The 48,988-nt window shown below is 61.3% G+C and carries 39 protein-coding genes and 1 pseudogene; 16 read left to right on the top strand and 24 right to left on the bottom strand.

Translation table 11 applies throughout. The features are described from left to right. The 7 genes from AC19YQ_RS22110 to AC19YQ_RS22080 form a co-directional block, all read left to right on the top strand. Positions 1 to 520 (top strand): ABC transporter permease (locus AC19YQ_RS22110; RefSeq protein ID WP_500595957.1); only part of this gene is annotated, 520 nt, incomplete at its 5' end. A gap of 44 nt (positions 521 to 564) precedes the next feature. Beyond that, complete coding sequence (locus AC19YQ_RS22105; protein WP_500595956.1) at positions 565 to 2,175, top strand: ABC transporter substrate-binding protein; 1,611 nt, start codon at positions 565 to 567, stop codon at positions 2,173 to 2,175. Between the two features lie 77 nt (positions 2,176 to 2,252). Next, positions 2,253 to 3,170, top strand: a complete 918-nt coding sequence (locus tag AC19YQ_RS22100) for an ABC transporter permease (RefSeq protein WP_500595955.1) — start codon at positions 2,253 to 2,255, stop codon at positions 3,168 to 3,170. Between the two features lie 26 nt (positions 3,171 to 3,196). Continuing rightward, positions 3,197 to 4,036 carry an ABC transporter ATP-binding protein gene (locus AC19YQ_RS22095; protein WP_046808990.1) on the top strand — a complete coding sequence of 280 codons (840 nt, stop codon included), beginning with the start codon at positions 3,197 to 3,199 and terminating at the stop codon, positions 4,034 to 4,036. Positions 4,037 to 4,047: 11 nt separating this feature from the next. Beyond that, a complete protein-coding gene (locus tag AC19YQ_RS22090; RefSeq protein WP_500595954.1) occupies positions 4,048 to 4,809 on the top strand; it encodes an ABC transporter ATP-binding protein in 762 nt (253 codons plus the stop codon). Positions 4,810 to 4,850: 41 nt separating this feature from the next. Further along, positions 4,851 to 6,671 carry a glycoside hydrolase family 28 protein gene (locus AC19YQ_RS22085; protein WP_500595953.1) on the top strand — a complete coding sequence of 607 codons (1,821 nt, stop codon included), beginning with the start codon at positions 4,851 to 4,853 and terminating at the stop codon, positions 6,669 to 6,671. An 85-nt stretch (positions 6,672 to 6,756) separates the two neighbouring features. Continuing rightward, a complete protein-coding gene (locus AC19YQ_RS22080) occupies positions 6,757 to 7,140 on the top strand; it encodes a RidA family protein (RefSeq protein ID WP_048351613.1) in 384 nt (127 codons plus the stop codon). A gap of 562 nt (positions 7,141 to 7,702) precedes the next feature. Here AC19YQ_RS22080 and AC19YQ_RS22075 read toward each other — a convergent pair. From AC19YQ_RS22075 to AC19YQ_RS22035, 9 genes are all read right to left on the bottom strand, one after another. Further along, on the bottom strand, positions 7,703 to 9,412 hold the full coding sequence (locus AC19YQ_RS22075) for an amidase (protein ID WP_339475367.1): 1,710 nt from the start codon (positions 9,410 to 9,412) through the stop codon (positions 7,703 to 7,705). A gap of 93 nt (positions 9,413 to 9,505) precedes the next feature. Then, the gene (locus AC19YQ_RS22070) at positions 9,506 to 10,777 is read right to left on the bottom strand and encodes an OprD family porin (RefSeq protein ID WP_500595952.1); all 1,272 of its coding nucleotides are present in this window, start codon (positions 10,775 to 10,777) and stop codon (positions 9,506 to 9,508) included. Positions 10,778 to 10,839: 62 nt separating this feature from the next. Next, complete coding sequence (gene mhpT / locus AC19YQ_RS22065) at positions 10,840 to 12,033, bottom strand: 3-(3-hydroxy-phenyl)propionate transporter MhpT (protein ID WP_500595951.1); 1,194 nt, start codon at positions 12,031 to 12,033, stop codon at positions 10,840 to 10,842. Between the two features lie 158 nt (positions 12,034 to 12,191). Then, positions 12,192 to 13,202, bottom strand: coding sequence for a 4-hydroxy-2-oxovalerate aldolase (gene dmpG / locus AC19YQ_RS22060; RefSeq protein WP_046808984.1), 1,011 nt, complete (start codon positions 13,200 to 13,202; stop codon positions 12,192 to 12,194). Positions 13,203 to 13,212: 10 nt separating this feature from the next. Then, complete coding sequence (locus AC19YQ_RS22055; RefSeq protein ID WP_048360932.1) at positions 13,213 to 14,151, bottom strand: acetaldehyde dehydrogenase (acetylating); 939 nt, start codon at positions 14,149 to 14,151, stop codon at positions 13,213 to 13,215. Positions 14,152 to 14,183: 32 nt separating this feature from the next. Further along, complete coding sequence (gene mhpD, locus AC19YQ_RS22050) at positions 14,184 to 14,990, bottom strand: 2-keto-4-pentenoate hydratase (protein WP_500595958.1); 807 nt, start codon at positions 14,988 to 14,990, stop codon at positions 14,184 to 14,186. A 14-nt stretch (positions 14,991 to 15,004) separates the two neighbouring features. Beyond that, complete coding sequence (locus AC19YQ_RS22045; protein WP_500595950.1) at positions 15,005 to 15,874, bottom strand: alpha/beta fold hydrolase; 870 nt, start codon at positions 15,872 to 15,874, stop codon at positions 15,005 to 15,007. A gap of 17 nt (positions 15,875 to 15,891) precedes the next feature. Beyond that, positions 15,892 to 16,845, bottom strand: a complete 954-nt coding sequence (gene mhpB / locus AC19YQ_RS22040) for a 3-carboxyethylcatechol 2,3-dioxygenase (protein ID WP_500595949.1) — start codon at positions 16,843 to 16,845, stop codon at positions 15,892 to 15,894. 1 nt (position 16,846) lies between these two features. Then, complete coding sequence (locus tag AC19YQ_RS22035; RefSeq protein WP_339475381.1) at positions 16,847 to 18,505, bottom strand: bifunctional 3-(3-hydroxy-phenyl)propionate/3-hydroxycinnamic acid hydroxylase; 1,659 nt, start codon at positions 18,503 to 18,505, stop codon at positions 16,847 to 16,849. A 140-nt stretch (positions 18,506 to 18,645) separates the two neighbouring features. On the opposite strand from AC19YQ_RS22035, the gene AC19YQ_RS22030 reads away from it, so the two are divergent. Continuing rightward, complete coding sequence (locus AC19YQ_RS22030) at positions 18,646 to 19,434, top strand: DNA-binding transcriptional regulator (RefSeq protein ID WP_500595948.1); 789 nt, start codon at positions 18,646 to 18,648, stop codon at positions 19,432 to 19,434. Between the two features lie 1,079 nt (positions 19,435 to 20,513). Here the strand turns inward: AC19YQ_RS22030 and AC19YQ_RS22025 are convergent. Further along, positions 20,514 to 20,783 (bottom strand): hypothetical protein, encoded by a 270-nt coding sequence (locus tag AC19YQ_RS22025; protein ID WP_048351816.1) that lies wholly within the window; start codon positions 20,781 to 20,783, stop codon positions 20,514 to 20,516. Positions 20,784 to 21,302: 519 nt separating this feature from the next. Then, the gene (locus tag AC19YQ_RS22020; protein ID WP_133077580.1) at positions 21,303 to 22,172 is read right to left on the bottom strand and encodes a LysR substrate-binding domain-containing protein; all 870 of its coding nucleotides are present in this window, start codon (positions 22,170 to 22,172) and stop codon (positions 21,303 to 21,305) included. Between the two features lie 154 nt (positions 22,173 to 22,326). On the opposite strand from AC19YQ_RS22020, the gene AC19YQ_RS22015 reads away from it, so the two are divergent. The 7 genes from AC19YQ_RS22015 to AC19YQ_RS21985 all read left to right on the top strand — a co-directional run bounded on the left by AC19YQ_RS22015 (position 22,327) and on the right by AC19YQ_RS21985 (position 28,253). After that, positions 22,327 to 23,364, top strand: coding sequence for an amino acid ABC transporter substrate-binding protein (locus AC19YQ_RS22015; RefSeq protein ID WP_133077581.1), 1,038 nt, complete (start codon positions 22,327 to 22,329; stop codon positions 23,362 to 23,364). 13 nt (positions 23,365 to 23,377) lie between these two features. Then, complete coding sequence (locus tag AC19YQ_RS22010) at positions 23,378 to 24,532, top strand: amino acid ABC transporter permease (protein ID WP_326397736.1); 1,155 nt, start codon at positions 23,378 to 23,380, stop codon at positions 24,530 to 24,532. 2 nt (positions 24,533 to 24,534) lie between these two features. Beyond that, positions 24,535 to 25,632, top strand: coding sequence for an amino acid ABC transporter permease (locus AC19YQ_RS22005; protein WP_133077583.1), 1,098 nt, complete (start codon positions 24,535 to 24,537; stop codon positions 25,630 to 25,632). Beyond that, positions 25,629 to 26,405, top strand: coding sequence for an amino acid ABC transporter ATP-binding protein (locus tag AC19YQ_RS22000; RefSeq protein WP_133077584.1), 777 nt, complete (start codon positions 25,629 to 25,631; stop codon positions 26,403 to 26,405). The genes AC19YQ_RS22005 and AC19YQ_RS22000 overlap by 4 nt, the downstream gene beginning before the upstream one ends. Then, on the top strand, positions 26,402 to 27,361 hold the full coding sequence (locus tag AC19YQ_RS21995) for an isoaspartyl peptidase/L-asparaginase (RefSeq protein ID WP_133077585.1): 960 nt from the start codon (positions 26,402 to 26,404) through the stop codon (positions 27,359 to 27,361). The genes AC19YQ_RS22000 and AC19YQ_RS21995 overlap by 4 nt, the downstream gene beginning before the upstream one ends. A gap of 65 nt (positions 27,362 to 27,426) precedes the next feature. Beyond that, positions 27,427 to 27,732, top strand: a complete 306-nt coding sequence (locus AC19YQ_RS21990; RefSeq protein WP_048351632.1) for an NIPSNAP family protein — start codon at positions 27,427 to 27,429, stop codon at positions 27,730 to 27,732. 110 nt (positions 27,733 to 27,842) lie between these two features. Further along, positions 27,843 to 28,253: an SRPBCC family protein gene (locus tag AC19YQ_RS21985; protein WP_500595947.1), complete on the top strand. Its 411-nt coding sequence runs from the start codon at positions 27,843 to 27,845 to the stop codon at positions 28,251 to 28,253. A 334-nt stretch (positions 28,254 to 28,587) separates the two neighbouring features. On the opposite strand, the gene AC19YQ_RS21980 is transcribed toward AC19YQ_RS21985, so the two are convergent. From AC19YQ_RS21980 to AC19YQ_RS21970, 3 genes are read right to left on the bottom strand one after another with little or no spacing between them, the layout of a single operon-like run. Next, a complete protein-coding gene (locus AC19YQ_RS21980; RefSeq protein ID WP_500595946.1) occupies positions 28,588 to 30,171 on the bottom strand; it encodes an aldehyde dehydrogenase (NADP(+)) in 1,584 nt (527 codons plus the stop codon). A gap of 42 nt (positions 30,172 to 30,213) precedes the next feature. Continuing rightward, positions 30,214 to 31,563, bottom strand: a complete 1,350-nt coding sequence (gudD, locus tag AC19YQ_RS21975; protein WP_500595945.1) for a glucarate dehydratase — start codon at positions 31,561 to 31,563, stop codon at positions 30,214 to 30,216. A gap of 13 nt (positions 31,564 to 31,576) precedes the next feature. Continuing rightward, positions 31,577 to 32,917, bottom strand: coding sequence for an MFS transporter (locus AC19YQ_RS21970; RefSeq protein ID WP_133077589.1), 1,341 nt, complete (start codon positions 32,915 to 32,917; stop codon positions 31,577 to 31,579). A gap of 329 nt (positions 32,918 to 33,246) precedes the next feature. Here AC19YQ_RS21970 and AC19YQ_RS21965 point away from each other — a divergent pair, with 329 nt between their 5' ends. Further along, the gene (locus AC19YQ_RS21965) at positions 33,247 to 33,957 is read left to right on the top strand and encodes an FCD domain-containing protein (RefSeq protein WP_133077590.1); all 711 of its coding nucleotides are present in this window, start codon (positions 33,247 to 33,249) and stop codon (positions 33,955 to 33,957) included. A 1,180-nt stretch (positions 33,958 to 35,137) separates the two neighbouring features. Here the strand turns inward: AC19YQ_RS21965 and AC19YQ_RS21960 are convergent. The 10 genes and pseudogenes from AC19YQ_RS21960 to AC19YQ_RS21915 form a co-directional block, all read right to left on the bottom strand. Then, positions 35,138 to 37,483, bottom strand: a complete 2,346-nt coding sequence (locus AC19YQ_RS21960; RefSeq protein WP_500595944.1) for a tetratricopeptide repeat protein — start codon at positions 37,481 to 37,483, stop codon at positions 35,138 to 35,140. A gap of 24 nt (positions 37,484 to 37,507) precedes the next feature. After that, complete coding sequence (locus AC19YQ_RS21955; protein WP_500595943.1) at positions 37,508 to 39,988, bottom strand: fused MFS/spermidine synthase; 2,481 nt, start codon at positions 39,986 to 39,988, stop codon at positions 37,508 to 37,510. 86 nt (positions 39,989 to 40,074) lie between these two features. Next, positions 40,075 to 41,661, bottom strand: coding sequence for an arylsulfatase (locus tag AC19YQ_RS21950; protein ID WP_500595942.1), 1,587 nt, complete (start codon positions 41,659 to 41,661; stop codon positions 40,075 to 40,077). 51 nt (positions 41,662 to 41,712) lie between these two features. Then, positions 41,713 to 42,738: an HAD family hydrolase gene (locus AC19YQ_RS21945; protein ID WP_500595941.1), complete on the bottom strand. Its 1,026-nt coding sequence runs from the start codon at positions 42,736 to 42,738 to the stop codon at positions 41,713 to 41,715. Next, entirely contained in the window at positions 42,735 to 43,787 is a 1,053-nt protein-coding gene (locus AC19YQ_RS21940; RefSeq protein WP_500595940.1) for a hypothetical protein, read from the bottom strand. The genes AC19YQ_RS21945 and AC19YQ_RS21940 overlap by 4 nt, the downstream gene beginning before the upstream one ends. Next, a complete protein-coding gene (locus tag AC19YQ_RS21935; RefSeq protein WP_500595939.1) occupies positions 43,784 to 45,361 on the bottom strand; it encodes a VWA domain-containing protein in 1,578 nt (525 codons plus the stop codon). Before AC19YQ_RS21935 ends, AC19YQ_RS21940 begins: the two co-directional genes overlap by 4 nt. Position 45,362: 1 nt before the next feature. After that, entirely contained in the window at positions 45,363 to 46,355 is a 993-nt protein-coding gene (locus tag AC19YQ_RS21930; protein ID WP_500595938.1) for a vWA domain-containing protein, read from the bottom strand. Further along, positions 46,342 to 46,837, bottom strand: a pseudogene (locus AC19YQ_RS21925) (DUF4381 domain-containing protein). The gene AC19YQ_RS21930 and the pseudogene AC19YQ_RS21925 overlap by 14 nt, the downstream one beginning before the upstream one ends. Further along, positions 46,834 to 47,784 (bottom strand): DUF58 domain-containing protein, encoded by a 951-nt coding sequence (locus AC19YQ_RS21920; RefSeq protein WP_500595937.1) that lies wholly within the window; start codon positions 47,782 to 47,784, stop codon positions 46,834 to 46,836. Before AC19YQ_RS21920 ends, AC19YQ_RS21925 begins: the two are co-directional and overlap by 4 nt. 11 nt (positions 47,785 to 47,795) lie before the next feature. Continuing rightward, the gene (locus AC19YQ_RS21915) at positions 47,796 to 48,776 is read right to left on the bottom strand and encodes an AAA family ATPase (RefSeq protein WP_500595936.1); all 981 of its coding nucleotides are present in this window, start codon (positions 48,774 to 48,776) and stop codon (positions 47,796 to 47,798) included. Between the last annotated feature and the right edge of the window lie 212 nt (positions 48,777 to 48,988).

Raw genomic sequence — 48,988 nt, 5'->3', positions numbered from 1 at the left:
GGGTGGGGCAGGGCGCATCGACCTGGCCTACGACGGCATGGTGCCTGAAGTGACCGGGCTGTTGCTGATCGACACCAGCCTGGCCCGGGACTGGGATGCGTTTGCCAGCGCCATGCGCCACATCCTGTTGCCTGCACTGATTCTGGGCCTCAACTCGGTGGCCTACATCAGCCGCATGACGCGCAGCTTCATGCTCGAACAGCTCTCCCAGGAATACATCATTACGGCGCGGGTCAAGGGTCTGTCCCGGCGCCAGGTGGTCTGGGGGCATGCCTTTCGCAACATCCTGGTGCAACTGCTGACGGTCGTGGCCCTGGCTTACGGCTCGCTGCTTGAAGGCGCGGTATTGATCGAGATGGTGTTTGCCTGGCCCGGTTTCGGCCAGTACCTGACCAGCAGCCTGATGCTCGGCGACATGAATGCCGTGATGGGATGTGTACTGGTGATCGGCTTGATCTTCGTCGCGCTCAACCTGATCAGTGATGCCTTGTACAAGGTGTTTGATCCGCGCACCCGCTAATCCGACGTCAGCCCCTTAATAACTATAAGAAGAAGGAATTTTGAATGAAGACTGCATTTTCGACAGTGCATATGAGTCTGCTGGCGGCTGTTTTGGCGTTGGGCGCGACGGGCGCGGTCAATGCCAAGACCCCGGCCGACCAGCTGATTGTGGGCATGAGCATGGTCAATCTGTTCTCCATCGATCCGGCCAATGCGCCCGGTCTTGACGCCTCGGGCGTCAATGCCAACCTCTACGACACCCTGATCAAGCGTGACCAGGGCAACCCCGAGCGTCACGTGCCGCAACTGGCCGAGCGCTGGGAGGTCAGTGAAGATGGCAAGCAGGTGACCTTTCATTTGCGTCAGGACGTGAAGTTCCACTCCGGCAATCCCCTGACCGCCGAAGACGTGGCCTGGTCGCTGTACCGGGTGATGAAACTCAACTTTGGCCTGGCCACGACCTGGAAGGCTTACGGCTACAACGTCGACAACATCCAGTCGCTGATCCGTGCCACGGATGCCCACACCCTGGTCATTGATCTGCCGCAGGTCATGGACCCGCAACTGCTGGTGGACTCCCTGGCGATCTCGCCCAGTGCCGTGGTGGTGGACCGCGTGACTGCCCTGGCCCATGAAAAGAACGGTGATCTGGGCGCAGGCTGGCTGGTGACCAACGAAGCGGGCAGCGGGCCTTTCGTGCTGACCAAGTGGAGCGCCAATGACTCCCTGTTGTTGACCCGTTTCGATGGCTACTGGGGTGGCGCGGCCAAGCTCAAGCGTGTGGTGGTGCGGCACATGACCGAGTCCCAGTCCTTGCGCCTGATGCTTGAGCGTGGGGATCTGGACCTGGCCTACGGCATGGCGGCGCCGGACATTCGCGCCATCGACGGTTCACCGAAGCTTCAGGTGCAATCGTTACCCCGGGGCACCATGTACTACGTGGCCATGAGCATGAAGCAGCCCGAGTTTGCCAAACCCAAGGTCCGCGAAGCGGTGCGCAACCTCATCGACTACAAGGGCCTGGATGAGCAGGTGATGCCTTACTACGGCAAGCTCAACCAGCAACCGATGCAACTGAGCCTGGAAGCACGCTTGCCGGATCCGGGGTATCACATGGACGTGGCGGCGGCGAAAAAACTGCTGGCCGAAGCCGGGTATCCCCAGGGGTTTACTACCACTATCCGCACCTTGTCCGAGCCACCCTTTATTGACATCGCTGCGCGCCTGCAATCAACCCTGGCCGAAGGCGGGATCAAGGCCAGCATCGTCACCGGCACGGGCAACCAGGTGTATGGCGCGATGCGTGCGCGCAACTTCGACATCATCGTCGCCCGTGGCGCCGAGCGTTACCCGCATCCGTACTTCAGCTTGCGCACCTTCGTCTACAACCCCGACAACAGCGATGACGCAGGCTTGCCGAATTTCCAGGGCTGGCGTGCTTCGTTTTTCAGCCCGCAGATCAATAACCTGATCGACAAGGCCGGGGTAGAGCGTGACGCCAGCCAGCGGGTGAGCCTGTACCACCAGGCGCAGAACCTCTACGACCAGGAAGTGGGCCCGATCATGATGATTTCGCAAATGACCGACACCGTCGTGAGCGCATCCGATATCAAGGGGTTTACGGGTGATGACGCCGAGGCCACCCGTTATCTGGGGGTCTACAAGGAACGCTGAGTGTTCACCCGCGAAGTGCTGCCGGACACGCCTGCGGGCGTATCCGGTGAACCTGATTTCAATCCGAGAACATGCCGATGATTCCCACCATGTCTTCTACCGATTCCAGCCTCAAACAGCCGTTGCACCGTGCTCCGGCCTCCAGCTTCGATGCCCTGTGCAAGAACGGTCTGCGGGTGCTGCGCCATCTGCTGCGCAACCCCATGACACTGGCCGGGCTGCTGGTCGCACTCTTGCTGATTGTGGTGGCGACGTTCGCACCCTGGATTGCCACCCATGACCCCGTCGCGCAGAACCTGGCCGACGCCCTGCAGCCGCCGGGTGCCGCCCACTGGTTCGGTACCGATGAATACGGCCGCGATGTGTTCAGCCGGCTGGTCTACGGCTCGCGCATCACCCTGTACATCATCACCCTGGTGACGGTGATCGTCGGGCCCATCGGGCTGTTTATCGGCACCGTCTCCGGTTATTTCGGCGGCATCGTCGACACAGTGTTCATGCGCCTGACCGATATATTCATCTCCTTTCCAAGCCTGGTACTGGCACTGGCCTTTATCGCGGCACTGGGCCCTGGCCTGGAGCACGCGGTGGTCGCTATTGCACTGACGTCCTGGCCGCCTATCGCACGGCTGGCGCGGGCTGAAACCCTGTCCTTGCGCAAGGCCGACTTTGTGGTCGCCGTCGAGCTGCAAGGCGCTTCGCCTGCGCGGATCATCCTGCGTCACATCGTGCCGATGTGCCTGTCGTCGGTGATCATCCGCCTGACCATGAACATGGCCGGGATCATTCTCACGGCCGCCGCCCTGGGCTTCCTTGGGCTTGGGGCCCAGGCGCCGTCGCCGGAGTGGGGCGCGATGATCTCCACGGGTCGGCGCTACATGCTCGAGTGCTGGTGGCTGGTCGCTGTTCCAGGGGCCGCGATCATGCTGGTCAGCCTGGCATTCAACCTGTTGGGCGATGGCCTGCGGGACATTCTCGATCCGCGTAGCGAGTAACTGGAGGCCCTATGTCTGCGAATACCGTGTCCACCCATAAACTGGTCGTCGAAGGGCTCAATGTGCGCTTCGTCAACGGCCAGAAAGAAACCCATGCCGTGCGCGATGTGTCCTTCACCCTGGGTCGGGAAAAGCTGGCCATTGTCGGCGAGTCCGGTTCGGGCAAGTCGACGGTCGGGCGCAGCCTGCTCAAGTTGCACCCGAGCAGCACCCGGATCACCGCCAACACCCTGCAATTTTGCGAAGTCGACCTGCTCAGTGCCAGTGAAAAGGCTATGCAGAAGATTCGCGGGCAGCGCATTTCCATGGTCATGCAAGACCCCAAGTACTCGTTGAACCCGGTGGTCAAAGTCGGCGACCAGATCGCCGAAGCCTACCTGGCCCATCACAAGGCCAGCCGCAGCGAGGCCCGGGAACGGGTCATGGAAATGCTCGAAAAAGTGCATATCCGCGATCCCAAAAGGGTCTACGGCCTGTACCCCCACGAAGTGTCCGGGGGCATGGGGCAACGCATCATGATCGCGATGATGGTCATCACGCGACCGGAAGTGATCATCGCCGACGAGCCGACTTCTGCCCTTGATGTTTCCGTTCGCCAGCAGGTACTCAGCGTGCTCGAGGAGTTGGTCGAGGAGCAGGAGATGGGGCTGATCTTTGTCAGCCACGACCTGAATCTGGTGCGCAACTACTGCGACCGTGTGCTGGTGATGTATGCCGGGCGGGTGGTGGAGTCTCTTGCTGCCTGCGACCTGCAAAATGCCCAGCACCCCTATACCCGTGGCCTGCTGGCTGCGCTGCCCAGCATGGATAATCGCCGTGTGCGCCTGCCGGTGCTGCAGCGTGACCCGCTTTGGCTGACCCACTGAGGAAACCCGTCATGTCCATGATTCAAGCCCGTTCGCTGAACCTGAGCTTTGGTGCAGGCGCGGCTCATAACCACGTGTTGCAGGATGTCAATCTGAGTGTCGCCGATGGCGAATCCTTTGGTCTGGTGGGGGAGTCCGGCTCGGGCAAGACCACGGTCCTGCGCTGCCTGGCCGGCCAGTACCGGCACTGGAGTGGCGAGCTGAGCATTGCTGGCGTGCCGTTGCAGCACAAACTGTCCAAGGAGCATTTTCGCAAGGTGCAGATGGTCTTCCAGGACCCCTACGGCTCCCTGCATCCGCGCCACACCATCGACACCGCCCTGCGCGAGCCGCTGATCATTCACGGGGTAGGGGACAAGGATGACCGGATCAATGAAATCCTGCTCAAGGTCGGTCTGAATGACAGTTTCCGTTATCGCTATCCCCATCAACTGTCCGGTGGTCAGCGTCAGCGGGTGGCCATTGCCCGGGCCCTGATTCTGGAACCACGGGTGCTGCTGCTGGATGAGCCGACCTCGGCCCTGGATGTTTCGGTGCAAGCCGAAATCCTCAACCTGCTCACGGACCTGCGTGAGCGGGAAAAACTCACGTACTTGATGGTGACCCACGACCTGGGGGTGGTGACGCACCTGTGTGATCGGGTGGCCGTGATGCAGCAGGGCAAGATCGTTGAACTGCTGGACAGCAAGGCCCTGAGTCAGGACTCGGCGGTCCACGCCTATACCCAAATGCTGGTGCAGGCCAGTCGCGATTTCAGTCAGGCATCGGTTTAAACGGCTCTGGCGTGACGATTCACAACAATAAGGAAGACAACATGTTGGATCAAAACACGACGACTGCTCTACCCAGGCGGGTGCTGACCCGGTCGGCGGTGGCCACCCTGGCGCTGGGGTTCAGCCTGCCGCTGTGGGCCGCATTGCAGGCGCCAGTGAAGGTGCAAGTGCCGACCCTGGCCTTTGATGATCAGGAGATCATTCTGGTCTGGGAAAAACCGGCAGACCATGCTGCGGTCAAGGATTACCGGGTTTACGCCAACGGCGTGCTGCTGGGCAGCAGCAACGCCAACAACGACCGGGTATCGCCCGCCAAGCCTTACATCAACCGCTTCTACGAGCAGGACAAGGCCAACTTTCACCACCGCATCGGCATTCACAGCTACACCGCACAGGGCCTCAAGCCGGACACCCCGTACCGTTTTACCGTGCGTTCGGTAGGGGCTGATGGCCAGGAATCGGTCGACAGCCCGGCCGTGGAGCAACGCACCACCCCTGTGCCTGCGGTCTTTGACGTCAAGCAGTACGGCGCCAGGGGTGACGGCAGCAGCCTCGATACGCAGGCCATCCAGAGCGCCATCGACGCCTGTACCGTCGGCTGCAAAGTGCTGCTGCCCAAGGGCATCTACAAAAGCGGGGCGCTTTACCTCAAGAGCAACATGACCCTGCAAATGGCTGAAGGTGCCACGTTGCTGGGCTCTGAGCGGGCCGAAGACTATCCGCTGGCGGGTTATATCCAGTATCCGTATTCCACCACTGTGCGGCCGGCGTCCTTGATCAACGCGTTGCCCAGAGATCCGAAGCAGCACCAGCGCTTCGAAAATATTCGCATCGTCGGCCCGGGCACCATCGACGGCAATGGCTGGAAGCGCCAGGCCGATGTGCTGGACGAGACGGGTCAGGCGCTGCCGTTCTACCTGCCCAGCGATAACACCCGCTACATGCTGGACGGCGTTTTGGCCAAGGCCCAGGTGGAGCAAGCCGTTGCTCGCGGCATGAACGTCAAGGATGCGTATGGGCAGATGCGTTCCTCATTGATCACTTTGCGTGACGTGAAGAATGTGTTTTATGGCGGCTTCACCGTGCTCAATCCGGCCTACCACGGGATCATGAACCTGGAGACCGAAAACGTGGTGCTGGCCAACACCACGCACAAGACCTACGACGCCAACAATGGTGATGGCATCGAGTTTGCGAACAGCAAGGGCGCCATGGTGTTCAACAACTTTTTCGACACCGGTGATGACTGCGTCAACTTCGCCGCGGGCACCGGGGCCGATGCGGTGCATCAGAAGCCCCAGGAAGATGCCTGGATCTTCAACAACTTCTTCCGCAAGGGCCACGGCATGGTCGTTGCGGGCAGCCATACCGGCGCCTGGATTCAAAACATCCTTGCAGAAGACAACGTCTCGGACGGCACCGATGCGGGGCTGCGCATGAAGAGCACCAACTTCATGGATGGCGGTGCGCGCAACGTCACCTTCCGCGATTCTGCGATTCGCAACACCGTCAAGCAGGCGTTTATTTTCACCCTCGACTACAACGACCCGAACGCCAAGCTCGACTACCGGCGCTCGACGGTGCCGGGGCAGTTCCGGGATATTCGCGTCACCGACGTGAGTGTCGAGAACGCCCGGGGAGCGGCTATCGAGGTCAAGGGCGACAGTAAAAACAACGCTTACCACCAAGGGTTGGTCTTCGAGCGAGTGCGTTTCAGCGGCCCGGCCAAAGCGCGGATTGACGGCTTGAAAGACTCGCAGTTTGCAGAGGTGGTGTTTACCGATACGGGCGGGACCAATCCCTGGCAAGTGAGCGACAGCCAGGGGTTGAGCTTCAAGGGTGTGGAGCCCGGGCCGTTGTAGCGTCGGGGGAGTGTGATCCTGGCAAGGGTTGTCGGCGGTGCTGGCACACGCGACAATCCTTGTTTGACTCAAACAAGAGACTCCCATGAGTAATCACGACCTGACGTTTGTTCCCGATCCTGATGCTGACTCCATCTCATCGGATGTTGCCGGTTTCGGCGGCATCCTGATGTCCACCCAGATCCCGACCCGTGCTGACGGCAGCCTTGAGCTGGGCGGGATTGTCGAGCAGAGCGAATGCACCCTGCAGGCGCTCAAGGTAGCGCTGGAGAAGGCGGGCAGTTCGATGGACCGGGTGTTGCACCTGACTATCTACCTGACCGACATGGCTGATCGTGCGGCGTTTAACGAAGTGTACAAACGGTTTTTTGCCAAGCCGTGGCCGGTGCGTGCGGCGGTGGGAGTGGCCTCGTTGGCGGTTGAAGGCATGCGGGTAGAAGTGACGGCGATGGCTGCGAAGCAGTCGTAAGGTCAGCGTTCACGGTTAATCAGGCTTACCGCGTTTACCGGTTTTGCGACCGCTTCGCGCTCGATCGCAGCCTCGTACTACTCGTCAGCGACTACATGGGTAGGTGGCGAACTGTAGTCGCTGACGAGCCGTGCGAGGCTGCGATCGGCTGCGAAGCAGTCGTAAGGTCAGCTTCCACGGTTGATCAGGCATACCGCGTGTACCGGTTTTGCGACCGCTTCGCGATCGATCGCAGCCTCGTTCTACTCGTCAGCGACTACAAGGGGTAGGTGGCGAACTGTAGTCGCTGACGAGCCGTGCGAGGCTGCGATCGGCTGCGAAGCAGTCGTAAGGTCAGCTTCCACGGTTAATTAGGCAGATCGCGTGTACCGGTTTTGCGACCGCTTCGCGATCGAACGTAGCCTCGTTCTACTCGTCAACTGCTACGCGCGGTACACCCGTGATGGGTGACGAATCCGTAGCAGCTGACGAGCCATGCGAGGCTGCGTCCGGCTGCGAAGCAGTCGTAAGATCAGCTTCCACGGTTAATTCCGGGTTTACAACCGCTGACGAGATCCTCCTGTTAACGACCCGACAACGGCGGTGTACGCGGCGGGATCACTCGCTTGGAGCCCGTTGCCTCAAACGCCGATGCAAAACGCAGTAACGCCGAATCGTCATACGCACGGCCCGCAAAGGTCAGCCCCACCGGCATGCCGATATCCGCCATCACGCCCATTGGCACCGTAACCGTAGGCACGCCCAAATGCCGAATCGCCAGGTTGCCGTTGGCCACCCACACGCCATTGCTCCAGGCGATGTCCGCCGAGGCCGGATTGACATCCGCATCCGCCGGACCCACGTCGGCCACAGTCGGGAACAGCACGGCATCGAGCCCCAACCGGTCCATCCAGTCTTCCAGGTCGATTCGACGCGTCTGCTCAAGACCGCGCAGGCCGTCCGGAACGGTGCTGATCTGGTCCCACGGGGTAATCCCGCGCTCGGCCATGCGCACGTATTCGTCCATGCCCGCCGCCAGTTCGTCTTCGCGGTTGGGCAGGGTGCCCGGGTCGTGAGGGAAAATCTGCGGGCCATCGACATCGGCCAGCCGGTTCAGTTTTGGATCGCCGTTGGCCCGCAGGAAGTCGTCAAACGCCCAGGCCGACAACTCCCATAACTCATCATGCAAAAACGCTTTGGACACCAGCCCGCGGGTAAACACCGTCGGGGCACCTGGGCGGTCGCCTTCGCAGTTGGATACCAGCGGGAAGTCGACTTCGATCACTTCCCCGCCCTGGGCTTCGATGGCCTTGCGCGCGGCTTGCCACAGGTCAATGACCGAGGCGCGGGTGATGATGCGCTGCCCCGTAGGGCCGCCGATACCCGGTGACTCGCTGGTGCCGGCCTCAGGGTCGGCATTGATGTACATGCGCGGCACACCAAAGCGTTTGCCCGCCAGTGCGGCGCCATTGGCATTGAGCTCGGCATAAGAAGCCGGACGCACCGAAGCGACACTCGGGATGGGCACCCAGGGTTGCAGGCGCCACAAATCGCCGCGGGTGTCCGGGTCTTCAGCCACCACCACATCGAGCACTTCCAGAAGATCACCCATGGTTCGGGCAAACGGCACCACCACGTCCATGGTCGGAGTCAGTGGCCAGTTGCCGCGCACCGAGATCACACCCCGTGACGGGGTGTAGGCACACAAACCATTGTTGGAAGCCGGGCCGCGTCCGCTCGACCAGGTTTCTTCCGCCAGGCCGAATGCCGAGAAGCTGGCCGCCGTGGCAGTGCCTGCGCCGTTGGACGAGCCGGAAGCGAAGGGGGCCGTGAGGTAGTCAGCGTTGTACGGGCTTTCGGCACGGCCATAAACACCGCGCTGCATCCCGCCGTTGGCCATGGGTGGCATGTTGGTCTTGCCCAGGCAGATGGCACCGGCGGCGCGCAGGCGTTCAATGGTGAACGCATCGCGGTACGCCACCAGGTCCTTGAAGGCCGGGCTGCCCGACGCCGCCGTCAGGCCCTTGACCAGGTAACTGTCCTTGGCGGTGTAGGGGATGCCATCCAGCGGGCCAAGGGTCTGGCCTTTGGCCCGGCGGGCGTCGGATGCTTGGGCCTCGGTCAGCACCTGCGGGTTGCGCACCACCACCGCATTGAGCGCGGTGGGAGTGTTCGGGGTGTCGTAGGCGTCGATCCGTGCGAGATAGGCCTGCACCAGCTCGACCGCCGTGGTTTGGCCGGATTCGAGCGCGGCGCGCAGTTGGGCTATGGAAACCTCGGTGACTTCAATCATGCGCTTACCGCTGGTTGCTGATGGGGGGTGGCAGAGCTTATCTAAAGTCCTGCCTGCTCAGCCAGCCCATGTCGCAATTGTTGTCGTAAATCGTCACCACAGCTTCCAGGTGTAATCGATATTGACCCGCAATTCGTTGTCATCCCGGTGGCTGGCCTGTGCCGTGAAATCATTGCGGTACCAGGCGTTGCGCAACCGCAGGGAGAGGTCCTTGAGCGGTCCGCTCTGCAGCACGTAAGAGACCTCGATATCCTTTTCACTCTCGCTCAGGTTCGAACCGCCAAACCGGGCCAGCTCGATATTGTCGCCACTCACGTAGCGCAGCATGCCGTTGAGGCCCGGCGCGCCCACCCCGGCAAAGTTGTAGTCATAGCGCACCTGCCAGCTGCGTTCCTTGGGGTTGAGGAACTCCGAACTCAGGGTGCCTTCGGTGATCACCAGCGGTTCGGTGCCAAACAGATACGGCATGCCGGTCTTGCCGGTCAGTTGCATGTAACCGGCGCCAAATTTATGGGCGCCCAGGCTGTAGGTCAGCATCAGTGCCGCATTGCGGTTGTCCACCGTCCCGGCTTTGGCTGCGCCGTCTTCGCCAGTGATAAACAAACGAAAATCACTTTTCAGGCTGCCGGGGCCCATCGGGCGATTGTCGACAAAGCCGTAAAAATCCTTGCGGTACAGCTGCGCCAGTTCAGCGTGGTAGTACTTGAGGGTCAGGTGCGGGGACCAGGCGTAGTCACCGCCGATAAACATGAAGCGGTTCGACTCGGCAGCACCATTGAAGCGGCCGTTGGGGGAGCCGACCGACATTTTCTGGTAGTCGGTTGAGTCGCGCAGGTTGATGCGGTCCAGCCAGCCGACGTGCAGCGTCAGTTGATCAATTTCCTGGGACTTCAGATACGCGCCGCGAAACGTTTGCGGCAACAGGCGGGTAGGGCTGGCGAATGCGATCGGCAAAAAGGTGCTGATGGTGCCCAGTTGCAGCTCGCTTTTCGAGAAGCGGGCCTTGGCTGTCAGCCCCAGCTCCGAGTACTCATCGGCAGGTTCGCGGGTGGTGGCGTTGTAGGGCAGCAGGCCTGTGCCGGTGCGTGCGCGTGAGGAGTCCAGGCGCACACCGAGCAAGCCCTGGGCGTCCAGGCCAAACCCGACCGGCCCTTCGGTGTAGCCCGAGCGCAGGTTGAGGATAAACCCCTGTGCCCATTCCCGGGCAGCCGCCTGGGGCGTTGCATTGACGTAGTTGCGATCGAAGTAATAGTTGCGCATCACCAGGTCCGCGTGGCTGTCATCGACAAAGCCGCTGGCCAACGCAGGTCCCATGGATAAAACGCAGGTGCAGGCGCTGAGCGCCCGAAGAACAGTCTTGAGCATGGCAGGTTCACTTTTATTGTTATGGGGGGTGGAGCACTGCGCGCCTTTCGGCACGCAGGTTGTCAGTCGGGTGCTGCTGTGTTGCGCCGCACCGACAGGTAAAACATGGCCACGGCCGCAATCACGATGCCTGGCGCCGATGCCAGCATCACCCCGGCGGTGCCGGTGCCCAGCGCGAGCATCTTGCCGGCCACCAAGGGGCCGCTCATGGCTCCGAGGCGACCGATGGCCACCGCGCTGCCTACGCCGGTGGCGCGTATCGAGGGGCGATAGAAATGCGGTGCCAGGGCGTAGAGCACGCATTGGCCTCCAGTGGCAAAAAAACCGGCAATAAAGCCCGCCGCCAGCATGGCCGGCAGATGGCTCGCCAACCCAAGGGCGGTCAGTGACACCAGGATGCCCACATAGATCAGTGCCGACAGGGCCCAGGCGGGCAGGCGGTCCATGACCCAGCCCAGAAACAGGGTGCCGACCGCTGCGCCAATTTGCAGGGCAAGCATCACCCAGCTGGCCTGGCGCCCGGTGAAACCTTGGCCGATCACCAGGCTGGGCAGCCAGTTGATCAGGATGTAGACCACCATCAGGGTAAAGAAATAGCTGATCCAGATCAGCGCAGTCGGCAGTGCCGCGCCCTCGCGAAACAAACCCTGAACCACACCGATGGGCGCCTCGCCCTGAACGTTGCGAAACTGCTGTGATTCGGGAAGGTAGAGCCCCAGCAGCGGCACGATCAACAGCGGCACCACGCCACCGACGTAGAACACCACTTGCCATCCACCGGCCAGGTCGGCGATGCCGATCAGGGCGGCCAGCGCGGCGCCCAACGGCACGCCGCAATACATCAGGCTTACCGCCGTACCGCGCAAGCGCGGACCAGCCACTTCGCTGGTGAGGGCGATCAGGTTGGGCAGGGCGGCACCAAGGCCAACGCCGGTGAGGCAGCGTGCGACCAGCAGGCTGTTAAAGTCCCAGGCCAGTGCGGTGGCAAGGGAGAACACCCCGAACAGCCCCACCGAGGCCATCAGCACGCGTTTGCGGCCAATGCGGTCAGCCAGCCATCCACCCGCGAACGCACCGGGCAACAGGCCGAAAATGCCGGCGCTGAACACCCAGCTCATGTGTAATTTATCCAGTTCGAACGCGGCAGCCATGCCTTGAGCAGCGATCCCTGCGGCCTGTAGATCGAGGCCTTCCATGAGGGCAACGAGAAAACACAGGCCGATGGTGCGGGCCATTTGCAGATTGAGTGAAGTCATGGGCTGTACCCGTTTTATTGTTGTTATGGATGAAGCAGCGTTAACCCCTGTTTCTGTGGGAGCGGGCTTGCTCGCGATCGGATCAATGCGGTTCGTCAGGTAAACCGCGTTGCCTGCATCGCGAGCAAGCCCGCCCCCACAAGGGGGTAAAGAAGGCCTTAGCGTTTGAGCAGGTCCAGCGCCACGTCGACGATCATGTCTTCCTGACCGCCCACCATCCGCCGCTTGCCCAGTTCGACCAGGATGTCCAGGGTCTTGAGGCCGTACTTGGCCGCAGCGATTTCGGCGTGGCGCAAGAAGCTCGAATACACCCCGGCATAACCCAGCGCCAAGGTCTCGCGGTCAACCCGCACCGGGCGATCCTGCAACGGTCGGACGATGTCGTCCGCGGCATCCATCAGCGTGTAAAGGTCGGTGCCGTGGTTCCAGCCCAGGCGCTCGGCGGCGGCGATAAACACTTCCAGCGGGGCATTGCCGGCCCCGGCCCCCATGCCCGCGAGGCTGGCATCGATCCGGTCGCAGCCTTCTTCCACCGCCGTAATCGAGTTGGCCACGCCCAGCGACAGGTTGTGGTGGGCATGCATGCCGGTTTCGGTTTCAGGCTTGAGCACGGCCTTGAACGCGCGGAAGCGATCGCGAATGTCCTGCATGTTCATCGCGCCGCCCGAGTCGGCCATGTACACGCACGTCGCGCCGTAGCTCTCCATCAGTTTGGCCTGGGCCGCCAGCTGCTCGGCCGGGATCATGTGGCTCATCATCAGGAAGCCCACGGTGTCCATGCCCAGTTCACGGGCGTATTCGATGTGCTGCTTCGATACGTCGGCTTCGGTGCAATGGGTGGCAATGCGCACCACCCGGGCCCCGGCGTTGTACGCGGCCTTGAGGTCGTGAACCGTGCCGATGCCGGGCAACAGCAGGGTGGTGATTTTTGCGTGGCTGATCACGTCCGCCGCCGCTTCGATCCATTCCAGATCGGTATGGGAGGCAAAACCGTAGTTGAAACTAGAACCTTGCAGACCGTCGCCGTGGGCCACTTCGATGGCGTCGACGCGGGCCTTGTCCAGGGCGCGGGCGATGTCTTGCACGTTCTGCAACGAGTACTGGTGGCGTACCGCGTGGCTGCCGTCGCGCAGGGTGACGTCGCTGATGTAGATCTTTTTACCGTTCATGGTTTTCCCCTCAGGCGTTGAGCATCGACAGCGCCATGCGCTCGGCGGTGGCCAAGGCTGCGGAGGTCATGATGTCGAGATTTCCGGCGTAGGCCGGCAGGTAGTGGGCGGCGCCTTCGACTTCAAGAAACACCGACGTCTTGAGGCCGGAAAACCTGCCCAGTCCGGGAATGTTGAGCGGTGCGTCTTCAGGGATCACATCGAATTGCACGCTCTGCTTGAGGCGATAGCCCGGCACATAGGCGTTTACAGCGGCGGCCATCTCGACGATGGAGGCTTCGACCAGCGCCTGGTCAGCCGCTTCGCTGAGCACAAATACGGTGTCGCGCATCATCAGCGGCGGCTCGGCCGGGTTCATCACGATGATCGCCTTGCCCTTGGTTGCACCGCCAATCACTTCGATGGCCTTGGAGGTGGTTTCGGTGAACTCGTCAATATTGGCGCGGGTGCCCGGCCCGGCAGATTTGCTGGCAATCGACGCGACGATTTCGGCGTAATGCACCTTGGCCACACGGGACACGGCGGCGACCATCGGAATGGTCGCCTGCCCGCCGCAGGTCACCATGTTGACGTTGAGCTGGTCGAGGTTCTGTTCCAGGTTGACCACCGGTACGCAGTACGGACCGATGGCGGCCGGGGTGAGGTCAATCAGGCGGATGCCGGGTTTGATGGCCCGCAGAAAGGCGTCGTTCTTGACATGGGCACCGGCGGAGGTGGCATCGAACACGAAGTCGATGTCCTTGAACACGTCCATGCGCGTCAGGCCTTCTACCCCTTCGTGGGTGATTGCAACACCCATGCGGGCAGCACGGGCCAGACCGTCGGAGGCCGGGTCGATGCCGACCATTGCGCCCATTTCCAGGTGCCGGGCATTGCGCAGGATTTTGATCATCAGGTCGGTGCCGATATTGCCGGAGCCGATGATGGCGACCTTGAGTTTCTTGTTCATTATTGTTGCCTCAGTTGCACGCAAGTCGCCGATTACTCGGCGCTGCTGTGTTGCGAGAAGTCCACACCGACACTGCCGATGCCTTCGATATGGGCGTCGAAACGATCACCGGCGGCCACGGCCACCATCGGCCCCAGTGCCCCGGTCAGGATGATGTCGCCCGCTTGCAGCGGATTGCCCAGGCGCGCCATGGTGCAAGCCAGCCACACGGCCGCATTGAGCGGGTGGCCCAGGCATTGCGCGCCGCTGCCACTGGAAACTTCTTCACCATTGCGGGTCATGCGCATGCCCGCATTGCGCAAGTCCAGCCCCTCGAGGCTGCGGGCCGGGCCGCCGAGCACGTAGCAGCCGCTGGAGGCGTTATCGGCCACCGTGTCGACAAAGCGGATGTTCCACTGCTGCACGCGGCTGCCGACGATTTCCAGGGCCGGGACCACCCAGCCGGTGGCGGCCATGACTTCGTCGAAGGTGGTGTCGGAGTGGGGCAGGTCATGTTTGAGGATCAAGGCGATTTCCGCCTCGATCTTGGGTTGCAACACGCGATCGATGGGTACGGTCTGGTTGTCGCCGTAGCACATGTCGGCGAACAGGGTGCCGAAGTCCGGTTGGTCCACGCCCAGCTGCGCCTGCACCTTGGGGTTGGTCAGGCCGATTTTTCGGCCCACCACCCGGCGGCCGTTGGCGACGCCGTGGGCGACATTGAGCTGCTGGATGGTATAGGCGGCTGTCGCGTTGTCTTCACCGATCAGCTCGCGCAGGGGGGCGATGGCACTGCCGTGGGTTTCGGCGTGGCGCAGGTCAGCGGCCAGTTGGGTCAGTGTTTCGGGAGTCGGGTTCATGGCGGTCTCGGTCATCAGTGGGTCAGGAAGTCCAGCACCATGCGGTTGAAGGTGTCGGCGTGTTCCCATTGCGCCCAGTGGCCGCAGCGGTTGAACACGTGCAACTGCGCCTTGGGCAGCCCTGCCAGCAGGCGCAAGCCGGTGTCCATCGGCACAAAGCGGTCTTCGCGCCCCCAGACCAGCAGGGTTTCGGCGCTGATTTCGTGCAGGCGATGGCTGAAGTCGGGGAACTGCTTGGGATTGAGGGTGCTGCTTTTGACGAAGTTTTCCAGGTGGTCGCGGCGCGCCAGGAGGTTATCCAGACGGGTCTGGAACAGTTCTTCGGTCAGGCTGCTGGTGTCGAAAACGAAGACGCTCATCATCTTCTTCAGGTTCTCGATGGTCGGCTCGCGGTACAGCGCACCGATCAGCTTGATGCCTTCGGTGGGCTGGGGCACAAACGCGCTCGGGCCGCCTGTGCCGCCGCCCATGAGGATCAGTTTGCCGATGCGCTCGGGGTTTTCCAGAGCGAAGGCCACAGTGCTGTGGGCACCCATCGAGTTGCCGATGATGTGCACCCGGTCAAGGTCCAGCACATCGAGCAGGCCCTTGAGCGCCGACGCATTGAGGTTGGAGCGTGAGCCTTCGCTCACCACCGGGTCGCTTTTGCTCCAGCCCGGGCAATCGAGCAGGATCACCCGGTAACCGGCAGTCACCAGCGGTTCGATGTTGCGGTTGAAGTTGGCCCAGCCGCTGGCGCCGGGCCCGGAGCCGTGGAGCATGACCACGGTCTCGGCACCCTGGCCGACGTCGTTGTAGTGCAATTGCAGGGCCAGGTCGCCTTCCTTGATGCGGGCAAAGCGGCTGGTCGAGGCTTCAGTGAATACGCTGGCAGTGGCAGTCATGGCAGAGTTCCTTGAATTCAAAGGGGGTGGGTCAGCGGCTGCGCGCCAAGGGCGCCGAAGCCTGCAATCCATTCGGGAATCGGGCGGTAGTAGCGGCCTTCGGTTTGGTAGGGGCCAAAGGCGGACAATGCGGCGAATGCAGCGACCCAGGTTTTCACCTCGTGGGTCGATTTACCGGCGAGCGCCGACAGCGCGTCATTGCCCAGTGCATCGAGGTCGCTCAAGCGGCCCTGCTCCAGCGTGTCGAGAAACTGTTGGTCCCAGACCGGATTGAGGGGATGCAGGGTGTTCTGGTCTTCGACGAAGTGCCGGGCGGCCTGGATGACCCGTTGCTGGCGTGCGGCGCGTTCATCGGCGGGCAAGTGGCGGCCGCTGCCCATCAAGCGGTCGGCCATGCGGGCATCGACCTTGGCCAGCTCTGGCACCGGGGGCTGATGGGACAGGCCTCCGGAGGCCAGGAACAGCACGCGCAGGTCCAGTGATCTGGCCCACTGGCCGATGGCCTCGCCCAGCAGTCGTGCCCGCTTGAAACCGGGCAGGGGCACGGCCACCGAATTGATGAAGACCGGAATCACCGGGCAGGTGCGCAACCCGCCCAGCAACAGTTCCAGCGGTTGGGCAAAGGCATGATCGACTTGCATTCGGTAGGACACGGCGGTGTCGATACCCGCCTCCATGACGGCTTGGGCGCAGGCTTCGGCCAGGGCTTTGGGTACGTCGAGAGGGCCGGCGGCGGTGTCGAAATCACCAATGGCATCGGCGGCCATGCCAATGCAAAAAGGCGGCATGACGTCGTAGAAAAAGCCGTTGTAGTGATCGGGCCCCAGGAGCACGATCAGCTGCGGGTCGAAGCGGGCGATGCGCTCGCGGGCATCGCGGATCATGCTGTCCACTTCGGCCAGCACTTCGGGGGCCGGGTCGACGTAGCCCACCAGCGGCGTGTGTGACAAACAGTGCAAATAGGCGCTCATCTCAAGCCACCTTGCTGACGGCTGGCGTCACCTGGATGTGTGGTTGCGCGTTGAGCGCCAGGGCCAGTTCATTGCAGGCCTTGCCGAGGGTTTGCGGTGTGGCCAGCCCGGCGAGGAAGCGATCAGGGCGCAGCAGGGCAATGGACGATGAGCCGCGGGCGAACCACTCGCGCAGGCGGCCAGTGCTGTCGCCGACCCGAATCACGTCGTTGCCGGCGTCGCTCGGGGCCCTGAGCTGGACATCCGGCAGCACTTGAATAAACCGCGTGCCCAGGGTTTTCCATTGCGCAATCTGCGCCGCCGTCAGGCCCCAGGTCGGGTCGCAGCCCCAGGCGATAATGGCGAAATTCTCGCCGATCACTTCATCGAGGAGCACGGTCGCACCGGCGTCGGTCAGTACCTTGGGCTGAATGAACATCTTGCCCACCGGCGAGCCTTTTTCGCTCGGCACGATCAGGGCGCCACGGGTGTATTGCGGCATGGGCTTGAAGCGCATCTCGACGAAGTAGCGCTTGACCGGCGGCACATAGTTGAGCAGCCACGACACGCCATCGCGCAGGGTGCCTTGCCAGCGCTTGGGGGGCGCCAGTACGTGGCCGGCCAGTACCGAGAGATCGATCATGGCCTTGGCGTGATCCCGGCGCTCCAGCTCATAGCTGTCGAGCAGGCGGTCACTGGCCAGGCCCTTGATCACCAATGACAGTTTCCAGGCCAGGTTGGAGGCATCGCGCATGCCGCTGTTGTAACCCTGGCCTTGCCAGACCGGCATGATATGCGCGGCATCCCCGGCCAGCAGTACCCGGCCCTGGCGGAAGCGGCCTGCGAGGCGGGCGTTGTGGGTATAGACGCGGCTGCGAATCAGCTCGATGCGGTCCGGGTCCGGCAGGACCTTGGCCAGCAGCTTGCGCATGTTTTCGGGCTTGCTCAGCTCGGCTTCGGTCTCGCCGGGCATCACCATAAACTCAAAGCGGCGCACGCCGTGGGGCAGGGCGGCGGACACGTACGGGCGCACCGGGTCGCAGCACAGGTACACATGGGGCGTGCTCAGGGGGTCGTTGGCGATATCCACCACGATCCACTGATTGGGCGCGGTCTTGCCCTCAAAACTGATGTCCAGGCTGCGGCGCACCAGGCTGTTGCCGCCATCGCAGCCAATCAGGTACTTGGCCTGCAGGCGTTCGCTGCGACCCTCGGCGTTTTTCAGTGTGAGTTGCACACCGCTGTCGCTTTGTTCGAAGCCTTCGAGTTCGCGGCCGAACAGCACCTTGACGTTGTCAAAGCGTTGCAGGCCTTCGAACAGCACGCGGTCAGCCAGCGGCTGAATAAAGGCGTTACGGCGGGACCAGCCAAATTCATCGGTCTTGGGCTGGATGTCTGCAAAGCAGCGACCTTTGGGCGTCATGAAGCGCATCGCATGCCAGGGCGTGGTGTGCGGCAGCACGTTATCGGCAAGGCCGACGGCCTGGAATGTGCGCAGGCTTTCGTCGTCCAGGCCAATGGCGCGCGGGTAGTCGATCAGGCTGTCGAGCTTTTCCACCAAGGTGACGTTTACACCACATTGGCCCAGGTAATTGGCGATCATCAGCCCGACAGGACCCGCCCCGACAATGGCGATATCGGTGTTCAGGTCCAAGGGGGAAGCAGTGGGTGCAGAACTCATGGGTATCTCCGTACAGCGCTTTTTTTGGATTTCTTGTTGGGCGCAGTATGGAAATCGCGAAGCTGGTGAACAACGACAACCCTTGCTAGGGTGCACTCAGTGCACATCGTTGATTTACCGATAAAAATAATGGAAAACACATGAGCGAAACCGAATACAAGGCCGTGCGGGGCCTGATGCGCGGGCTATTACTGATCAACGGTCTCAACCGTTTCGACGGGGGCGCCAGTACCGCTCAGTTGGCCGAACAGAGCGGTTTGCACCGCACGACCGTGCGTCGTTTGCTGGAGACGTTGCAGGCTGAAGGCTACGTGCGCCGCAGTGAATCGGATGACAGCTACCGGTTGACTCTGAAGGTGCGTGAGCTGAGCGAAGGCTTTCGCGATGAGCAGTGGATTTCTTCAATTGCGGCGCCCTTGCTTGGCCAGTTGCTCCAGCAAGTGGCCTGGCCCACCGACCTGTGCACCCTGGATGGCGATGCGATGGTGATTCGCGAAACCACTCACCGTTTCAGTCGCCTGTCGTTTCACCGTTCGATGGTGGGGCGCCGCTTGCCCTTGCTGATGACCGCGACCGGGCGGGCGTATTTTGCGTTTTGCCCGCCGGCCGAGCGGGAAGAATTGATCGAGTTGATGATCAGTCGGGACGACTCGCAGTCGGTGCTGGCGGCGGATCGCCGATTCGTCGAGCGACTGGTGGAGCACACGCGCAGCAAGGGTTATGGCGAAAACAACGCGCACTGGGGAGAAGAGCGCAAGATCGCGGCGATTGCGATCCCGGTGATGCACGAGGAGCGGGTGATGGGTTGCCTTAACCTGGTGTATATCGCCAAGGCCATGCCGGTCGAGGAAGCTGCACGGCGCTTTTTACCGGCGATGCAGGAGGTGGTGGGAAAGATTCAGGCGGGGCTGGTCGCAGACAAACTGTAGCCGCTGAGGAGCGCAGCGAGGCTGCGATGGGCAGCCCTCGTATTCTCAGGCAGACCGGGTGTGCAGGGTTTGCGAGCGCTGCGCGCCCGGACGCAGCCTCGCACTACTCGTCAGCGGCTTGTATGTTGGCGCTTAAACGTTTTGCGCAAGGTTCTGTGGCGTCTGCGAAGCATTTTTGCTTTTGCTTTTGCTTTTGCTGGAGCCACACGTATGTCCAGACGACGCGAATGCCCATCACAGAAGGCCGAACGCAGGTGCTGTTATGGGGGTGGCGCGGCAGGACGCCGCGCCAGCCGCGATGGACCATGGATGGCCCGTCGCGGCGTGCCCCCATGACAGTGCCGGAGTGAGGGAACCACCGAGCCTGGGCGAGGCGGCCGTATGGTAGGGCAAGCCTTTTTGGTTACTTTTTCGGCGTCTGGAAAAAGTGACCCGCCGTAAGGGCGGAACCCGTAGAAAGTCGTGACACATCGAATGGATATGTACTCGGCATCGCTGCGGGCGCATCGCAAAACAACTGGCACACTGGGTACATATCCGGCATCCGCAGTTAACTGAAATGATGGTTTCGCTCTTACAGCGAGTCACTTTGCAAAAGCGGCAAAGTAACCAAAGCGCTTTCGCCCCTGCGTACGGCCTTCGCTGCGCTCAGGTGTCCCTCGCTCCGGTCCCGCTCCGTGGGCCCGCCGTGACGGGCCATCCCTGGCCCAACACGGCTCTCCCGGCATCCATGCCGGTCGACCCACTACGCAGAACCTCCTCTCGGCCTCCCGAAGGGGCGGGCAGATCAAAAGCACTGCCCGCCGAGGCGGCCGACCGGCCGGCCTGGTTGGTGGGGTGCATTCACGATCCGTAGCAGCTGACGAGCCGTGCGAGGCTGCGTTCGGCTTGGTGCGCCACTGCGACGTAGCAGTCGTAAAGTCAGCTTCCTCGGTTAATCAGGCATACCGCGTGTACCTGTTTTGCGACCGCTGCGCGATCGAACGCAGCCTCGTTCTACTCGTCAACTGCTACGTAGAGGGATAGACGACGAATCCTGTAGACGCAGCCATCGTAAAACCCTGCACTGGGGTGTTTTTCTATGCAGGCTGCAATCGCCAACCCAACACATTCAACACGTCACAACCATCTCGCAGTAGCAGCGCAGCAGCCGTGGCCAGATGTTTGAGATCAACCGAATCTGCCTGCTGCAATTCGCGGCTGGAGAGTGTTTCCATAAGTTGGGTTGCCGCCAGCATGCGGGCCACGGCGTTGGCGTGAAGCACATCGAGGGGCGTATTGCGGTCGATAAATAAGGCGGGGATGGTGCAGTCGATGGCGGTTAACGGAATAAATGGATGTTGAGTCATAAGTGATGCTCCTGGAAGGGTATTTGAGCCAGCTTATTTCGTCGCCAAACGAAAACAGGTGGCCGCTGTACGCGGGTTGGCGAACCGGTGATCCAGGAAACCCGGCAGACCCGAAGATCTCCCACGTACAGCTGCCATAAAGCAGTGCGAGCAAAATACACGCTTAGCCATATTTAACAACCACACGTTAACTGGATACTGCCAGGTCGCCAAACCCGGTCGCCTTATCGGCGAGGGCTGACTATAGGCGTCGTGCCGATACCTCAGCAATTGGCAAGCCTGTGCGAAAAATCCTGAAAGTTCGTAGTGGGGCTGGTGTTGTGCGGGGCCGCGATTGGGGGGCTTTGGTGATAACTGGCAGGCCGGGTACATATCCGGCATGCATGTCTAACTGGAATATGGGTTTCGCTCTTACAGCGAGTCACTTTGCAAAAACGGCAAAGTAACCAAAGCGCTTTCGCCCCTGCGTGCGCCTGTCGCCGGTGCGCAGCGGTCCCGGGATCTTTACACGTTCTTTGTCTACAACCGCTGCCAGAGCGCATCGGCCTGGGGGTTACGGTTGTCCCGCCAGCGCACCAGAATCACTTCCAGATGGTCAGACTCCATATCCGGATACAAACGCACCAGTTCCCCACGCTCAATCAGCGGCGCAACCATGCTGTGGGGCATGCAGGCCACGCCCTGGCCACTGGCAACCATCGGTTTGAGGGCTTCGGACACGGTGGCCTCAAACACTTGCAGCAGGCGATGGGGCTGGGGATGGCGGTTGATCTGGATACGGGACAATTCATGCAGTTGGGCACTGCGCGAGTAACTGAGCAGCGGGATCGGCTCATCGGTCTGTGCGCAATGCGCCGCCAGTGCCGGGGTGGCCACCCAGTACAGCTCGTCATGGCCCAGGGACTTGACCTCGAATTCGCTCTGGCGCGAGTAGGGCGCCGTCTTGGTATCACGGTAGAACAGGATGAAATCGCAACGCCCGGACATCAGCGCCATGTAGTAATCGTCGGTGCTTCGATAGCCAGTGTCGATCCGGGTGAACAGCGGCGATTGCGCGCTGTTCAACTGGCTGATCCAGTCCGGGAAGAAGTTGCACGCCAGGGTGTGCAACGAGGCAAAGGTCAGCGGCCGATTAAGCACTTTTACGCTCTGTTCACAGTCGCGGGCCATGCGCACCAATTCCACGGCATTGGGCAGCAAGGCTTCACCGGCGGCCGTCAGGCGCACCGGGTTGCGTTCGCGGTCGATCAGGGTGGCTCCCAGGTGCGCTTCCAGCAATTGAATTCGCCGGCTCAGCGCCGATTGCGAAGAGCCGCGCATGCTGGCCGCCGCCGTGAACTTGCCGGTATCGGCCAGGGCGAGAAAGTCTTCATACCAGTCGATGTTCATAGTGTTATTCCAATATTCGATAGCGCGTCCAGATTAGTGGATCAATAGTCGCTATCCGGCCCATGCCTCTGTCTTTATTGTGCGTCTCAACCGCCACCTGCCGTTGGATTGTGGTTGTCAGGCATAACAAGAAGAATTTTGAAGGGGCAATGATATGCACAAATTGAATAGGGTGAAGCTTTTACTTGGGGCACCACTGCTGGCGCTGCTGGTGACCGGTGCTCAAGTTGCCCAGGCAGGTGTGCTGGACAAGGTCAAGGCCCATGGCAGCGTGCGCTGCGGTGTGGCAGGCGACAAACCGGGGTTTTCCCTGATCGACGACAAAGGTCGCTGGACCGGCATGGACGTTGATCTGTGCCGTGCCGTTGCCGCCGCCGTGCTGGGCGATGCGGACAAGGTTGAATACCTGACCACCACCGCAAAAAACCGTTTTACCGCCCTGGCTTCCGGGGAAATCGACATTCTGTCCCGGGCCGCATCCTGGACCGCCGAGCGGGTGGCCAACCTGGGGGTGGACTTCACCACGGTCTGGTTTTACGACGGCCAGGGTTTCATGACCCACGCCGCGGATGGCATCAAAAAGCTGACGGATCTGGACGGTGCAACTTTCTGCCTGTCGCCGGGCACCACGTCTGAGCAGAACCTCGAAGACTATTTCGGTCGGCGCGGCCTGACGTACAAGACGGTCGTCATCGAGAAAAGCCCCGAGCTGTACGCCGCGTTTCAGCGCGGGCGCTGCAACGCCATCTCCAATGACTCCTCCGGCCTGGCTGCCCGATTGGCGCTGATGAACAACCCCCAGGACTACGTGCTGTTGCCGGAAGTGATTTCCAAGGAGCCCCTGGGCGCCTTCGTCGCCCAAGGTGACACCACCTGGCGCAATATCGTGACCTGGACCGCCTATGCCCTGATGACAGGCGAAGAGTTGGGAGTGACGTCTGAAAACGTCGACCAATTGCACAGTGACAAAACGGCGTCGACCGATATCGCCCGTTTGCTGGGCACTGAAGGCACGATCGGCAAGTCCTTTGGTCTGGACAGTGACTGGGCGTACCGCGCCCTCAAGCAAGTCGGCAACTACGCGCAGATCTATGACCGCAACCTCGGCCAGCAGACGGCACTGAACATCCCGCGCGGGCTGAACCGCAGCTGGAAAGACAATGGCTTGATGTACGCGCCGCCGATTCGTTAAGGGAATTACTGTCATGTCGACTTTTCGTTCGCACAACCTGCGCCTGTCGAGTGTGTTGCAGCAAGGGCTGGTCCTGGCTCTGGTTGCGGCGGTCTTTTATCTGCTTTCCAGCAACGCTGCGCTGAACCTGAAAAATCTGAATATTGCCTCGGGCTTCGGGTTTTTATCCCAGCGCGCTGGCTACGACATCAGTTTTTCGCTGATCGATTACACCCCGGACGCGAGCTATGCCCGGGCCTATCTGGTGGGGTTGCTCAACACCTTGCTGGTGTCGGTATTGAGCATTGTGCTGGCAACCCTGCTGGGGGGCGCACTGGGCATGGCCCGCGTGTCGGACAACTGGCTGATCAAGCGCCTGAGCGGGACGTGCATCGAGTTCCTGCGCAACGTGCCGCTGGTGGTGCATCTGGTCTGGTGGTACGGCCTGGTACTGGCGTTGCCAGGGGTCAAGCATTCGGCTTCGCTGTTTGGCGTGGTGTTTTTGAACAACAACGGCCTGAACCTGCCGTGGCTTGCCCAAGGCAGTCAGGTCGGTTGGGGCCTGGCCCTGATGCTGCTGGGCACGCTGCTGGCCTATGTGTTTTGTCGCGTCAGGGAAGCCCGAACGCCGTGGCGCGGTTTTGCCTCCAGGCGCTGGCCTCTGCTGTTGGCCGGTGCGGTGTTGCTGCCGTTGCTGGTGTACGTTCTGAGCGATGCCCATTTGCAATGGGAAGTGCCCGTGCAGCGCGGTTTCGGGTTCAAGGGCGGGATTACCCTGGTTCCGGAGATGCTTGCCCTGTGCCTGGCCTTGTCGTTCTACAGCGCAAGCTACATTGCAGAAATCGTCAGGGGCGCCATCGAGTCGGTGCATCGCGGCCAGTACGAAGCGGCCAAAGCGCTCGGCTTCAAATCCGGGTCAACCCTGCGCCAACTGATCGTGCCGCAAGCGATCTACCCGATGATCCCGCAGATCACCAACACGTACCTGAACATCGTCAAGAACTCCTCGCTGGGTGTGGTCATCGGCTTCATGGAGCTGGTGTCGTCTACCGGCGGCACCACCCTGAACCAGACGGGCCAGGCCATTGAGTGCATCGCGCTGGTCATGGGGACTTACTGTGCGATCAGTCTGGTGATCTCCCTGGGAATGAACATCTACAACCACCGCATTGGCCAGAGGGGGCACTGAACATGACCGCCATGAATCAATCACTGTCTATCCCACTGGCACCTCCAAGATTGCCCTGGGCACAGCGGGCGCTGGCCTGGAGCCGTAGTCAGCTGTTCCCCAGTGTGGGCCACAGCCTGCTGACGCTCAGCGTGATTGCACTGTTGTGCTGGTGCATTCCTGCGGCACTCAACTGGCTGGTGTTCGACGCCACGTTCGTGGGCGACAGCGCCAAGGACTGCAACCCCGGCGGGGCGTGCTGGCTGCCGATCACCCAGCGCTGGAACCTGTTTGTGTATGGCTTCTACCCGCAAGCCGAGCAGTGGCGGGTGACCCTGTCGCTGATACTGGCGGGCGCTGCGTTTGTCCTGCTGTTTTTCAAGCGTCTGGACCGGCGCCTGCTGCTGGCGTACCTGGCCTTGCTGCCGATCGTGATGTGGTGGCTGCTCAAGGGCGGGGCCGGTTTGCCCGAGGTGTCTTCGACCAAGTTTGCCGGGATGCTGGTGACGGTCTTTCTGGGCACGGCAGGGATGATTTTCGCCTTGCCTCTGGGGATCCTGCTGGCCTTGGGCCGACGTTCAAAGCTGCCGGTTGTCCGCATGCTGTGCGTGCTCTACATCGAGCTGGTGCGCTCGGTGCCGGTGATCTCGCTGCTGTTTATGGCGTCGCTGATGATCCAGCTGTTTCTGCCGCCGGACTCGGCATTCGACATCCTGTTGCGGGTGCAACTGGTGCTGATCCTGTTTACCGCCGCCTATATGGCCGAGACCCTGCGCGGCGGTCTGCAGAACCTGCCCAAGGGGCAGTACGAAGCGGCAATGGCCCTGGGTTTTGGCTACTGGAAAACCATGGGCCAGATCATCCTGCCGCAAGTGCTCAAGCAGTCCATTGCGCCGTTGCTCACGCAATTTATCGGCCTGTTCAAGGAAACCACGCTGGTGATGATCGTCGGCGTGCTGGACATCGTCGGCATCGCCATGAGCACCGCCGTCGCACCTGAATGGGTTGAGTACGGCCATGAAATTTACGTCTTCCTGGCGATCTATTTCTTTGTCATCTGTTTTGCACTGTCGCGCTATGCCCGACATCTTGAACTTCGTATGGAGCAAAGCCGCTCATGATCATGAAACCCAAGGCAGATGCCGCCGCGATGGTGCGTATCGAACAATTGAACAAGTGGTTCGGCAATGCCCACGTGCTGAAAAACATCTCGCTGAATGTGCACGCCGGAGAAAAGGTGGTGATCTGCGGGCCGTCGGGCTCCGGCAAATCGACCCTGATCCGCTGCATCAATCAACTTGAGCAACACCAGCAGGGCCTGGTCGAAGTGCTGGGCGAGGAACTCAATGGCAGCGTCAAGGGCCTGGAGCGTATTCGCCGGCAGGTGGGCATGTGTTTCCAGCACTTCAACCTGTTCCCGCACCTCACGGTACTGAAAAACTGCACCTTGCCCCAGACGTCTAATCTGGGTGTACCCGAGGCTGAAGCCATCGAGCGTGCGCTGGGCTTGCTGGACAAGGTCAAGATGCGCGACCACGCCAACAAGTTTCCTTCGCAGTTGTCCGGTGGCCAGCAACAACGTATCGCCATTGCCCGGGCATTGTGCATGCAACCCAAGGTTATGCTGTTCGATGAACCGACTTCGGCCCTGGACCCGGAAATGATCGCCGAAGTACTGGACGTGATGACCAGCCTCGCCCAGGAAGGCATGACCATGATTTGCGTGACCCATGAAATGGGGTTTGCCCGTAAGGTCGCAGACCGGATCGTATTCATGGACCAGGGCGAAATCGTCGAAGAAGCACCCCCCGAGCGGTTTTTCTCGGCCCCGGAATCACCGCGTACCCAACGCTTTTTGAGCCAGATAATTAATCACGGAGTGCATGCGCAATGACTCAATCCATAGCGATGGCCCTGCATGGCGGCGCCGGTGTCCTGATGCCCGGTGTATTGACCCAGGATGACGAACAGGCGATCCACGCCGCGCTGCTGCAGGCCCTCAGGGCTGGCGTTGATGTGCTGGAGCAGGGCGGCAGCAGCCTGGACGCGGTGCAGGCAAGCGTGGTCGAACTGGAAGAGTGTCCGTGGTTCAACGCGGGTAAAGGTGCGGTATTTACCCATGCCGGAGACCACGAACTGGACGCAGCGATCATGAACGGCGCTAACCTCGAAGCCGGGGCGGTGGCTGGGGTACATCACGTGCGCAACCCCATTTGCGGCGCCCGGGCAGTCCTGGAACACAGCGAACATGTGCTGCTGGCAGGCGCGGGGGCGGATCTGTTCCTGTCCGAGCAACCTGACCTGGAGCACGTCAGCAACGACTGGTACGACACCCCCTTGCGTCGTCGCCAGTGGGCTGCCCAGCAGCAACAACCGGAGACGGTGCTGCTGGAACCGGGAGGCGTGGAGAAAAAGTTTGGCACCGTGGGCGCTGTCGCCCTGGATAGCCACGGCCATGTCGCTGCGGCCACCTCCACGGGCGGCATTACCAACAAACGCTACGGACGCGTGGGTGACTCGCCGCTGATCGGCTCCGGCACCTGGGCGGATGACCGCAGTGCCGCGATCTCGGCGACCGGCCACGGCGAATTCTTCATGCGTACCGTCGTGGCACACAATATTGCGTCGCGTATCCGGCTGGTGGGCTCAACCCTTGCGGATGCCTGTGAGCAGGTTGTGCAGGGCGAACTCAAGACCTTGGGAGGCAACGGCGGCGTGGTGGCAGTGTCACCGTCCGGCGAGACCGTGTTGAGCTTCAATACGCCCGGCATGTACCGCGCCTGGCGCGATGCCGAAGGTGGTTTGCACACGGCGATCTATGCCGAGGATGATCGTCTGCATCCTCTTTGAGTCTGTTGACCCGTGGGGCGGCTGGAGACTAGTCTCGATCTCCTTTCGCCTCATGGAGTGAACACATGATCACGTGCTACCTGCGTTATGTCATTGACCCTTACAAGCTGGCCGAATTTGAAGCGTACGGGCGAATCTGGATTCCCCTGGTCGAGAAATTCGGCGGTCAGCACCACGGCTACTTCCTGCCCTCGGAAGGCGCCAACAACATTGCCCTGGCCATGTTTACCTTCCCCAGCCTTGCGGCCTATGAAGACTACCGCGAGCGCTCAAAAACCGATGCCGAATGCATTGCCGCCTTCAAGCTGGCTGAAGACAATCGCTGCATCCTGAGTTACGAGCGAAGCTTCTTTAAACCGGTTTTTGAGTGACCCGAGCGGGTCTCACAGGGGCTGTTGCTGTTGGCACACGTCGTTTCGGTTTGGTTCAACCCGCAAACCAAGTGCCGACGACAAATCACTGATTGATGGAGAATCCCCACATGGCAACCGCATCCGCAACTATCGATATTCCCGTTCCAGCCGATCAGGTTTGGCAATTGATCGGCGGCTTTGGCTCGCTGCCGGACTGGTTGTCGTTTGTTGTAAAAAGCGAACTGAGTGAAGGCGGGCGCTTGCGCACTCTGCGTACCGAGGACGGCACGGTGATTGTCGAACGGCTTGAAAGCTTCGACAACGGGAGCAAGACCTACAGCTACTCCATTACTCAGGCGCCGTTCCCGGTGACGGATTACCTGGCCACTCTGCGTGTGGAAGCCCACGGCGCAGGTGCCCGGGTGACCTGGTCGGGGCGGTTTACCCCGAACGGGGTAAGCGATGACGAGGCCCAAGAGCTGTTTTCAGGCATCTATCAGGGCGGGCTGACGGCGCTGCGAAGCAATTTTCCAGGTTGAGCACAGGGTTGCGAGATATGGGTAAAAAATACCCATAAATAGCGCGGTGATAGCAATTTGGAATAAGACTGGATCCAAAAAACAAATAAAAAATGTGGCTATTTAATGACTTAGGTCAGTATTGGTTTGAAATAAATTGTGCAGAATCACTTGTTACTGATTGTTACGATAGGGTAAGATCGCCCTGCGTTCACCTACCACGGTTTATGCATTTTTAAGCCCCAAGTTTCCATCAGCTACTTGGGCTTTTTTTTGCCTGAAATTTGATATTGGATCCAATTTGCAGGCATAAAAAAGGCGCCATATGCTGGCGCCTCCAGGCCCATACCGAGCCTTATTTGATCGCCTGGGAACTCCACTCGCCGTTCACCAGACGCTTCAAACCTAACGGGTTGCTGTTTTGCAACGCTTCGGGCAGTTGGGCGTCGGGATAGTTCTGGTAGCAGACCGGACGCAGGAAGCGGTCAATCGCCAATGAGCCAACCGACGTACCGCGTGAGTCGGAAGTCGCCGGGTATGGGCCGCCGTGAACCATCGCGTCGCACACTTCGACGCCGGTAGGGTAGCCATTGACCAGAATCCGCCCGACCTTTTGCTCAAGGATCGGCACCAGCCACTGATACTGCGCAAGGTCATCCAGTTCGCCGATCAGGGTGGCGGTCAATTGGCCGCGCAAGGCCAGCAGGGCCGCTTTTAACTGTGCATCGCTGTCGACTTCGATAAGGATGGTCGTGGGACCAAACACCTCCTCCTGCAACAACGGATCCTTGTCCAGCAGCAGGCTGACATCGGCCTTGAACAATTGTGGTTGCGCTTGCGATCCCGACTGGGTGTGGCCGGCCAGGTGGGTGATGCCCGGATGGCTGAGCAGATGTTCCACGCCCTTGGCGTAGTTGCGCAGCCCGCCTGCGTTGAGCAGGGTGTGCGGCGTCTGTTCGGCCATGTGCCGGGTCAGTTGCTCGACAAAGGCAGAGAACTGGGCGCTACGCAGGCCGATCACCAGGCCGGGATTGGTGCAGAACTGTCCGCCGCCCTGAGTGACCGATGCCGACAGGTCTTTTGCGACAGCCTCGCTGCGTGAGGCCAGGGCCTGAGGCAGCAGGATCACCGGGTTGATGCTCGACATCTCGGCGAATACCGGGATGGGTTGCTCGCGTTCGGCGGCCATTTTGCTCAGTGCGTTGCCGCCGTGCAGCGACCCGGTAAAGCCCACGGCCTGGATGGCGGGGTGCTTGACCAACTGTTCGCCGACCCCGGCGCCGAAGATCATGTTGAACACACCCTTGGGCATGCCGGTCTTTTCAGCCGCACGAATAATTGCGCAGCCCACCTGGTCGGCGGTTGCCATGTGCCCGCTGTGTGCCTTGAAAACCACCGGGCAGCCCGCTGCAAAGGCGGCCGCGGTGTCGCCACCGGCAGTGGAAAAGGCCAGTGGAAAGTTGCTGGCACCGAAGACGGCCACAGGCCCGACGCCGATCCGGTACTGACGCAGATCCACCCGTGGCAGCGGTTTGCGATCCGGCAGGGCCAGATCGATCCGCGCGCCTAAAAAGTCGCCACGGCGCAGCACGGTTGCGAACAGGCGCATTTGCCCGCTGGTACGGCCGCGCTCACCTTGAATGCGTCCTGCGGGCAGGGCGGTTTCCCTGCACACCAGGGCGACAAAGTCGTCGCCCAGCTGGTCTATTTCGTCAGCAATGGCGTCCAGGAATTCGGCGCGGCGTTCAGGAGACAGTTGGCGAAACGGTACAAAGGCCTCGGCGGCTGCGTTGGCGGCACGGTCCACTTCTTCTGGCGTGGCCTGATAAAAGAGCACAGGCAGTGCCTCTCCGGTGCTGGCATCCAGGCTTTGTACCGTGACGGTTCCGGCAGCGCTGCGGCTGCCGCCGATAAAGTTGTGGCCAGTTACGGTCGACATCGTTTCGATCCTCGCTAGAGTGCTAAGTGCGCTGTGGGGTGCTCAGCGCACAAGACAGGGTTTTTTGTTGTCGTATTTCCAGCCCGGAACAATGTACTGCATGGCGACGCTATCGTCCCGTGCGCCAAGGCCCATGCCTTTGTACAGTTCGTGGGCCTTGGCCACGGCGTCCATGTCGATGTCCACGCCCAGGCCGGGTCTGGCCGGAACCTTGATGTGACCGTCGACAATTTTCAGCGGCTCGCGGGTCAGGCGCTGGCCATCCTGCCAGATCCAGTGAGTATCAATGGCGGTGATTTCTCCCGGTGCGGCGGCCGCGACCTGGGTGAACATGGCCAGGGAAATATCAAAGTGGTTGTTGGAGTGCGAGCCCCAGGTCAGGCCCCACTCGTGGCACATTTGCGCGACGCGTACCGAACCCTGCATGGTCCAGAAGTGCGGGTCGGCCAGGGGAATATCCACGGCCTGGGATTGAATGGCGTGACCCATCTCGCGCCAGTCCGTGGCAATCATGTTGGTGGCGGTGGGCAACCCGGTAGCGCGACGGAACTCGGCCATCACCTCGCGTCCCGAGTAACCGTTTTCGGCACCGCAGGGGTCTTCGGCATAGGCCAGTACGCGGTGTTGATCGCGGCACAGGGCCACGGCCTCCTTGAGTGACCAGGCGCCATTGGGGTCCAGGGTGATGCGGGCGGTGGGGAAGCGTTCGGCCAGTGCGGTGACCGCTTCGATCTCTTCGGCACCGCGCAGTACGCCGCCTTTAAGCTTGAAGTCGTTAAAGCCATATTTGGCCTGAGCCGCTTCTGCCAGGCGGACGATGGCTTGCGGGGTCAGGGCTTTTTCATGGCGCAGACGGAACCAGTCATCGGCCTCGGCTTCATTGCGGTAGGCCAGATCGGTCTGTTGGCGATCGCCAATGTAAAACAGGTAGCCGAGCATCTTGACCGCATCCCGTTGCTGGCCTTCGCCGAGCAGGGCTGCCACTGGCACTTCCAGGAACTGACCGAGCAAGTCGAGCAGGGCTGCCTCCATTGCTGTGACGGCGTGGATGGTGATGCGCAGGTCAAAAGTCTGCAGGCCACGACCTGCCGAGTCACGGGCGGCGAAGGTGGTGCGCATGGCGTTGAGAATGCTCTTGTAGTTGCCGATGGGCTGGCCCACGACCAGGTTGCGTGCGTCTTCCAGGGTCTCGCGGATGCGTTCACCGCCAGGCACTTCGCCAACGCCGACATTGCCGCTGCTGTCCTTGAGGATAACGATATTGCGGGTAAAGAAAGGGCCGTGCGCGCCGCTGAGGTTGAGCAACATGCTGTCATGACCGGCCACCGGGATAACCTGCAGGCTGGTGACGATCGGGGCTTTTGTGGCGTGGTGTTGATGTTCGGTGTTCATTGTCTGTTCCTTGTCAGGCAGGTTGCAGGGCGGCGGGGGTCGCAGCAGCGGGGGTGGGTTTGGTCTTGGCAAAGAACACGATGATTGCCGCAATGATCGATGTACCGGCCAGGCCATAGAGCCCGCCCTGGATCGAACCGGTGGTTTGCTCCAGGAAACCGAAAGTGGTGGGCGCAACGAATCCGCCGAGGTTGCCGATGGAGTTGATCAGTGCGATCACGGCTGCCGCGATGCGTGCATCCAGATAACCCTGGGGGATGGGCCAGAACAGCGCCGATGCCGATTTGAAACCGATGGCGGCGAAGCAGATGGCAATAAACGCAAAGATCGGGCCGCCGGTGGTCGACAGGAACATGCCCAGGGCGGCAATCAGCAGGGCCGTCGCAATCCAGGCCTGCTGGTATTTGAAGCGGCTGGCCAGTGACGCAAACGCATACATGGCAATAATGGAAATCAGCCACGGGATCGAGTTGAAAAAGCCCACCTGCATGTCGCTCAGGTCACCCATTTTCTTGATGATGCTGGGCAGCCAGAAGGTCGCGGCGTAAATGGTCAGCTGGATGCAGAAATAGATCGCGCAGAACAGCATGATCTGGCGGTCCTTGAGCAGCTTGAGCATGCTCGGTTTGACGATGTTGACGGCATCCCGCTCGCGCTGCTCGCGGTCAATCTCGTTCACCAGGGCGTCTTGTTCCTCACGGCTGAGCCATTTGGCGTCATGGGGCTTTGAGTCCAGCCAGTACCAGACAAAGCCGCACAAAAACACCGAGGCCATGCCTTCGATGATGTACATCCACTGCCAGCCATGCAGGCCCATGCCGGTGATTTGCAATAGCAGGCCGGACAACGGGCCCGAGATCAGGGACGCCAGTGCCGAACCGCTTAGGAAGATGGCAATCGCCTTGCCACGCTCGGCGCCAGGCAGCCAGCGGGTGAAGTAGTAGATCACTCCTGGAAAGAACCCCGCTTCGGCCACGCCGAGCAGAAAGCGCAGGATATAAAAGTGGGTTTCGTTCTGGATAAAGGCCATCAGGGTTGCGGTGATGCCCCAGGTGAACATGATCCGGGTCAGCCAGATACGGGCGCCGACTTTTTGCAGCAGCATGTTGGATGGCACTTCAAACAGCGCGTAGCCGATGAAGAACAGACCGGCACCGAAGCCATAGGCGGCTGCGCCAATACCCAGGTCGTGCTCCATGTGGGTGCGCACAAAGCCGATGTTTACGCGGTCAATGTAGTTGACGATAAACATGATGACGAAGAGCGGCAGCACATGCCTCTTCACCTTTTGGATCGCGCGCGCCAGTACGGGGTCGTTGGCGTGCGCAGCAGACGGATTGCTGGAAGTGTTCACAAGTCGAAGCCCCACTGATTATTGTTATGCGGGTGATATGTGCCGGAGGATGCGCCTTCGGTTGACGGACATCATATGAGTTGACTTTTGTCATCGCAATGCCTCGTAACAAACCGATAAGTTATAAAAAACGGGTTTTAAATGCATTTAACAGGTTTTTTCCCTGTTTATAGCGCTTTGAGAGCTGTTTGCTGGAGGATTTTTGAGGCTGACCGAAGCAAACGCTAGGTTTTGTGGGGCGGTATTTACCGATCAAAAGATAGGTTGTCATACATGTTGGGGTGTGAGAGATGCTAATATCAGGCTGCCATCTCTGAAGGGGGTTTCCCATGCAAGACCCGCAAGGCGCATCGACCCGCAAGCGTTCCCCGGGCCTGGCTCACGACATCGTGGCCGAGCTCACTCAGCGAATCCTGCTGGGCCAACTGGCTCCCGGAGAGAAGCTGCCTTCCGAATCCACCATCGTGCGTGAGCATGGTGTCAGCCGCACCGTCGTGCGCGAGGCGATCTCGAAATTGCAGGCTTCGGGACTGGTTGAAACCCGGCACGGGATCGGCACCTTCGTGCTGGAGCGCGATCAGCGCCAGGGCATTCACCTCAAGCGCGATACTGCGCACAGCGTGCGCGGCATCATCGAGTTGCGCATGGGGCTGGAGACACAAGCCGCAGCGTTGGCGGCCAGGCGCCGAACAGAGGGCCAGCTGCTGCAAATGCGTCAGGCGCTGGACGACTACCAGAGTTCACTGGCCAATAACGACAGCAGCGTCGAACCCGATCAGCGATTTCACAACCTGATCGCCCAGGCCACGGGCAATACCTATTTCACCGACATCATTTCCCAGCTCGGGCGTTCCGTGATCCCCCGCACACGGATTGACGCCGAGGAGCGTGGCGACACCGATTTGATGAAACTGGGTCAAATGGCGGTGCTGGAGCATGAGGCGATCTTGCGTGCCATTCGCCGACAGGACCCCGACGCCGCCCGCGCCGCCATGCTGCTGCACTTGAGCAACAGCCTGGAGAGGATGGCGGGGAGGTGAATTATGCATACATGCTGTAGCCGTCCAGAGCCGCGATGGCCCATCGCGGCGTGGCCCCATGACAGTGCCGGAGTGAGGGCGGGACCCGTAGAAAGTCGTGACGTATTGAATGGATATGTACTCGGCATAGGTGCGGGCGCATCGCAAAACAACTGGCACACGGGGTACATATCCGGCATCCGCAGTTAACTGAAATGATGGTTTCGCTCTTACAGCGAGTCACTTTGCAAAAGCGGCAAAGTAACCAAAGCGCTTTCGCCCCTGCGTACGGCCTTCGCTGCGCTCAGGTGTCCCTCACTCCGGTCCCGCTCCGTGGGCCCGCCGTGACGGGCCATCCATGGCCCAACACGGCTCTCCCGGCATCCATGCCGGTCGACCCACTACGCAGAACCTCCTCTCGGCCTCCCGAAGGGGCGGGCAGATCAAAAGCACTGCCCGCCGAGGCGGCCGACCGGCCGACCGGCCGGCCGGCCTGGTTGGTGGGTTGCATTCACGATCTGTAGCAGCTGACGAGCTGTGCGAGGCTGCGATCGGCTTGGTGCGCCACTGGGACGTAGCAGTCGTGAAATCGGCTTGCACGGTTAATCAGGCACTGCGCGTGTATCGGTTTTGCGACCGCTGCGCGCTCGATCGTAGCCTCGTTCTACTCGTCAACGGCTACAACACGGAGTTGTTGGCGAGTCCTGTAGTCGCTGACGAGCCGTGCGAGGCTGCGTTCGGCTTGGTGCGCCACTGCGACGTAGCACTCGTGGAATCGGCTTGCACGGTTAATCAGGCACTACGCGTGTACCGGTTTTGCGACCGCTGCGCGATCGAACGTAGCCTCGTTCTACTCGTCAACTGCTACGTAGAGGGATAGACGACGAATCCTGTAGACGCAGCCGTCGTAAAACCCTGCACTGGGGTGTTTTTCTATGCAGGCTGCAATCGCCAACCCAACACATTCAACATGTCACAACCATCTTGTCTGTTGGCGCTAAAACTGGACCCGTCTCCAGCGGACGCCAAGAAGGATAGGCAGGTCAAAAAGCCAGTGCAAAAACAAGCTTAACTTCAGGCCGACCTCTTTAGCGAAGCACATTTCTCTGAACAGGTCGGCTGGCAACAGAGTATCTACAGGATGGGCGCACTGTAGCCGCTGAGGAGCATAGCCAGGTTTAACGCCTGAGTTTACGACGACTCATTTCAACGCCACGTCCTCAGGGTTGATCTTTTTCCATGCCTGCAGCACCGCCTGTGCCTTGGGCTCCTGGCCGCTGTCGAGGTAAAACTGGATCAACGCCAGCCGCGCATCGCGAAATGCCGGTTGGCGTTTGAGCAGTTCTTCCATGTGCTCACACGCCGGCCCGACCTGACCGTTCTGGTGCAACGCCACTGCCAGCACATAACGGTATTGGGCGTTGTCAGGTTCCAGTGTCACGGCCTGCTGTAAGGCTGACATGGCTTGCTTGGGCTGGCCCGCCCGAATCAACGCCAGCCCCTCGCTGTGTTGCAGCAGTGCTGTTTGCGGGTGCGCCTTGATTGTGTCGCTGAGCAAGGCCATCGCCTCGGCACTGCGGCCACTGGCTTCCAGCCACTGGGCCAGCGTGACCACCGCAGGGAAGAAGTCCGGGTCACGCAGCAGGGCGGCGCGCAGTTTGGGTTCAACCTCGGCATTGCGACCACTGGCCTGATACAGCATGGCCAGGTTGAGGTTGGACTCGGCCCGTTCGGCCAGGCTCAATTGCACCGTTTCGTATTCAGCAATGGCGCTGTCCCAGGCCCCTTGATATGCCCCCAAGCCGTTACGCGCCGCCCCTTGCACGTTACGGGCGGCGATGATGCGCACCGCCCGCACGCTGTCACTCAATAGCGGGCCGAGCAAGGTGACGCGTTCGGTTGCAGGCAAAAAGGCGCTGACCGCCCGCACTGCACTTTCACGCACTTGAGGAGCCGGGTTGTTCAAGTCCCTGGTGGCCAGTTTCAAGGCGGACTCACTGGGGTAGTTCGCCAGTTCTGCCAACAGGGTTGCCCGTTGAATGGCCGGCAGGTTGCCGCGCCGCAATTGCTCGTACAACGCTTGTGCCGCACCGGGTTTGCCGCCGCGAATCAATCCTAAACTTTCGTCGTAACGGGCGGCCTGTGGCCCTTCATGGGCTGTCCAGAGCTTGAATTGTTCAGTCACCGTGTCTTGCGCTTTGCCTTGATGGCAGGTCAGGCAGGCGTCCGGGGTGCCGAGGGTTTTGGCCCGTACCGGGTTGGGGATGCTGAAGCTGTGGTCATGCCTGAAATCGTTGCCCATGTAGAGCTTGCCGGGCATATGGCAATCCACGCACTGCGAGCCCGGTTGGCCTTCGGTATGGCGATGGTGTTCGGTCGAGTCGTAGCGCTTGGCTTGCAGCCCCTTGTCGTCAATCCCGGCAACCGCCGCCTTGCCTGCGCTGTTGTGACATTGCAGGCACACGCCATTGCCCGGCGCTTTCAATTGAGTGCTGTGAGGGTTGTGGCAATTGCTGCAACGCACACCCTTGTCGAACATTTTGCTTTGCGCGAAGGAGCCGTGTTCAAACACTTCATCCTTGATCTTGCCGTCCAGTGCATACAGTTCGCGGTTCAACACGCTGGGCAGATAGTCGTCCATCAGGCGTTTGCCCACGGTAAAACCATCTCCCAGCGGGGCACGTCGGGCGTGGCAGCGGGCGCAGGTTTCGATCTCGCTGGTGGCGTCCTTGTTTTTGAGGTCGACGTCAAACCCGCTGTGGGGCAGTCCGGTGTTGTCAGTCACTGCCAGCAGGTGATTGGAGGCCGGGCCGTGGCAGGCCTGGCAACCGACGCCGAGGCTGTTCCACTGGCTGTTGAAGCGGTTGGTCGCGGCGTCAAAATTGCGTTTGTAGCCGGTGGTGTGGCACTCCACGCACATAAAGTTGGCGTTCTGGCTGGGCTTGCTCCAGTGCAATGGATTCTTGAAGTCCACCCCCTGGCCCGGATAAAGGTGAAACCAGCGGTTTTTCTCGGTATCCCAGGCCACGCCCAGGGCTTGCAACCTGCCGTCGCCGACTTCGATCAGATATTGCTGCAACGGCGCAATGCCGAAGGTGTAGGCGACCTTGAAGTCGCCAGACTTGCCTTCAGGTCCCGGCGTATTGACCCAGAACTCATCGCCCTTGCGAAAGAACCGGGTGTTTTCGCCTTCGCCCTTGAACGTGGCATTGTTGAAATCGGCCAGCACGGTCTGCGGGTCGGCCTCCTGCATGACCAACTGGTGATGGGAACCTTGCCAGTCCTTGGCCTGGGCGCTGTGGCAGCCCTGGCACTGTTGTTCGTCGACCATCTGCGCAGGGGGCATGTGCCTGACTACGGGGGCCGTGGCCACCGCCTTGGGCTCAAGCACCGGCGTCACGACCGGGGCCGGGCGGTTGAGATAAAACCACAGCCCGCCCAGCACCAACAGCAACAGGACCGCGCTGACGGGTAACAGGTAACCGCTCATCAAGGTAGGGCGCGAATCAGGTTGGTTTGCAGCTTTTATAGTTTTAGTTTTGGGCATTGCGACTTCCGTATCCAAATGGCTTTAGCGTTCACCGACAAACCAGCGGTAATAGGGGTTGGCGCCATCACCGCGCATCACTTCGCGGATGTCCCTGGCCCATGCCTCGCGGTCGCCATCGTAGGCATGCAGGCTTGAGCGGTAAAACTGCATCAGACGTTGCTGATGGTCGTTCATGCGCGCAACAAACCCGGGCTCGGCGTTGAGCAAAAGTGCGGGGCGGCGCAGATCGAGCAACGCCGGGAGTACCCGGCTGATTTCCTTGGAGCGTACCCAGGGAGCGTACTCGATGCGTGGTTGATCGTCCGTGACGGCAGGCGCATCTGCAGCAAAACGTTCCAGCCCCTGACGATCTGTCACCCAGGTCGCCAGCAGGGCCGCCGCCGAAGCGACGCCCACATCCTGCAGGGCACTGCGCACCCCTAGCTGCTCGAAGCGGGCGTTGATGCGTGCGGCGTCCAGTTCAATCGGCTGCAGGGAGCCGACCAGCAGCATTTCGTGAAACTCGCTGCTCCAGAGCGTCGCGTACGGGAACACGTCAAGAAAACTGCGCACCAGCGAGCGCGAGTCCTCTATGTTCTGGGTCGGCAGCGGCAGCCATTGCGCGACAATCCCTTGAGGTTCCAGGCGTTGCGCTGCCAGTTGATAGAAGTCCCGGGAATACAGGTTGACCACCCCCGCAGCTGACGGTGGTGGCGGCTCCAGGGTGATCAGGTCGTAACGCTGGTTGCTGCGCAGGAGTTCCTGGCGCCCGTCGCGCAAACGCACCTGCAGGCCGGGGCTGGCAGCAGCACCGAAGTTGCCCTTGAACAACGTAGAGGCGTTGACCACCGAAGGCAGCAACTCGGCCACCACCCGGTGTTCCAGTGCCGGATAACTCAACAGGGCACCGGCGGTAATCCCTGTGCCGAAACCGATCACCAGCGCCGAGCGTGGCTCGCCGTTGTGGATCAGTAATGGCAGCAGGGCCTGGATGCGCATGTAGCGCAGGGACGGCATGGCATCGCCGGTGTTGGATACGCCCTGGATATACAGGCGGTGGAAGAGGCGCTCGCCTTTACCTTGAGTCACCACGGCGACGGTGCCGCCACGGCCTTCTTCATAAAACGCCAGTTCGCCGTTGCGTGCCCCCGGCAGCAGATCGGCGATGCGGTCGACCGGGGTCAGCCAGGCCACCAGCAGCGCTGCAATGCTTAGCGCAATGACCCCTTGGCGATGACCTTTTTTGACCCCGTGACCCTGGCGTACCGCGATAAACCCAACCGCTGCAGCGATGAGTGCCAGCAGGCCCAGCGTGCGCACCAGCCCCAGCAAAGGGATCAGCACAAAGCCGCAGAGTGCAACGCCGACAATCCCGCCCAGGGTATTGAAGGCGACGACCGCGCCGACATCTCGCCCGACCCGGTCCGGGCCCACACACAGGCGTAACGCCACCGGGAAGGCTGCGCCCAATAGCACTGTGGGGACAAACACGATGCTCAGCGCCGCCACCGCAAAACGGGCGCTCATGCCCACCAGCGCAGTGAAGCCCAACTCCAGCACCAGGGTTTCGACCCGGGTTTGCAGCAGGATCAGCCAGCGCCCGAGCAGGGCGACTTCCAGCAGGGCAACCAGCCCGGCCCCGGCGATCAGCAAGGCAAAAATGCCCCAGGGATCGCGCAGGCGATCGACCCGGCGCGCCATCAGGCAGCTGCCGACAAACAAGCCGGTCAGATAGGTCGCCAGCACCACGGCAAAGGCGTAGGTGCGAGTACTCATGAATTGCACGATCGATTGCGACCAGACCACTTCGTAGCCCAGCGCCACACCGCCTGCAATCGCGTACAGCACCATCGCCAACCGGGCCGGTGACGGTTGCGTCGACGGGGTGGTGGCAAGGGGAGCCGGATAACGACGCTGTACGATCAATGCGCCAATGGCGGCTATCACGTTCAGCAAGGCAGCGGCACAGGCACTGCCCCGCACGCCCAGGGTGGCAATCAGCACAAAGGCGGTAAGCAGCGTGCCGACAATTGCCCCGGCGGTATTGGCGGCGTACAGGCGGCCACCGGCCTGGCCCAGTTGCCGGGGCTCAGCCGCCAGTGCGCGGACCAGTACCGGCAGGGTGCCGCCCATCAGCAATGCAGGCAGGCCTACCAGCAACAGGGGCAGCAGCCAGGCCAGCAGGCCGACCTTTTGCTCAAGCCAGGCGAAGGGGGCTGCTGCAAGGCTTAGCCCCAGTGTGGTTGCAATCCCCAGTAGCGCCACGCCCACCTCAAGCCCTGCATAGAGCAGCAGAGGTTTGGCCAGCCGGTCGGCAAAGCGCCCGAACAGCAGCCCACCCAGGGCCAGGCCTGCGAAAAAGGCACTGATGCCGGTGGTGATCGCGTACACCTCGACACCGATCACCAGGGACAGTTGCTTGATCCACAGCACCTGGTAAATCAGGGCTGCAGTTCCAGAGATAAAGAGCAGCAAGGCAGGCATTAACGGCGTCGTGCGGCGGGTCTGGGAGGGTGACGGCATTGCGCGGGGGCCTTGTGCGGAAGTAGTTCGGGGATGAGTCGTGATCCCGTGTGGGAGCGGGCAAGCCCGCTCCCACAGAGGCAGGTTTACTGTGCTGGCTGATGTTTCATTTTTTCCGCAATCTTGGCGTCTACCGCTGCGCGTACCTGATCGATACTGAAGCTGGGCGGCTTCTGGCTAGGCGGGTAATCGACGAAGGTTTCGAGGAAGTTGGCAGCCTTCATGATTGCCAGTTCGTTCAAGTAGACGTTTTTGGTGCTCCAGTCGTAATACTGATCGGAGACCACGTCAGCCCGTTCGAACGGGTCCATGCGCAGGTTGAAGATTTTCGGCACCCGCAGGCACACGAAAGGCTCGCTCCAGACCTTGAAGCCGCCCGGTTCGCGCTGTTCGCAGAACACCACTTTCCAGTTGTCGAAACGCATCGAGACCAGCATGCCGTCATCGTTGAAGTAGTAGAACTCGTTGCGATTGCCCTTGGGTTGCTGGCCGGTCAGGTACGGCAGCTGGTTGAAACCGTCCAGGTGCACCTTGAAGTCGGTGCCGCCTGCCACCGGGGCCCAGCCCTTGAGCAACTTGTCTTTGACATCGGCATCGCCCGCCACTGCCAGCAGGGTCGGGAACCAGTCCAGTCCCGAGAACATTTCGTTACTCACTTCACCGGCCTTGATCTTGCCCGGCCAGCGCACGATCGCAGGGACGCGGAATGCACCTTCCCAGTTGGAGTTCTTCTCGTTACGGAACGGCGTGGTAGCCGCGTCCGGCCAGGAGAACTGGTTTGGCCCGTTGTCGGTGGTGTAGACCACGATGGTGGTGTCGGTGAGTTTGAGATCGTCGAGGGTTTTCAGCAGTTTGCCGACGTCGCCGTCATGCTCAAGCATGCCATCGGCGTACTCGTTGCCGGGCATACCACTCTGGCCCTTCATCGAGTCGCGCACGTGGGTAAACAAGTGCATGCGCGTGGTGTTCATCCACACAAAAAAAGGCTTGTCGGCCTTGGCCTGCTTTTCGATGAACGCTTGCGCCGCCGCGGTGGTTTCGTCGTCGATGGTTTCCATGCGCTTGGCGGTCAGGGCGCCGGTGTCTTCAATCTTGCCGTCGGCGAAACTGTGGATCACACCACGGGGCGAGGTGGCCTTGACGAAGGCAGGATCATCTTTGGGCCAGTATGGGCGCTCGGGTTCTTCCTCGGCATTGAGGTGGTACAGGTTGCCGAAAAACTCGTCAAAACCATGATTGGTCGGCAAGTATTCGTCGCGGTCGCCCAAGTGGTTTTTACCGAACTGTGCAGTGGCGTAGCCCTGGGACTTGAGTGCTTGGGCGATGGTGATATCGCGTTTTTGCAGGCCCACCGGCGCCCCCGGTATGCCGACCTTGGACAGGCCGGTTCGCAACGGAGTCTGGCCGGTGATAAATGATGATCGTCCGGCGGTGCAGCTGTTCTCCGCGTAATAGTCGGTGAACATCATGCCTTCTTTGGCAATCCGGTCGATGTTGGGGGTCTTGTAGCCGACCACACCCATGGAATAGGCACTGATATTGGACTGGCCAATGTCATCGCCAAAAATCACCAGAATGTTGGGCTTCTCAGCGCCAACAGCGGTGGCAGACAGCGCCATCACTGAAGCCGCTACCAAGGCTAGCGGAGGTAACCACTTGGCTATTCGAGTCATGCAACTTGCTCCTTGTTGACTGGGTTAGTGCACTGCAGACGGCTGTTTTTCTTATGGCTGTTGCTCGTTCGCGCCGGACTCGAATGGATAGATGTGCCGCCATTGCGACGCCATATCGACGATAGTCCAGTTCTGCTGTTTTGCCTGATCGAGCGCCTTGTCCAGGCGGCCGATTTTTGAGTCCCTGTCATAAGCCCATTCGCGCTTGGCGTCGGTGTGGTGCACCAGGCCCATAAAGCGCGGGCCCGTGCCTGCAGCGGTCCACTGGAGCATTTGCAGGTCGCCGTCGGAGTTGCCGAACGCCAGGATCGGCCGACGGCCAATCACGCTGTCGATGCTGACCGGCTTGCCGGGGCCGTCATCGTTGTGGGCGATTTTGGCGGTGCGCAAAATGGACGGTTTGCCGTCCTTGACCTGGTACTGCGTGACGAATGAGGAGCCGATCACCTGCTCAGGCGGGATGCCGTATACCTCTTCGGCGAACACCCGCATAAAACCGGTATCACCGCCGGACACGATGTAGGGTTTGAAGCCCTGGCTGCGCAGGTAAGCAAGTACTTCCAGCATCGGCTGGTAGACCATCTCGGTGTAGGGCTTGCCGCTGGTGGGGTGGCGGGCCGTGCTCAGCCAGCGCTGGACGTTGTCGCGAAACTCATCGGTGGTGAGCCCGGCGTGGGTGGCCATGAAAATTTCCACCAGGCCCTCCATGCCTGCTTCGGCCAAGGCCTTGTGGTCGTTTTCGATGACTGCCTTGAACGGTTGCCGGTCTTTCCACTCCGGGTGCTGGTCGGCCATGCGCCTGATTTCGTCGAAAGCGTACAGCGCTTCAAAATAGCCCGGCTGCTCGCTCCACAAGGTGCCATCGTTGTCGAATACGGCGATGCGCGCTTCGGGTGCTACAAACCCTTTGCTGTCGGGTGTGGTGACCGTCTGCACGAATTCCAGGATGCCTGTTTTGGTGGGGCCTTCGTTCCAGGACGGCAATGGATCGGCGGCCAGGGCGAACAGGGGCAGGGCAAACAACAGCGCCGCTACCGTCCGTGTAGCCACTGAGGAGGCAGGTGTGGATGTGTTCATTTCGGGAAGTCCTTTTCATGAACGGGGTTAAGGGGCCGCAAGCCCCAGGTTTTGCGCGGGGGGCGGGAGCGTAGCCAGTGTCGTGCCGTGGTGATGCCCTGTTGCATCCGGCGCCGGTTCAGATAGGCGAGGGCCGCCAGCAGCAGGACCGAACCCGCAGCCAGCACGGATCCGGGCAGGTACAGCCGGGTTGGTTGCCCTAGTTGCCTGAGGTCTTCAACGACGGAAAACACCGGGGTGTAGCTGCTGTTGGCGGTGGCCTTGAAGGTGATTGCCGGGACCTGGCTGGTGTGCACCGTGCGTTTGACGCTGTCCCACCATTTGACGCTGATAGCCGGCAGGCTGAAGTCGCCCTCGCGCTCAATCCGATAACTCACGGCATCGATGCGTTGTCCGCCGATGAAGCCGCCACGACCGTCATCCCGATTGCTCACCTGCGGGGTTTGCGGGTAGGCACTGAGCCCTGACACGCGGGTCAGGTTGGGGGCGGGCAGCGACAGGCCCTGGGTGTCGTCAGCCTGCAGCGTCAGGGTGCGGGTGAGGCTGTCACCCACCTTGAACGGACCGCTGTGGGCAGTGAAGGCCTGACTCAAGCGCAGGGCGCTGGCCACCAGTATCGGTTCGCCGGGGCTGAAGCCCGCGGGCAGGTTGGCGCGAAAAGTCAGTGCCGGGGTTTGCCCCGACAGCTCATGGCTGGCCTGGGCGGGAGTGGCGCGGACGGTCAGCGGCGCAACAGTGAAGTCCTGGGCCAGCGTCGGGGTGATCCGGTAGGTGTAGCGCAGGCCGCTGAACGGCTGCCCTTGAACGGTTTGCGAGAGGTGTTCGGCTTCGCCATCGGGCTGTGTGATATCGGCGCCGGGAAGGCTCAATTGCGCCAGCGTTGCACCGCCGGTGAACCAGGTGTTGGTCAGGACATCGACCTGTAACTGCAACGTTTCGCCGACCATGACGGTATCGCCCGGCACCAGGCGGGTTTGCACCAGCAGTTGAGGCTCATCGGCCAGCACCAGGCCGGTAAACAGCATGATCGTCAACGCATAGCGCTTCATGGCGCCACCTTCTGGTCTTGCAGGCTGAATTTTTGGCGCAAGAAATTGGCCGGGGAAGTGGTCAGGTTTTCCAGCCATTGCTCATCGCTGGCCGCCTGTCGGGTCTGCAGCGGCTTGCTCTGACCCTTGCCCGGTTGCTTGTCGAATTTGATGGCGTCGGCTTTGACCTCGGGGGTGTTCTGTTCGGCACTGTCAGTGTCTTTTTGCAGTGCAATTGCCAGGGCCAGGTTGGCGCTGGCTTCGGGGAACTGTGGTTGCAGGATTAACGCCTGGCGGTAGGCAGCAATTGCCTGATCGAACTTGAAGCGACGCACGTAAATATTGCCCAGATAGAAGTACGCCTGGGGGGTGTTCAGCTGCGCGAAGCTGGCCAGTGCCAGATCGAAGTCGGCAGCGTTATAGGCGGCGATGCCTTTCCAGTAGGGGTCGACGAAGAGGTCGGCGGCCGCCGGATAGTGCTGATGTTCAAAGGCCCAGCGTCCTTGCTGGTCTCGGGTGAAGAACGCATCGGTCAAGGCATTGGCTTGCGCCGGTGCCGGCTGCAGGGCCATGCCCACGCCGACCACCAGCACGGCGTTCCAGTTCAGGCTCCAGCCGCGACGCACGGAAAAAAACGCGATCAACAGCAGTGGCCCGCAGAGCCAGTAGCCCGCGTCTTTCCACTGCAGTTCGCGCTGCTCATCGCTGGCGGCCTGAAAGTGCTGACGGGCGTGGCCTTCGATCCAGTCCAGGTCATCATCGTTGAGGGTCAGGCTGCCCAGTGGTGCGTCGGTCGCTGCGGCCAATTGCTTGAGGGCGGCACCGTCGAAAGAGCCCAGTTGCGGGCGGCCATTGCTGTCCGTGCGCGGCTGGCCGTTGCCATCGCGGATTATTCCGCCATGGGTGCTGCCTGCCGCCAGTACCAGCACTTGCAAGGCGCTGCCCTGCAGCAGGGGTTTGAGGCTGTCCAGCTGTGCCGTGTCGGCACCGTCGGTGATCAACAACAGGGTGCCGGGGGCGTTTTCAGCCTGCAGCAGACGCCTGGCCTGTTCGATCACGGCTGCCACGTTCTTGCCGGGCCGTGCGATCAGGTCCGTGCCCAGGGCCTGGATAAAGCTGTCGAGCAGTTGCGGATCGTCGGTGGCGGGCAATACCAGATGGGCGCTGCCCGCATAGGCAATCAGGGCCGTGCGGGCACCGCTGCGTCGGGCGATCAGGTCATGGAGTTTGTGTTTGGCCGCTTGCAGCCGGGTGGGCTGCACATCGCTGGCATCCATCGACGGTGACAGGTCGAGGGCGATGATCAACGGGGCGCGGTTTTGCAGGAACGCCGGGCGGTCCTGCTCCCAGGTGGGGCCTGCCGCAGCCATGGCGCCGATGATCAGCAAGGCGCCGGTCAAGTGCAAAGGGCGCAGGCGGTGCGGGTCCCGGGGGGTGATCAACAAGTGCGGCAACAGGTGCGGGGCAATGATCGCCCGCAGGCGCCTTTGCTGGTCATGGCTGCGTCGCCACACGACCGGCAGCAGGGCGCCGAAAACCGCCAGCAGCAGCCAGACCGGGCGCAGAAAGTGGAAGTCGCCGAGGTTGATTTCCATCTCAAGCCTCCTGCCGTGCTGAGCGCTGGTTGAGCCGAGAGGCCAGTAGCGCAAACAGGTGATACAGCGCCAACAGGCTGATGGCGCCCGCCACCGGCAGCCAGAACAGATCACGCTTTGGCTGGTGGCTGAACGTTTTCACCTGATGGGGGGTGATGCTGTCGAGGGTGGCGTACACCTGATTCAGGCTGTCGCGATCTTCGGCGCGAAAGTACTGGCCACCGGTGCTTTTGGCGATGCCCTGCAGTGCCGTCAGGTTGACCTTGGCCTCGCCTTCGGCACTCGGGTCGCCAATCCCTATGGTGTGGATCACCACGCCTTTGGCCGCTGCCATCGAGGCTGCACGGCTCACGGGAATGGCGCTGCTGGTGTCGTTGCCATCGGTGAGCAGAATCAGCACTTTTTCCGGTTCATGGGCCTGGTCGAGCAATTTGAGGCTCAAGCCAATGGCGTCGCCTATGGCGGTGTTGGGCCCGGCCATGCCGATTGCGGTGTCGTCCAGCAGAAGCGACAGGCTGGCGTGGTCGAGGGTCAGCGGTGCTTGCGGGTAGGCACCGCTGCCAAACACGATCAGGCCGATGCGGTCGTCCTTGCGCCGCTGGATAAAGTCCTGGACCACCTGCTTGACTGCCGCCAGACGGTTGATTTTCTGCCCGCTGGCATCAGTGAAATCCGTGGTTTCCATGGACTGCGAGATGTCGATGGCGAGCATCAGGTCGCGCACCGGTTGCTGGCGTTCAATGGGTTTTTCGATCCAGACCGGCCTGGCCACGGCCACTACCAGTAATGCCCACACCAGCAGGTTGAGCAGCAATTGCCAGCGGTTGTTCTGCGCGGCTGACACCTGGGGTGTCTGGTCGACGGCGCGGCTCATGGCGTTGAAAAACGGTACGCGCACGGCACTGCGGGCTTCGCGATAGGCGGGCAACCAGCGGTAGCCGAACCACGGCAAGGGCAGCAACAGCAGCAGCCAGGGGTAATCAAACTGCCACATGGTGTTGCTCCACCCAGCGAGTGCAGGTCTCGACCAACTGCTGGCGTTGTGTGTCGGGCAGGGCGAGCAGTTGTTCATCCGGGGCGTAGGCCAGAAGCGCCAGTTGCTGACTGAAATCCTCGGGCACGGGCCGGGGGCTGTGGCTGCGCAAAAAATCCTGCCAGGCGTCACCCTGCAACGGGCCTGCGACCTGCGACCTGCGGGCCGGGCATGGACAGGGCCACCCGTTTAAGCAGCGTGGGCAGCTCGCGCAAGGTGCCCAACGGGTCGTTGGCCGCGCGCAGTTGCGCCAGGCGTTGCAAGGCCTCGCGCCGGTAGCGGTTGCGTCGCCACTGCCAGACGGCGCGTACGCCCCAGGCCGCCAGGCCGGTCAGCACAACCCCGAGCAAGGCCCACCAGCCCCAGGTCTGCGGCATATAGCTGACGGGCGCAGGCAGGGCCAGGGTTTGCAGTTGGTCAATGCTGGGGATAGGGGTGGTCATCGACGCCCCCCATCCAGCTTGCCCAGTTCGGTACGCAGCTGGCTGTGGGCATCCAGCGCGGTGTTGAACATCATCAGCGGCACCTGGCTGCGGCGCAGCAGGCTGGCGATGTCCTTGAAGCGCCCGCTGAAGAAGTCGCCCAGGGGTTGGCGCACGTACGCGTGCTGTACCGCCAACTCGACTTGCAACTGCCCTTGGGTAACCAGCAGGCGCCCGGCTTTTGGCAGGTTGAGCGCCAGGGGGTCGTAGACCTGCATCGCGATGACATCGTTGTGGACAGCCAGTTGGCGCATCAACTGCAGGGTGTGCGCTCCGGCCCCGGCGAAATCGCTGATCAGGCAAATCAGGTGGTCGTGCCCGGCTACGGCGAGGCAGTGCTGCAGGACCTTGTCCAGCTGGGTGGCCTCTTCGCAGTCGGGTTGCGTGGCATTGAGTTCATGGTTTTGCCCCACGATCTTGCTGCACAGCGCTTCGACCCGCTTGCGGCTGCGCAGCGGGGCGATGCTGTCGATGCGCTGGTCGTTGAACACCAGGGCGCCGACCCGGTCGCCGGCGTTGAACACCATCCACGCTGCCAGTGCGCCCAGCTCGGCGGCGGTGGCGGATTTGAAACTGCGGCTTGAACCAAAAAACATCGACATGCGCTGATCGACCACGATTAATGCCGGGCGGTCGCGCTCTTCGGTAAATGTGCGCACCACCGGTTTGCCGGTGCGCAACGAGGCCCGCCAGTCGAGGTGGCGCAGGTCGTCACCGGGCTGATAGCGGCGCAACTCGTCAAAATTCAGGCCACGGCCGCGCAAGCGCGAAGCGTGGTTGCCCGAGAGGATGCTGCCCTGGGGCTGGCGCGCGACAAAACTCAACGCCCGCGCCTTGAACTCCAGCGCCATCAATTGCGCCAAGGACACGTACACCCGTCCATCGGTGGTCTGCTGTGGAGCATGCATCGGCCAGCTCCTCAGGCAGGGACAGCGACTTTATCGAGCAGTCTGTCGAGCACCTGATCGGCATTGATGCCATCGGCCACGGCGTCGTAGCTGAGTTGCAGGCGATGGCGCAGTACCGGATGGACCATGGCGCGCACATTATCGGGTGACACGAATGCCTGGCCGCGCAGCCAGGCATCGGCGCGGGCGCAACGGTCCAGGCCGATACCGCCCCGGGGGCTGGCGCCAATGGATATCCAGCGAGCCAGGTCGGGGTCGTAGTCGGCCGGATGCCGGGTGGCGTTGATCAGGTCGATCAGGTAGCGGTCAATGGCGGGGGCGACGGTGACCGCGCTGACTTCTGCGCGGGCCGCAAAAATCGCCTCCTGACCCAGGGCAAACCCCGGTGCGCTGTCGATCGCTGCGTGTTGCGTCTGTTCTTCGGCGCGCAGCATGCGCAGCACTTGAGACTCGTTTGCAGGGCTGGGGTAGTCGAGCAGCACTTTCATCAGGAAGCGGTCCATCTGCGCCTCGGGCAGCGGGTAGGTGCCTTCTTGTTCGATAGGGTTTTGGGTGGCCAGAACAATAAACAGCCCGGGCAATTGATGGCTGTTGCCGGCAACGGTGATCTGGCGTTCTTCCATGGCTTCGAGCAAGGCGGCCTGGACTTTGGCAGGCGCACGGTTGATCTCGTCGGCCAGGATCAGGTTGCCGAAGAGGGGGCCTGGCTGAAACATGATCTGATTTTGCCCATCGACCTGATGCAGCACTTCGGCGCCGGTGATGTCCGAGGGCAGCAGGTCAGGGGTGAACTGGATACGGCTCATCTTTGCATCCAGATGCCTGGCCAGCGCCTTGATGGTGCGGGTCTTGGCCAGCCCCGGCAGGCTTTCGAGCAGCAGGTGACCATTGGCCAACAGGCCGACGATGATTTGGCGGATAACCTCGTCCTGGCCCAGTACCGCTTCGGCGATGCTGGCTTGCAGAGCGTTCAGATCAGTGAGCGCTGTCATAAAGCATTCCTTGCTCAAGCATGATTACCAGGGGGCGGGAACCACCACAAACTGCACGTTGCCGCCTACGTAACGGGGTTGGTACTGGATTAGCCCCTACAAAACCGGACACCAACTCCCCGTTAAATTGATGCCACTGCCAAGCGCCTGAACTCCCTCGGTGAGCGATAGTTCAAAGCGCTGTGCGGATGCTGCTCGTTGTAATGCTCAAA

The sequence above is a fragment of the Pseudomonas sp. MF06569 genome (genome assembly GCF_059862735.1).
This window is presented reverse-complemented; position numbering and strand designations above follow the sequence as displayed.

Excerpts from the sequence above, each read along its gene's own strand:
- AC19YQ_RS22105 (WP_500595956.1), top strand. The coding sequence starts at position 565 with ATGAAGACTGCATTTTCGACAGTGCATATGAGTCTGCTGGCGGCTGTT.
- AC19YQ_RS22100 (WP_500595955.1), top strand. The coding sequence starts at position 2,253 with ATGATTCCCACCATGTCTTCTACCGATTCCAGCCTCAAACAGCCGTTG.
- AC19YQ_RS22090 (WP_500595954.1), top strand. The coding sequence starts at position 4,048 with ATGTCCATGATTCAAGCCCGTTCGCTGAACCTGAGCTTTGGTGCAGGC.
- AC19YQ_RS22085 (WP_500595953.1), top strand. The coding sequence starts at position 4,851 with ATGTTGGATCAAAACACGACGACTGCTCTACCCAGGCGGGTGCTGACC.
- AC19YQ_RS22080 (WP_048351613.1), top strand. The coding sequence starts at position 6,757 with ATGAGTAATCACGACCTGACGTTTGTTCCCGATCCTGATGCTGACTCC.
- AC19YQ_RS22075 (WP_339475367.1), bottom strand. The coding sequence starts at position 9,412 with ATGATTGAAGTCACCGAGGTTTCCATAGCCCAACTGCGCGCCGCGCTC.
- AC19YQ_RS22070 (WP_500595952.1), bottom strand. The coding sequence starts at position 10,777 with ATGCTCAAGACTGTTCTTCGGGCGCTCAGCGCCTGCACCTGCGTTTTA.
- mhpT (WP_500595951.1), bottom strand. The coding sequence starts at position 12,033 with ATGACTTCACTCAATCTGCAAATGGCCCGCACCATCGGCCTGTGTTTT.
- dmpG (WP_046808984.1), bottom strand. The coding sequence starts at position 13,202 with ATGAACGGTAAAAAGATCTACATCAGCGACGTCACCCTGCGCGACGGC.
- AC19YQ_RS22055 (WP_048360932.1), bottom strand. The coding sequence starts at position 14,151 with ATGAACAAGAAACTCAAGGTCGCCATCATCGGCTCCGGCAATATCGGC.
- mhpD (WP_500595958.1), bottom strand. The coding sequence starts at position 14,990 with ATGAACCCGACTCCCGAAACACTGACCCAACTGGCCGCTGACCTGCGC.
- AC19YQ_RS22045 (WP_500595950.1), bottom strand. The coding sequence starts at position 15,874 with ATGACTGCCACTGCCAGCGTATTCACTGAAGCCTCGACCAGCCGCTTT.
- mhpB (WP_500595949.1), bottom strand. The coding sequence starts at position 16,845 with ATGAGCGCCTATTTGCACTGTTTGTCACACACGCCGCTGGTGGGCTAC.
- AC19YQ_RS22035 (WP_339475381.1), bottom strand. The coding sequence starts at position 18,505 with ATGAGTTCTGCACCCACTGCTTCCCCCTTGGACCTGAACACCGATATC.
- AC19YQ_RS22030 (WP_500595948.1), top strand. The coding sequence starts at position 18,646 with ATGAGCGAAACCGAATACAAGGCCGTGCGGGGCCTGATGCGCGGGCTA.
- AC19YQ_RS22025 (WP_048351816.1), bottom strand. The coding sequence starts at position 20,783 with ATGACTCAACATCCATTTATTCCGTTAACCGCCATCGACTGCACCATC.
- AC19YQ_RS22020 (WP_133077580.1), bottom strand. The coding sequence starts at position 22,172 with ATGAACATCGACTGGTATGAAGACTTTCTCGCCCTGGCCGATACCGGC.
- AC19YQ_RS22015 (WP_133077581.1), top strand. The coding sequence starts at position 22,327 with ATGCACAAATTGAATAGGGTGAAGCTTTTACTTGGGGCACCACTGCTG.
- AC19YQ_RS22010 (WP_326397736.1), top strand. The coding sequence starts at position 23,378 with ATGTCGACTTTTCGTTCGCACAACCTGCGCCTGTCGAGTGTGTTGCAG.
- AC19YQ_RS22005 (WP_133077583.1), top strand. The coding sequence starts at position 24,535 with ATGACCGCCATGAATCAATCACTGTCTATCCCACTGGCACCTCCAAGA.
- AC19YQ_RS22000 (WP_133077584.1), top strand. The coding sequence starts at position 25,629 with ATGATCATGAAACCCAAGGCAGATGCCGCCGCGATGGTGCGTATCGAA.
- AC19YQ_RS21995 (WP_133077585.1), top strand. The coding sequence starts at position 26,402 with ATGACTCAATCCATAGCGATGGCCCTGCATGGCGGCGCCGGTGTCCTG.
- AC19YQ_RS21990 (WP_048351632.1), top strand. The coding sequence starts at position 27,427 with ATGATCACGTGCTACCTGCGTTATGTCATTGACCCTTACAAGCTGGCC.
- AC19YQ_RS21985 (WP_500595947.1), top strand. The coding sequence starts at position 27,843 with ATGGCAACCGCATCCGCAACTATCGATATTCCCGTTCCAGCCGATCAG.
- AC19YQ_RS21980 (WP_500595946.1), bottom strand. The coding sequence starts at position 30,171 with ATGTCGACCGTAACTGGCCACAACTTTATCGGCGGCAGCCGCAGCGCT.
- gudD (WP_500595945.1), bottom strand. The coding sequence starts at position 31,563 with ATGAACACCGAACATCAACACCACGCCACAAAAGCCCCGATCGTCACC.
- AC19YQ_RS21965 (WP_133077590.1), top strand. The coding sequence starts at position 33,247 with ATGCAAGACCCGCAAGGCGCATCGACCCGCAAGCGTTCCCCGGGCCTG.
- AC19YQ_RS21960 (WP_500595944.1), bottom strand. The coding sequence starts at position 37,483 with ATGCCCAAAACTAAAACTATAAAAGCTGCAAACCAACCTGATTCGCGC.
- AC19YQ_RS21955 (WP_500595943.1), bottom strand. The coding sequence starts at position 39,988 with ATGCCGTCACCCTCCCAGACCCGCCGCACGACGCCGTTAATGCCTGCC.
- AC19YQ_RS21950 (WP_500595942.1), bottom strand. The coding sequence starts at position 41,661 with ATGACTCGAATAGCCAAGTGGTTACCTCCGCTAGCCTTGGTAGCGGCT.
- AC19YQ_RS21945 (WP_500595941.1), bottom strand. The coding sequence starts at position 42,738 with ATGAACACATCCACACCTGCCTCCTCAGTGGCTACACGGACGGTAGCG.
- AC19YQ_RS21940 (WP_500595940.1), bottom strand. The coding sequence starts at position 43,787 with ATGAAGCGCTATGCGTTGACGATCATGCTGTTTACCGGCCTGGTGCTG.
- AC19YQ_RS21935 (WP_500595939.1), bottom strand. The coding sequence starts at position 45,361 with ATGGAAATCAACCTCGGCGACTTCCACTTTCTGCGCCCGGTCTGGCTG.
- AC19YQ_RS21930 (WP_500595938.1), bottom strand. The coding sequence starts at position 46,355 with ATGTGGCAGTTTGATTACCCCTGGCTGCTGCTGTTGCTGCCCTTGCCG.
- AC19YQ_RS21920 (WP_500595937.1), bottom strand. The coding sequence starts at position 47,784 with ATGCATGCTCCACAGCAGACCACCGATGGACGGGTGTACGTGTCCTTG.
- AC19YQ_RS21915 (WP_500595936.1), bottom strand. The coding sequence starts at position 48,776 with ATGACAGCGCTCACTGATCTGAACGCTCTGCAAGCCAGCATCGCCGAA.